Source organism: Ensifer sp. GW101-20A05, assembly GCF_059424735.1.
The window spans coordinates 16,830-74,221 of the sequence record NZ_JBWKZT010000010.1 but is presented as its reverse complement, the minus strand read 5'-3'; the positions used below and the strand labels follow the sequence as shown (position 1 = coordinate 74,221).

Genomic DNA, 57,392 nt, shown 5'->3' with positions numbered 1-57,392 from the left:
CCTGTTTTCTGGCGATATGGTTCAGATGGGAACTAGCGACGAATTTGATCGGTTCGACGAGATCATGTGCAAGATCATCGACCGGATATCAGATTTCCAAGCCCGGCCACCGATGATTGCTCTTCCTGGCAATCACGACCTCGTACGTCCCGACTCCCTGGCTGGACATTCAGTCGCACTGGCCAATTACTGGCAGATGGCGGAACTTCGTGAGCGCTTCTGGGACAACAAAGGCGAGGATTATCGGAATTTTATCAACGGAGTCTTCGAGAACTTTACCAATTGGCAGAACCGGCTGATTGAGCGAGGCATCCATGTTCGCCCCTCCAGTACCGGCCTGCTCGCGGGCGATGCGTCGTACGTAATTAATACTTCGAGCGGAAGCTTGGGCATTGCCGCATTGAACTCTACTTGGCTCCAACTCAACGGTGGCGATTATACCGGCCGCCTCCATGTCGACGTCCGGCAACTGCACGCGATAACCGACGCAAGTCCGGATCAGTGGGCGCGGTCGAACGACGTCAGCGTGCTGGTGACCCACCAGCCTCCGAGTTGGTTACATCCGAGCAGCCCCTCGACATGGGAGAACGATATCAACCCGGCGGGCCGGTTCGACGTCCATCTCTACGGCCACATGCATGAACCGGACACTTCAACAATTGCATACGGCGGTGGCCAAGCGCGAAGAAGCCTACAGGCCGCATCTCTGTTCGGTATGGAGGTCTACAACGACTCGGTACAAAGGATTCAAGGCTATTCCGTGTGCGAAGTAGCTGTGGTCGACCAGGATAGGACTCTGACTGTATGGCCACGCAGATTGATTGGGGTGGTCGGCGGAGAAATGAAACTCGGCCAAGACCTCAGCCAAAACATCAACGAAGACACAGGGTGCTTTTCAATTCCGTACACTCTGGGCCAGAGGAAGAAAGCTCATCGGCGGGCTGAGCCAACCAGGCAACCCATTCTCACATCAGCGTCGGCGGATGTTGAAGACACTGATCTAAGCCCGAGACCGCGGTTCAACCTCGATGCGATAAGCTTCGCGCTCGCCGCAAGCAAAGCCCATTTAAGCGTACGTCAGCTAGAGCGTGATGTCGTTTCCGGCGGCCTGAAGGGAGACCGAATCGCTTGGGTCGCGGCAGATTGGGGCATGGGTCACGAAGGCTTTGTGTGGTCAATCAGCGAGAAACTCGGAATTGCTGCGACCTCCGTGTTCGCACTCGATTTCAATGGCTATCGCAATCGGAAAAGTTTCTTCGAGCGACTTCAGACACTCTACAGGGTCAGCTTCCAGGAAATCTGTGAAGCAATCGCAGATGCGGGACCTTCAATATTGATTTTCGACGATCTTGATTTTCCTCCCAGCAACGCCGTCGATGCGAGCTTCGAAGTTGACGTGGAAGGGCTCGCACAAACAGTGTCGGATTTCGCGAATGAAGCATTTATCATCATTCGAACGCGCCGCCCTACCCGCTTCGCAACTTTTGAGCAGGTCGAGTTGAAAGCACTCGATGAGGTTGACGTCGGCATTTATGCGGCCGCCAGCGAAATAGGCAGCGGAAATCTCTCGAAGCCTGAAGCCGCTTCGAAGCTATTCAGGCATACCGACGGAGTACCGAACCGGATTGATGTGGCTCTCCAAGACTTGGAAATCATCACTCTCGACGAACTCATGGAGGCGAATCCTGACTTCAGCGCATCTGGGGGAACGCTGATCGAAGCACCTCCAGCGCTCGTTGCGACGGTTTCAGAACTGCGTGCGTCTGAAGATCGCCAAGAACAGCGAGCGTGGAATCTTCTGCTTGCATTGAGCGCCCTCCCACACGGGGAGCAACTAGGCCGTCTCAAACGCTTCCTCGGGCCGCACCCGATTACCCTCGCGCATGCCCGCGCCCTGATAGATCGCTCGCTCGTTAACTCTGTATCGTTGGCAACCTTCGAAGGAATGGGAACCGAACCAAGCAAAGCTTTGGTCGTCCCACGTTCTGTGCGCGAGTATGTACGTAATGCGATTGATGACAAAACAGCGGAAGATATCGACCTGAAGGCGCTCGAACTTCATTTCGGAGAGAAGTGGACGATAGGGGAAATCCACGGGTCGGCGACTGGTAAGCGGGTGAGACAGCCACTTTGTGACGTCTACGAGATACAGAACGCGAGTACTTTGATACTACGCACGGTCCGCAGGTCGCTTGATGGAGGCAGTACCTCCACGGAGAACGCACTCAGGCTCGCTATTGCATTCGTCGATGCCTTGGAAGAGGGCGACCATTTCCGTACGATCTCGGGTTTCTGCGAAGACATGCTTTCCCTGATCGAACATGATGATCGTTATGACCGGGAATTAAATGTACTGCGCTATGAGTACGCTCGTAGTCTCAGAATGACGGGCCGCCACGCCGAGGCCCGCGCAAACTTTGATGCACTCGATGAAAAATTTCTGAGCAAACATCAAAAACAAAGCGTACAGTTGGGTCTGGCCTTGTGCCTCGATAGTCAAGGTGACCACGCCGGCGCGGCTGAGGCTGCAAAAAAAGCTATAGCTATCGATCGTCAGACGGGCAATGCGCTGCAAGCGCAGGCGATCCTCACTGAGCAGATGCAGGATAGTGATGAACGCGTCGCGGAGCTGAAGAAGATACTGCTAAAGGCACAAAAGAAACAAAATCATTCTCTGGTAAACACGATCAATCTAACCCTAGCGGCGGAAAGACGACGTAGAGGTCTGTCATCGGAAGACTTATTCAAGCAAATAGTCGTCACCCAGAAGAAAACTGGGGACTATTATAATGCCGCGCGAGCCATCGTCAGTCTTGCCTCGCTGGACGGCGCTGCCGAAAGGCTAACCTCAGAGGAAAAAGCTCATCTGGCTGCGGCCTACAATTATTTATACCACGAGCGATTATATAATTTGTTCGATCGGTGCCACGCGGCGCTTTGGAAACTTTTCTCGCACAAAGGTGATGCGGCGAGCCTGTTGAACCTATTCAGGCACAGTTCATTTATCTGGCGTCTCAACGGCAGAGAGGAACAGGAGACCAAATACCTTGCCGAATTGGCGAAGAAATTTGGCGATCTGATTGCCGCTGGAGTTTCGCGAACTAATCGCGATGGCGCTTATCTCATCGCCCGTGTCTCGATCGTGATGGGACAGCTGTCCGCGCCAGACAAGGAGACCAGGCAAACAGAGTGATGCCTTGCGAACATACCTCGCTGTCAGCCTCGATCCACATGGCTTCTGATGTCGACGCTGGACAAGAGACTGCACGCTGACCCATTTTAGCCCGCGCTTTGGAGAGCGCTGAAATGGATCGGATCGTGGTCTCGAATTCCGTCGAGAATCGACGACACCGCCGCTTGCGCTTCCGACATGTCAGGAAGCTTCAAGCCTCCTCCCCGATTGAGGCTATGGGAATAGAAGTGCATGAACTTCCGTGCCCTCTCGCACTGGACGGTGTCCTTGATTACGAGGGGAAGTTTGCTGTCGATGGCCTGGTGTTCGAAGAACTTGAACGCGAGGTAGCCTTCGACGAACCGACGCGCCATGTTGCCAAGGTTGAAGATGACCATCGCGTCATTGGACGGAGAGTTCGCGTACGCAGCAAGCTGATGGTATAAGAAGAGGTACTCCGAGCGGAACTGAAGGATGGACTTCGGGCATTCGATAATTCGGGAGCTGATGACCCCATTCGAGTCTATGCGTTCCACCATGAAGGCAGCTGAAAAGCCCTGTATCTTACGTCGCTGCATCCATTCCCAGCAAAGGTGGAAGAACTCGTAGTTATGTGTGGAGACGAACACCTGTTTTGCGAGACATCCGTATCTCGGAGTCGCGTTCTCATCGTACTTCAGGAAGGTATCCTTGAGGAACGCGTTTACATGGATGAGATGGTGCGAATCCAGGCTGGATATCGGATCGTCTATATAGACGATTGTGTCGGCAAGCAGGTTGCCGTTCTCCAATAGCTTTGTAACGAAGTAGCAGAATGCGATAGCCGTTCGCTCACCTTCGCTCAGGTTCCTTGCGGGACTGTCGCCCCGCATCAGCATGAACCTATCGTCGTCGGTGACTGTGACCTGAATGTCATTTTTACCGAAAAACCTCCGGAGCGCGTCGTTGATCGCAATCGCCCCCTTGGTTGTCTCTGACAATTCCTGTTGCAGGCGGGCGATCTCGACCTCCAGCCTGGCAATTTCGGTGACAGCGGCCGCTTCTGAGCTTTTGGTGATTTCGATCTCTCGCTGAAGACGCCGCAGATCGATCGTCTGCATCGCTGAAGCCACGTAGTGGTCCTTCAGACGGCTGAACGCCGCACCGCGCTCCGACGCGAATTCACGTGTGCGGCGGTTGTTCTCGTCTATCAGGCTTTGAAACCGCTCGGCCGCACCGCGTAGTTCCGCGGTCAAGGGCGAGACTTCGGGCGGAGAAACCGTCTCGAAAGGATTGTCACTTTTACGACGAAGGCGCTCAACGAGGTCTTGGAGCGCAGAATTGAACTCGTCGCGCGCGCTTTTAAACGCCGCACCGGCGGCAGCGTGTTCTTCATGCAGATCGGGATAGAACTGCGATTTCGAATAGGTCGCCCCATCGACGACCACAATGCGTGTTTCTAACCATTCGACCGCTTTCTCGAGCCTAGATTTGAGGTCTACAAAAGCCGTCGAAAAATGAGCGTTGAGCGAACGTAGGCGATCCCCCTCGATAACTCCCAGGCAGAATTCGCAATGAGTAGTGTTCTTGTGGATGTGAAGCCCAACCCCCACCCAGTTGCCGATCTCTGGGTTCTCCGCAAGCCGCGGAATCGTTCCAGACGATCCGAGCTGTTCACCCAGCAACGACACTGATGTCCCCCATTGTGGGTGCACATCGCGCAGATCAACATGAAGGTCCGGAAGCTCTTCCTTTTGGTCAACGGACAGCTTCAAACGATCCGAACGGAATACTTCATCGTCCAGTGGTGCAGGGACCTCGGAAGGCCACGTTTCGACAACCTGCCTTACATGTCGCCTGTCGAAGCGACCGGCTCCAAGCTCGCGAACGATCAGCGTCGCGCATTCGCTCTCGGCGTTGTTGATAATTTCGGTGTGACGCCTGGCAGTTTCGACAGCGGTAGTGCGTGCATCGATCGCGCTGGTGACGTCGAGCTTTCTATCAGCGAGTTCCTGCTGCTTTCCGATGTTTTCCGCACCTAGTAACACAATCGGATTGAACCCGGAGGCATCATCCCAGAACAAGTTGTCCTTTCTGAAGTCTTCGTTGAAGACTCGGACGATCGTTCCGCTACCGAAGGAATGATCACGGTTGACGCCGTCCGAGTGCGTAAGCGAGAACGTCGCATCGGGATAGTCCCGGTGGAGAGCGCTTGCCTCGAGACACCTGAAGACACGAGAGAGCGTCGTCTTTCCACTGTAATTCCAACCGTAGACGAGATTGAACAGGCCGAACTCGGGCATCGTATTGCCAGAGAAGTTATTGAAGACCCCGAAGTCCCTAACGCTGGAAATCCTCTTGAGCACTTGATGATCGCTCCCCCACTAAGGCTGCCGATGTACCGACGGCGCACAACCGGGAAATTAGTGAGATTCCCGCGCTGGTGGAAGGCCAAGAAAAGGCATCGATCGTACGCGTCAGTTCTTGAGCAGAAATCAATGATTAGGCACCGACAGAACCCTCGTGTCAGTGTGACTCGAACCGAGCGCCGTTCGTGCAGGGATTGGGAGAGCGATAACTTTGCATATGCTCTTTGGCCTTACGCCTTCCGGCGGAGATTTTCTGTCACGGTCGGGATGCGCGGCGATCCAGGATCATCCGCCTGCAGCATGGCAGCCAGCGATACGGCAATGCACTGAGTAAGGCACATGGGAGCCGCCAGGCTCCTCGAGAACGAGTACTCGTCCTCCGGAACCGTGAACAAGACGGCAGCGCTTTTCGCCAGAGGGGACAATTGACTATCCGTGATGGCAACCATTGGGGTTCCATTCTGTGCAGCGACATCCGAGATCGCCACGACTTCCTTGGCGTAGTGTCGGAACGAGATCGCCACGAGCACATCCTTGGGGCCCATGACCTGGGCCATTTCCGGCGCTAGCCCGCCGGAGGGGTCGAGCAATACGACGCGCCGACGAAGCATCGACAGCACGTAACGCAGGAATCGGGCGATAGGCTCCGATCTAAGCTGACCGGCGATGAAGATCGTGTCGGCGTCTTTCAGGATTTTGGCAGACTTCGAAAGGTCCGCTTCGCTGATTGAGTTCAGGAGTTCCTGAAGGGTTGCGATGTCCCGGACGACGAGGTCGTGGAGAAAGCCGAGATTGCCCTTCTTCTTGGTCTTTTCCAAGTCCGCATCAAGCGCGCTGATGCGCTCGCGGTAGCCTGGCGCAGCGGTGGACAGACGGGTCTGAAAGACCGCCTGCAACTGTTTGAACCCGGAAAACCCGAAGTGCTGCGCGAAGCGAACCAGAATGGAGGGATGCGCGCCGCATTGCTCCGCAATCGCGTTGATCGACTGCATGGCGACGATATTGGGGTTCTGCGTCAGGAACCGGGCGACCTGCTGGTATCGTTCGCTGAGGTTGGGATACTGGCTCGTTACCTCGTTCACAAACCCTTCGTAGTGAGCCAAGTTCACAGGTGCTTCGGTTTTCTGCTTCGTCCTTGGCATACGTACTCTCCCTCGACCGCGAGTAGTCGTTTTTCCGATCTCGCCATCGAACTCGCTACACTACAGTTATTGCAACTTTCTGAAACTAGCAATTAAATATGTGGAGGCGCGTTTCCGCGCCTCCCTCGCGGATCAGTAGGGTGCATCCGGGAAATAGTATTCGGACGCGTTTTCCTTGGTGATGAGCGGGCTGCCGAGTACGTAGTGGCCATTGATCGGTGCCTGTGTCGCGAACTTCATAGTCACCAGTTCGATTGCAGGGATGATCAGTGTCGGCGGGTAGAATATGTCCGCATCGACCATTTCGTGGCCGTCCTGGATGAGCTTGATCACCTTGTTCATACCGGAGCCACCCAGCACGGTGACGCCCTTCCGATCTGCCTGCTTGATTGCCTCGATCGCACCGAGGGCGGCATCGTCGTCGCCGGCCCAGACGCCGTCGATCTCCGGGAAGCGCTGCAGGTAGTCCTGCATGACCTCAAAGCCCTTGTCCGGGTTCCAGTTGGCATACTGCATGTCCAGCACCTCAATGCCGGAATCCTTCAGGGCATTCTGGAACGCTTCGATACGGATGTTATCGATGGCGGTCGGGATACCGCGCATGACGACGATCTTTGCGCCGTCCGGGAACTTCTTCTTGAAGTACTCCGCGGCTGCTGTGCCGTACTGCGGATTGTCACCACCAACGTAGAGGTCTTCGATGTTCTTCTCAGCCAGGCCACGGTCGACCACGGCGACAAAAACGCCCTTCGCCTTCGCTGCCTTCACCGGCTCGGTCAGCGGGTCGGATTCCTGAGGAAGCACGATGAGGCCGTCGATCTTACGGCTCATCAGGTCTTCGATATCGTTCACCTGCTGTGTTGCGCTTGACGACGTGACCACCACGAAATCGATGTTCGGGAAAGCCTTTTTCATGGCCTCCACCGTGCGTTTCGTATGGTACACAAGGCCGCCGGTCCAACCGTGATCCGCAGCCGGGATAGATATCCCGATGGTCGCGTCGGCTGCGAACGCGCTTCCTGACATCGCAGCCAACGCGATGCTGCCGGCAGCAAGCAAATTCTTGATCGTGCTTAACATGGTTCCCCTCCCAGAGGACGTGGCTATGAGGTCCGCGAAATGCAGAACTCGGTGAACTGTGATTGAACTGTGGAGCTAGCCCTGCGAGCGGTCGCGCTGGAGCAGAACTGCTACGACGATGATGGCACCCTGCACCGCCCCGTTCAGGTACGGGCTGATGAAGCCGGTCAGATTCAGGATGTTACTGATGAAGCCGAGGATCAGAACGCCGACCACGGTACCCCACACTCGTCCGAAGCCTCCTCCCAACGCCGTACCACCGATGATCACCGAGGCGATGGCCTCGAGTTCCCACATCAAACCGGTCGACGGAGTGGCAGCACCGAGACGCGGTACGTAGATGACGGTCGCTATGCCCACGCAGAGGCCTTGGATGACGTAGGTGAGAATACGGACGCGGTTGACGGGAATTGCGGAATAGAGAGCTACATAGCGGTTCGAACCGATCGCAGCGACGTGACGGCCGAAGCGTGTGCGCCTCATCACGACCTCGGCGATAACGCCGATTACGATCAGGACGAGAATCGGGACGGCGACGCCCCCAACGTTTCCGTAGTAGATCGGCCGGACCGCATCGCGGAGAGAAAAATCGAGCGAGATCGAGCCACCGTCCGAAAGCCACGTTAGGACGGACCTGAAGACGCCCATTGTCCCAAGAGTTACGATAAACGCCTCGACGCGCCCCTTTACGATCATCGCGCCGTTGACGAACCCGGCGACTGCTCCAAGGAACAGAGAGAAACCGATGCCGGCTGCCACAAGCAACCAACCCGCCCCGAACGATCCGGTCGCCTTGTTCATGAACATGATCGCCACCCCGGCAACGAGTGCCGAGAGCGAACCGACCGACAGGTCGAGACCGCCGGCGGTGATCACGAATGTCGCCCCAATGGCGATGATCCCAATGATCGCGCTTCGGGTGAAAACGTTAGACAGGTTTTCAGCTCCGAGGAAATTGCTGCTCATGAGCGAGCCGACGAGCATCAGAATAATGAGGGCAAGCAACGGCCCCGCGGCTTCGACAGCCTTAAACGCCTTCTGCGGCCCGGCTAAACCCGCGCTACCTACGTGCGTTGCCGAAATATCGGACATCGTCTTTCTCCTCCTCCTGAACTCCCATCGCGAGTCTGATGATCTCGCTTTCGTTGATCCCCTCGCCGACAAGCTCGCCAACGGTCTTTCCCTTCCGCATGACGATCACGCGGTGAGAAAGGCCAACGACCTCCTGCATTTCAGATGAGACAACTATGATGGCCCTGCCCTGCTCCGCGAGACGGGCGATGATTTCGTAAATCTGTTGCTTAGCGCCGATATCGACTCCCCGCGTCGGTTCATCGAAGATGACGACGTTCGGGTCCGTGGCGAGAGTTTTGGCGATGAGAACCTTCTGCTGGTTTCCGCCACTGAGTGCTCCGGCCGTCACGTCAATTCGACCGGTTCGGATGTCATAGCCGGAAATCGCCTCGATCAAACGGGCGCGTTCAGCCTTCTTGTTGATCCAAGACTTCCCGGACAACGCGCCCTGCGTAAGGGCAAGGTTCACGTCCAGGCTCTTGCCCAAAAGAAGGCCCTTGGCTTTCCGGTCTTCGGTGAGGTACGCGATACCTAAAGCCCACGCCTCACGTGCCGTCGGCAACTTCCCCGGCTTTCCGGCGTACGAAAACCGCCGGCAATGGGCGCTGCGTAGACCGCAAAGTGCTTCGAAGAGCTCGGTGCGCCCCGACCCCACCAATCCGGCCACGCCTAAAATCTCTCCCGACCTGAGGGAAAACGAAGCATCCGTCACGAAGCCGGGCGTCGTGAGCCCCTCGACCGAAAGGACCTCTTGAGTTTTGGCGGGCGGTTTCTTTTCCGGATAGATTTCGGCGAGCGGACGCCCGACCATCGCTTCCGCCATTTGCGCCTCGGTCAAATGGGAGGCCTTTTCGAGGCGCACTACCTGGCCATCCCGCAGGACAGCCACCCGATCAGCGATCTCCTTTACCTCGTCCAATCGATGCGACGTAAAAATGACGGAGCCGCCGGTCCCTCGAAACTGACGGATTTTCTCGAAAAGACGCTCCGCTTCCGCTCCGGAGAGGACCGCCGTGGGCTCGTCCATCAGGATGATGCGCGGGTCTCGCGCGAATGCCTTCGCGAGTTCGACCATCTGCCAGTCCGATACCGGCAGGTCCTTGAGCTTTGAACGTGGTGCGGCCGACGACCCAAGGTGCCTGAGGCCCTCCTGGGCGAGCAATTCCATCTTCGCCTTGTCGGTGAACGGCCCCTTGCGTAGCTCGCGACCGAGAAAGACGTTCTCGGCCACAGTAAGGTGCGGGGCGAGGCAAAACTCCTGGTGCACCATGATGATGCCAGCCCGTTCCGCCTCGGCCAACGTCGTCGGCGCAGGGCGTCCCTGGAAGCTTGAGTGTCCCGATGAAAGAGGAGCGAGACCGGCCACGATACGCATAAGCGTCGACTTGCCGGCCCCGTTCTCTCCTACGAGGGCGAGGACTTCACCTGCCTGAAGCTCAAGATTTATGCTCTTGAGAACAGCCACACTTCCATAGGACTTTGCGACGTCGCTGAGGGTCAGTAGCGCCATGCTAGGCCCCGATCGCCGCTCCGGAACGGCCCTTTATCTGCTCTTGGTTCACAACAAGAGTAGAGTCGAGCCGACCGTCGAAGAAGTTGACGACGTTGGTAGCCGCGGCGATTGCCATTCGCCGAGCGCAGGCTTCCGTCAGGCCAGCGTTATGCGGAGAGAGGATCGCGCGCTCGCAGGCGAGAAGCGGATTGTCCGGCTTGGGCGGTTCATCGCCGAACACGTCGAGGCCTGCCGCTGCAAGCTGTCGGGCGTTCAAGGCGTCAGCGAGGGCCACTTCGTCAACGAGCCCACCGCGAGCGGTATTTATCAAGATCGCTGTCGGTTTCATTTCGGCCAACTCCGCGCGGCCGATAAGCGGCTGGTCGCCCACCTTCGGCACATGCAGGCTCACCACGTCCGCCCGTCGCAGCCCCTCCAGGAAGTCGGAAACCGGCTGAACGCCTCGGGAAAGCAGCGTCTCGTCGGCCTGGAACCGGTCGTAGGCCAAGACCTCCATGCCGAGCGCCTTCGCGATCTGCGAAAGACGCTGTCCGATCCGACCGAAACCGGCGATGAGGAGCGTGCGCCCGTCCAGTTCGTCGCAATCGAGGCTGTTGCGATAGTTCCAGTCACCGCCGCGCATCCGCTGATCGAAGAGGACCGTACGCCTTGCGGCCGACAGCATCAGCATGGCGGCGTGTTCCGCGACGGCTCGGGAATTGACGTCGCCGACGACCGTTAGTGGAATGCCGCGCCCATTGAGGGCGGGAAGGTCGACAGCGTCGAAGCCGACGCCGTGGCGCGAGACGATCTTGAGGTTGTTTGCCTCGGCGATGTACTCGGCAGAGAGCGGCTGGGTTCGGATAAGGATGGCATCCGCATCCGCAAGATGCGGGCGATAGCTAGGCGCTGAGACTTCTTCGACGTAGGAGACGTCGATGTCGGGACGGTTCAGAACCGCAAGTCCGTCAGGATGAATCTTTCCGGCAACTAGGACGCGGACCATATTAGTATCCTCCCTTGGCATCTGTTTCGCCGCGAGAATGGGACTGATCCGTGAGTTCGCGGAATTTCTTGACACTCGCCTCGGCTGCGCCGGCGAGCAGGCGTACGTCATTGGAGACGGTTACGAGATCAAACCCCCAATCCACGGCCTGAGCCGCGTATTCAGCGGTCCCGTTGTGGAGAGCTGCTCGCTTTCCTGCCTTATGGGTGCGATCCAGGATGTGCCTGATCGCCTCGATCATCTCGGGCTCCTTTCGATCGAACCCGGGGGCGTACTTTTTGCCCTGCAATCCCAAGGTAAGGTCTGCCGGACCGATGTAGACGCCGTCCAAACCGGGCGTCGCCAAAATCTCGTCGAGGTTCTGGTAGGCCTGCGCAGTCTCGATCATCGCGAGGCAGATGATCTCGTCATCGGCCTCGTTCGCGTATCCGGCCCCGGTTGCGAACAGTGCTCTTGTGGGGCCGAAGCTTCGAACTCCGTGCGGCGGATACCGAACATAGGAGACCAGCCGTTCCGCCTCCTCCCTGGTGTTCACCATCGGGCAAACGATCCCGTACGCGCCGGCATCCAGGGCCTTCATGATGTCCGCAGGATCGAGCCATGGGACCCGGACCATCAGCGTAGCGCCACTGGCGCGCATCGCTTGCAGCATCGGCAGTGCGCCGTCATACCCGACTGCGCCGTGCTGCATGTCTATCGTGACCGCGTCATAGCCCTGCCCGGCCATTATCTCGGCACTGAAAGGATTGGCTATCGACAGCCAACCGTTGAGCACAGGTTTCCCGTCCGCCCAGAGGCGCTTAATTCCGTTCTTGATCATTTGGCTAAACCTTAGATGACAACTTGCGCGAGCTTGACGTTCGAGTAGTCGAGGATGCCTTCGACACCGCCTTCACGTCCCATGCCGCTCGCTTTGATGCCGCCGAACGGCGCTTCAGCCGCCGCGAGCGCGAAGCTGTTTACGCCCACCATGCCGGCGGAAAGTTCCGCGACCGCGTCTCTGGCCTTGTTGGCGTCGCTCGTGAAAACGTAGGCCGACAGCCCCATTTCCGACGCATTGGCTCTCTGGAACACTTCGTCGCGATCACGGAAACTCGTGATTGCCGCGATAGGACCGAAGTTTTCCTCCGCCAATGCGAGGGCATCATCCGGCAGCCCGCTGATGACGGTAGGCTCGAAGAAGAAGCCGGTGTTCAGTTCGGCCGGCCGCTTCCCGCCAGCGACGATCTCACCGCCTCGCGACTTCGCGTCGTCGACGATTTTTTCGATGGCGGATAGCCGCCGCTGATTGATCAGCGGGCCCATCTGCGTGTCTTCCTTCAGGCCATGCCCGAGCTTGAGTGCCTTTGCCCGCCGGGCGAACCCTTCCACGAACGCGTCATGGAGGCTGTCGTGGACGTAGAAGCGATCCGGGGTAACGCAGACTTGGCCCGAGTTCGCATATTTGGTCGGGACAGCGAGATCGAGCGTCTTCTCGAGATCGGCATCGTCGAAAACGATCATCGGCGCATTGCCACCCAGCTCCATGCTGACCCGCTTCACGGTTTCGGCGCTGTCACGGATCATTTGCTGACCAACCTGTGTCGAACCCGTCAAGGACACTTTCCGCACGATAGGAGAAGCCATAATGGGCTTGTAGGTGTTCGCTGTCGGTCCGATAAGCAGGTTGGCGACGCCCGCCGGTATTCCAGCCTCTCTGATGCAGTCGAACATGATCATCGCGACGCCCGGAACTTCCACCGAAGGACGAACGATGACCGAGCAGCCAGCGGCCAAGGCCGGCGCAACTTTTCTTGCAATAAGCGCGGCGGGGAAGTTCCAAGCGGTGAAGGCCGCGACGACGCCAACCGGCTCGTGCGTGACTTCGAACCTTCCGCCAGGAACTCGGCTCTCGACAATGCGGCCGTAAATGCGACGGGCCTCTTCCGCGTACCAACGGAACTGGTCAACGGCCAGCCCCCACTCTCTACCGGCCTGAGCGACAGGCTTACCAGTTTCGAGAGTGATCTGGTTTGCGGCCTGCTGGGTCCGTGCCGCCATGACATCGGCAACCTTGTGAAGAAGGTCCGCGCGAGTCCAAGCCGGAGTGTTCTTCCATTTTTGGAATGCGCGCTCCGCGGCGGCGATTGCCGACGTCGTTTCCTCGACGGACGCCGCGGGCACGATACCGAGAACTTCGTTGGTCGCTGGATCGGTAATTTCCGTCGATGCACCAGTCGGCTTGCCGGACCAGGAACCGTCGATGAACAGACCAAGGGCGTCGTACATTTATCCTCCTCCCACACACCGCTCACGATGCGCATGCAATAAAATATGCTGAGTAAAGGAATACGCAATAATAATTGCGTGTCAAGAAAATTTGCAATTATCTTTCTGCGGGGACGTGTTCCCGACCCAAATCGCGGGCCGGGAACACCGTGGTCGCCTTGGGAGGCCGAACCGAAGCAGGAAGCGTTAAGGAATATTTATTGCATAAATCGTATTTACGCAACTTTTTGCTCACTACGAAGCCGCTCTCGGCCAGAATTCGGGGTAGCAGCCACTAGATTTTGCGTATCAGACCCGCGCCCAATCGAATTTCCGGCTTTGATCGTAGCTGATGAGGCAGGTCTTCCACTCGCCACCGCTTTGCGACGACTCGACGGCAGCCTCGATAAACTTGACGCCAAGCGCGCCCTCCCACGCGTCTGGAAACTCGAGCAAGCCTTCGGGCAGCGTCATGCCGTTCTTTCGTGCTTCAATCGCGATGGCGAATTCCTCGTAGAGATTACCCCACGCGTCGGACAGGGCTTCGGGATGGCCACGCGGCATATGGACAAACCGTGCCGCCGGGGCGTCAATGCCCGCGCCCTCGCCACGCGAGAGTGTCTGGGCAGGCGCGTTGAACGGCTTGAAATGTAGAAGCTCCGGGTTTTCCTGGTTCCACTCCAGGCTCGCCTTGTCTCCGAAAACCCTGATTTGGAAGCCACAATGGGTCCCGGCTGCGACTTGGGAGATCATGATCGTGCCCGGGATGCCGCCCTCGTACCTCACATGCATGAAGGCGGTATCTTCAAGAGGCTTATCCGGCCCTAGCGTATGAAACTCTGCACGCACCGAGTTCATCTGCAGCCCCGTCACAAAGGTGCCGAGGTGGTGGCAATGGGTACCGATATCGCCCGTTGTGAAAGCTTTGCCGACGAGTTCCGGTTTCACCCGCCACGCCGCCCCGGCTCCACCTTGAGCAGGAGGAACCAATGCCCACTCTTGGAAGTATTCCACGTGCACCTGCCGTATCGCGCCGAGGAGGCCCCGACGGATCATCGAGCGGGCCTGGCGGACCATCGAATGGGCCGCATAGGCGTAGGTCACCCCGAAGATCAGTCCGGTTTCCTTCTGTCGGCGTACGAGATCAAGGGCGTCCTCAAGGGTTGTTGTCAGCGGTTTGTCGCTGATGACGTCGATACCTTTATCCAGAAAGGCGCAAGCGATGTCGTAATGCGTATTATTCGGCGTGGTGATCGCAACAGCGTCGATACCATCCTCTCGCGCAGCTTCCCTCGCCGCCATTTCTCGGTAGTCGGCATATATCCGATCTTCGCTCAGCAACCATTCGCGGCCGGATTGCAACGCAACATCCGGACGCGATGAAAGCGCTCCGGCAACCACATCCCATCGGTTTGAAAGCCTAGCGCCACGCGCGTGAACCTTTCCGATGAAACTGCCCTGACCTCCGCCAACGACACCAAGCCTGAGCCGTCGTGTCGGTGCGGGAAAGCCGTCAGAAGCCTTATTTTCGTGTCCCATGATCTCCTCCTATCAACACCTTCCCTGCAGTTTGCGGAAACGAACCTTCCGCAACATTTATTGCAGAGGTTGCCCTTGTACGCCGACCATTCGAGGGTAGCAACATTTATTGCAAACATTGACATTGAGCATTTTTAATTGTAATCGATCCTGCGTCGTAACGGCTTTGAGACTAGCCGTGACGACTGGAGGAGCTCGCATGACCATCAGCAAAATTCTCGTCGCCAACCGTTCCGAAATTGCCATCCGCGTGTTTCGCGCAGCCAACGAGCTCGGGATAAAGACGGTCGCGATTTGGGCCGAGGAAGACAAACTTGCCCTGCACAGGTTCAAAGCGGACGAGAGCTATCAGGTCGGTCGGGGGCCTCACCTTGCGCGCGATCTGGGTCCCATCGAAAGCTACCTGTCTATCGATGAAGTTATCCGTGTTGCCAGGTTGTCGGGAGCGGATGCCATCCACCCCGGCTATGGGCTTCTTTCCGAGAGTCCGGAATTCGTGGACGCCTGCAACAACGCAGGCATCACGTTCATTGGCCCGACGGCCGACACAATGCGTCAACTCGGGAACAAGGTGGCTGCACGCAACCTAGCCATCTCGGTCGGGGTGCCTGTCGTGCCGGCGACCGAACCGCTGCCTGACGACATGGCCGAAGTTGCCCGGATGGCTGACGAGATCGGTTATCCGGTGATGTTGAAAGCTTCCTGGGGCGGCGGCGGTCGCGGGATGCGGGTCATTCGCTCAAGCTCGGACCTCGCGCGCGAAGTGACCGAAGCCCAGCGCGAGGCGATGGCGGCTTTCGGTAAAGACGAGGTCTATCTCGAAAAGCTCGTCGAACGCGCCCGGCACGTCGAAAGCCAAGTACTCGGCGATACCCACGGCAACGTCGTTCATCTCTTTGAGCGTGATTGCTCGATCCAGCGCCGCAATCAGAAGGTCGTGGAGCGTGCCCCTGCCCCGTACTTGACCTCGCAACAGAGGTCTGAGCTTGCAGGTTACTCTCTGAAGATTGCCCAAGCCACGAACTATGTCGGCGCTGGCACGGTCGAGTATCTGATGGACGCCGATACCGGAAAATTCTACTTCATCGAGGTCAACCCCCGCATTCAGGTAGAGCACACTGTCACCGAAGTCGTGACGGGCATCGACATCGTCAAGGCTCAGATACACATACTCGACGGGCACGCGATCGGAACAGCCGAATCCGGCGTCCCGAAACAGGAAGACATCCGCTTGAACGGCCATGCGCTGCAGTGCCGCATCACGACCGAAGACCCGGAGCACAACTTCATTCCGGACTACGGCCGCATCACCGCCTATCGCTCAGCGTCGGGCTTCGGCATCCGACTTGACGGCGGCACGTCCTACACCGGCGCGGTTATAACCCGCTATTACGATCCGCTGCTTGTGAAGGTGACCGCGTGGGCTCCCCTCGCATCCGAAGCCATTTCTCGGATGGATCGCGCGCTGCGAGAGTTCCGCATCCGAGGTGTCGCGACCAACCTGACCTTCCTCGAAGCGATCATCGGTCACCCGCATTTCAAAGACAACAGCTACACCACGCGCTTCATCGACACGACGCCCGAACTTTTCGAGCAGGTAAAGCGGCAGGACCGCGCAACCAAGTTGCTGACATATTTGGCTGACGTGACCGTGAACGGACATCCTGAGGCAAAGGATCGCCGACGGCCTCCTGCGAATGCCGCCAAGCCTGTAGTGCCGTACGCAAATGGACTTACGATTCCTGATGGCACGAAGCAACTTCTCGTCGAACTCGGCCCGAAGAAGTTCGGCGAGTGGATGAGAGATCAAAAGCGCGTTCTGATCACGGACACGACGATGCGCGACGGCCACCAGTCGCTCCTCGCCACCCGCGTGCGGACTTACGATATCGCCCGGGTTGCTGGCACTTACGCTCGCGCGCTCCCAAATCTGTTTTCGCTCGAATGCTGGGGCGGCGCGACCTTCGACGTCTCGATGCGCTTCCTAACGGAGGACCCCTGGGAGAGGCTGGCGCTCGTGCGTGAGGCCGCTCCCAATCTGCTGCTGCAGATGCTGCTTCGTGGGGCGAACGGCGTCGGCTACAAGAACTACCCGGACAACGTCGTCAAATACTTCGTCCGGCAGGCAGCCGCCGGCGGCATCGACCTCTTCCGCGTCTTCGACTGTCTGAACTGGGTCGAGAACATGCGGGTGTCGATGGATGCGATCGCCGAGGAAAACAGGCTCTGTGAAGCGACGATCTGCTACACCGGCGACATCCTGAATTCGGCCCGGCCGAAGTATGACCTACGCTACTATGCCGATCTCGCGGGAGAGCTCGAAGCGGCGGGCGCGCACATCATTGCCCTCAAGGACATGGCGGGTTTGTTGAAGCCGGCCGCCGCCACGGTTCTCTTCAAGGCTTTGCGTGACGCCACGAACCTTCCAATCCATTTCCACACACACGACACATCGGGCATTGCGGCGGCAACGGTTCTTGCTGCCGTGGACGCGGGCGTGGACGCGGTTGATGCGGCTATGGACGCCTTTGCCGGCAACACCTCGCAGCCTTGTCTCGGCTCGATCGTCGAGGCCCTCCGAGGTTCGGAGCGTGACCCGGGCCTCGACGCGGAGTGGATACGCCGAATCTCCTTCTACTGGGAGGCCGTTCGTAACCAGTACGCGGCCTTCGAGAGCGACCTCAAAGGGCCGGCGTCTGAGGTATACTTGCACGAAATGCCGGGAGGCCAGTTCACCAATCTCAAGGAGCAGGCGCGTTCACTCGGACTTGAATCCCGTTGGCACGAAGTCGCGCAGGCCTATGCGGACGCCAACCAGATGTTCGGCGACATCGTCAAAGTCACGCCCTCTTCGAAGGTCGTTGGCGACATGGCGTTGATGATGGTCTCTCAGGACCTGACGATCGCAGATGTCGTCAGCCCCGACAGGGACGTCTCCTTCCCGGAATCTGTCGTCTCAATGCTGAGGGGAGACCTCGGTCAACCCCCATCCGGTTGGCCTGAGGCGCTACAGAAGAAGGCTCTCAAGGGTGAAGTTCCCTACACCGTGCGCCCGGGATCGCTCTTCGCCGACGCCGATCTCGATGCCGATCGGAAGGCCATCGAGACCAAGCTGGAGCGCGAGCTCAGCGATTTCGAAATCGCGTCCTACCTCATGTACCCCAAGGTCTTCACCGATTTTGCGATGGCGTCCGACACCTACGGCCCGGTCTCGGTCCTACCGACCCCGTCTTACTTCTATGGTCTTTCGGACGGGGAGGAACTCTTCGCCGACATCGAGAAGGGCAAGACGCTGGTGATTGTCAATCAGGCGATGAGCCAGACCGACAGCCAGGGCATGGTGACTGTGTTTTTCGAACTCAACGGCCAGCCTCGTCGCATCAAGGTGCCGGACCGCGCTCACGGTGCGGTTGGCGCGGCGATCCGCCCCAAGGCTGAGGCGGGCAACACGGCGCACATCGGCGCTCCGATGCCTGGCGTCATTTCCCGTGTCTTCGTCTCAGCAGGCCAAACTGTCAAAGCGGGTGACGTCCTTGTGTCGATCGAGGCCATGAAGATGGAGACGGCAATCCATGCCGAGAGGGATGGAGCGATCGCCGAAGTGCTTGTGAAGGCCGGCGATCAAATCGATGCAAAGGACATGCTCGTGGTTCTGAGTTGAGGATAGACTGATGCCTCTTATGAAAGTCCATATTGTTGAGAATGTTTGGACGCCGGAGGAGCGGGACGCCCTGCTCGACGTCGTACATGAGGTCATGGTCCGGTGCTTTCGCGTTCCGGACCGCGATCGATACCAGATTTTGCAGGAGCACCCTTCGTCGCACCTTCGGGCAATGGACACGGGTTTAGGGTTTGAGCGAACATCCCGGTTCGTCCTTCTCGAGGTGGTGTCCCGGCCCCGGCCTAAAGACGACAAGGCAGAATTCTATCGCGAACTGTGCTCCGCTCTCAGCGAACAATCCGGCGTACTGCCTTCGGATTTGATGATCTCATTCGTGACCAACACCGACGAGGATTGGTCTTTCGGGATGGGAGAAGCGCAGTTCCTCACAGGTAGCCTTTAATCCGGGTGGATACTTAGAGGTGCCGTCGATGACCAACGGTCGAAACCGACTTTGCTCTATTGAGGTCGACCATCAGCAAGGCAGGCTGGATGCTCGGTTACAGCGCGAGCAATCGGTCGTGATTGCGGATTTGTTGGAAAACAACCGCTTTGAACCCATCGGCCGCGATGAGAGTGGTCCCTACAGGCTGCGTGTGTCCACACGCAGCGCAAAGCTCTCATTTCAGATATCGACGGAAGATCACCTTCCGATCGTCTCGCACATTTTGTCCTTCACTCCCTTCAGGCGGGTAATGAAAGACTACGCACTGATCTGTGAGGCACACCTGCGAGCCGCGGCGACCTGGAATGCGCATCGCATAGAGGCGCTGGATATGGGCCGGAGAGCCCTCCACGATGCCGGCGCAGACCTACTCAAGGAACGACTCTCCACTTGGGTAAAAATGGACCACGCGGCGACTGTTCACGCTCATAGCTGTCCCCTCCTTAGTACGCGTGACAATCGACGAAGCTGCCCACATTCGAACGGCTTGCTAAATGTGAGAACCAGAGGGGTGACCAATGCGCGATAGGCCATTCCCTTTGCCCGCCGATTTTGGGCCGAAGACAATCATAAAGAAAATTGGGAATTATCTCGCCTGCTAGAAATTGCATTATCGGCACCCGGTCCAGCTTATCGTACTCTCATGATGATTCTTGCAGCCACGATAGGTATGCCAAGGCCTCATGAGCCAGCTTTCGCTCAATTTCGCACCTCTCAACGTAACCGGGAACACGTCCGTTCTGGTTGGTCGACAACCGTTTGACGCGGAACGGCTCGCTGACCTAAGGGCTGAGTTCAACGGCAGCCATGCCTTCCATCGAAGCGGCATGGATGACACCATAATCGACATTCCTCTTGTCAAAGACGCAGAGCCCTTGGGCAATGTGCGTGAGACGATTGATCTTCTGCGTGAACGCAGGCTTTGGCCAACACTTCTTTCCGCCTCCCTGCTACGTGCTTTCGGCGGCGTCCGCGACATAATGTCGGATCGCCCGGTCAGCGTAGTTGGCCCCATGAGCCGCGGCTATCTACTTCATTATGAGCTTCCTGACTGGATTCAGCGTCGGACTCTGCTTCGCTTCGAGACTAGAACCATTCACATCGAGGGAAAGAGCACGCTCGGAATCGCATGCGAAACCAAGTTGAAGAGCTTTATAGCCGCACCCTGCTCTGTGCTCCTTGCCCACGGAATTCCGCTGCAGGGACGTTACGTCACCATCCGGCAACCTGCCACCGATCCTCGCGTCTTGGCCCGCGTACGGCTCGTAGGAAGAGTTGTCGCGGTGGAAGGCGACAGATTGACTCTCACCGACAACGCGGAGGGCTATGAGACAGTTCTAACCAGCGAGGCATTTCTGGAACCCCGCCGCGAGATCATGGAAGACTGTGTGAACCGCCTTCTCGGACGACGGGCGCGCGCGGTTTTAGACGAAGCCGAGCGTCAGGCAGCTCTGTTCCACTCTGGTCCCGGACGAAGAGATCAGATCGCAGACGCACTGAAATACCTCCGAGAAAAGGCAAACCTCGAGGCGGTACCGGGGGCGACGTTCGCGGTGGGCGACCTGCTATCGAGCCACAGCAGGTCTTTTCCTAAGACCGAGATCATTTCACCGCCCACTTTGCTTTTCGACCCGAGCGGAACGCGAAAAGACGCATGGAAAGAGCGCGGTCTCAAAGAAAACGGTCCGTTCGACCAAAGGACGTTCAGTCCGAAACAACTGCGGATAGCCGTGGTGTGCCAGGCGCGCCATGAAGGCAGGGTTGATGGGTTCCTCGCAAAATTTCTCGAGGGAATGCCGAGCGTATTGACAGGTTCGAAGAAGGAGGCGCGTTTCGGAGACGGTCTCCTACGACGCTTCCAACTCGACAAGCCATCGGTGAGCTATTTCACGACAGCGGGCGCGTCTGCAGAGGACTATTTGACCGCAAGCAGGGCAGCGCTCTCGAAATCAGCCGACGAAGGCTTCAAATGGGATTTGGCTATCGTTCAGGTCGAGGAAGAATTTAAGGCTTCTGACGGAGGCGACAATCCTTACTACGCCACCAAATCGGTCTTCTTGAAAAGGGATGTCCCGGTCCAGAGCATCCGACTCGAAACCATGGCGCAGCCTGACGGAGAACTCGTTTTCTCGCTCAATCACTTGAGCCTCGCCACCTACGCGAAGCTTGGCGGTACTCCTTGGCTGCTTGCAGCTCAGCAGACGGTCGCCCACGAATTGGTAATTGGCCTCGGGTCTCATACAGAGTCAACGAGCCGAATTGGCGTGGGAAAACGCTTCGTCGGAATAACGACAGTGTTTTCGAGCGACGGCAGCTATTTGCTAAGTGATCGAACCGCGGTGGTACCCTACGAAGACTATGCGGTGGCACTTTACGACACCCTCAAGCGGGCAATAACGACCATTCGGACCCAAGACAATTGGCGCAGTTCCGACAAAGTCCGGCTTGTGTTCCATATGTTCAAAGCACTCAAGGACGTTGAGGCCGAAGCCGTCGAGCGTGTCGTTCAGGACCTCCACCTTCAGAATGTAACCTTCGCATTTGTTCATGTCGCGCCAGACCATCCTTTCATAGCGTTCGACCACGCGCAGAAGGGATATGGGTTTCGCGATCCAAAGAAGGGCGTCCTCGGCCCCAGCCGAGGATTGCATATCAAATTGGGCGACAGGGAGTCGCTGGTTGTCTTTTCGGGGGCTTCGGAACTCAAGCGCCCGGAGGACGGGATGCCCCGCCCTTGCCTTCTGAAGCTTCACCACCTGTCGACATTCACCGACATGACTTACATCTCTCGCCAGGCTTTCGCTTTCGCAGGCCACTCCTGGCGAACGATGTCACCCGAGCCGTTCCCGATCACGATCCGCTATTCTGACCTAATTTCGGAGCGGTTGACCGGACTGGCCGCTGTTCCAGGCTGGGACGCGGAAGCTGTGAAATTCGGTCAGATCGGAAGAACATTGTGGTTCCTATAGCTTCCATAGCCCTGGCTGACATCCACGAAGCGCTCCGCGCGATGGCGCACGTGTCCCACGATCTTCCCTGTCACGTGGCCGCCTTCTGCGCATGGATTACCGGCAACCAAGCCGATTTACGAACCCAAGTGGGACGTGCGTTGGATTTCGACGGCCAATCGAGGCATCCCGAGCACATCGCCGCACTCGGCTTTGGTGCAGCAGGCAAGGTCCTCGATGCAGAACAGTCGTCGCTCATGAAAGAGGAGGTGAGGCACTTATCAGGCCGAAATTTCTTCTCGCCCGGACGCCCTCTGCGCATTGAGGCTGACGGCGTCGGCCTTCTGGGGATTGCCTTGGGAGCCGCTGCAGGCGAAGCCGGGGGCCAGTGGCTCGTCTCCCTTCTCAAACAGGCGTCATCCACAACCGATTCCTGGCAACAGGGTTTGATCCGGGCCGCTCGAATTGTCTCCGGCGAAGGGGACATTCGCATTTCCCCTCCCGAATTATCCGTTGCGTTGGCAGAAGCACTCGGCTGGCCGGTTAATGACAAGGATGTCGAGGGGGCTTGGCAATCGTCAGCCCAGATGTCGCCGCATACCGACGGCGTCGCCCGGGATGCCGTGCGTCTTGCTGTTTTTAGATTCGCTCTCGCGAGACTGGCCCACGTGTCGGTGGGTGCGGCGGGGGTCGAGGACCTGAAGACGCTGCTTCTAGGTTCAGGGCGCGCCCTGAAGCTGTGGCGCTATGAGGACAAACGCCGGACAGCCAATTCCGCCATAGCTCGGTGGGACATCGAGAACGAGTACCACGTTCAATCACTGCTTTGGGCGATCCTGGCACCGGTTTTCCCGGACCTCGAGGACGAAGAAAACCTCCCGTCCGTCGGACATAAACACCCACGGGCCGATCTTGGTATCCCTTCATTACGTACAGTTGTCGAGGTGAAATTCCTGCGCTCCTCCGGACAGGCTGCGCTCGCGAAGGTGATCGAGGAAGTTGCAGCAGACACGAGTTTATACCTCAGCACCGACAGCGGCTACGACAACATCATGGTAGTGGTCTGGGACGACAGTGCGCAGACCGAGCAACATCACGAGTTGAAAACCGGGATAGAGTCGATCCGGGGGATCACTTGCGCTGTGATCTTATCGCGCCCCTTGAAGATGAAACGATGACCGAGCACCGATTGGACCCCAATTGGACCTCGCCACGAACCGGACATGACTGGCGTGACGATGAACTTATGTTGGCGGTAGCCTGGCTCAAAGGCTTGGTCCCGCGTCGCGACATCGAGCGTCGCCTCGATGCGGCCAAAGAGCATCTGGCGAGGGCTCGGCAACTTCAAAGAAACGGAGAGCGGCCCTCCCTTTTCGATGAGAACGATACGATCGCTTGGTACATCTTGCAGGCTGAAACGTTCGCAACGGACCGGATGTTCTTCGCGCCTGAGGGGATAATGCGCGCGGTGCCTTATCTTACCCGCATCGGCAAGGAGCTATCGATGATGCTTTCCGTCAAGGGTGCGGAAGAGCGAGCGGCGCGAATGATGACGACAGACCGCAAGCAGCCTGACGGGCCGCTGTTTGAGTTGCTTGTAGGCTTGGCATGGAAGCGTAACGGCTGGAAAGACGTGGAATTCTTGCCCGAGAAAAAAGGGGTCGCGAGAACCCCGGACCTCTTGGCCTCGAAGGCCCGAACAACCTGGGCAGTTGAATGCAAGCGGATGGTCCCGTCGACATACGCAAAGAGCGAACGTGTCATTGGAATGAAGCTCGCGGACCCCGTTCATGCGATGTGCCTTGAGCGGTACGTGTCCCACGTGGTCGAGGTGATCTACAAAATCGAGATGTCGAATATCCCGGAAAACTATCTCGTCAACACGGTCGAGCGCACTTTGGCACGTAAACTCTCTTACGGCTGGGATGACGAGATTTCGAGGGGAATTGTCCGGCCAGTGGAGTGGAATCTTGCCCGTCGTGTGCTGGCGAACGATTACGTCTACTACGGCGGTAGCCGGATGATCGAGCTCCTCGCAGGTCGATACGAGCATGACGCAGACTATAGCATGGCGGCGAAATGGCGACCCAGGCCGGACAGGCCAGAGTATGCCGATGCGGTTTATCAAGCCAGCGTCGTTGTCTGGGGCTGCGTCGCGGCGGAGGCCACGAAGAGGAAAGCTGCGCATTTCCGAAGAGTTCTGGCCAACGCAGAGGGCCAATTGCCGAACGATACCCCCGGCGCGATCCATGTGGGTATTGAAACCTATTCTGGAAATTTCGTGGATTATTTCCGCCACATGCAAAATCGCTCGGAGGCACGCTCATTCCGACCCACAACTTCGCGCCTCCGTTGGGTCTATGCCAATCATTTCGTTCCAGAGGACACGACACGTCGCGACGAGACCTGGGCGATCACAGAGACGATGGTGCCTTACAGGGTCGGCAAGCACGGCACTAAGTCGCCCCTTCCCGGCCACATGCTTGTCTCGCCGGAAGCCGAAGCTGACCCATGGTCACACTGGTCGCGTCCGCGAAAGTGAGCGGTACCTGAAACGAAGCCAATCTCCAATTATTTGGCGTCGCGAAAGGAAGGGGGTCCGAGCATCTCGTCCACGATGTCCACGTCGAGTTGGAAGCGTCAGTGAGGGGAAGCGCTACCGAATATCAGAAAGTCGCGCGCGAGAAGTTGCTCGTCCCTCCCGCAAGTGCGGCTGGCCATAGCGGCTTGTTCACAGGTAGCGTCAACTCGACGCGTCTGCGTGTTGTCATCGCTTCGACCACCTGCTCCGCGAGACACGTGGCGACGAGTCCATCCCAAGCCGACGATCCGTCCTCCGGAGGCACACCGTGCCGAACGCCGTCGACCCATGCCTGGTTTTGAATTCGATAAGCGTCACGGAAACGTGGAATCCAGTCTTTGGCGAAAGCAGCGGCTTCTAGTCCACCATGGCGAACTCGCGTGGATGCGGGATGGGCCATGCCGATCGTGCCGTTTGTGCAGACCGCCTCCGCGTGGACATGGTAGCCGTATCCTGCGTTCATGAAGACCTCGACCGAGACCAGTCCCCCCGCCGACGTTTCGAAGACAAAGAGCGAGGGGTCTCCGCTTTGCCCTGAGGCGGGGCTTGGAACAACCGTGACTGCCGTATACTCAGTCGACAAGAGCCAGCGACAGACATCGAGCTCGTGGACTAGAGCGTTGGTGACGGCCATAGCTCCCGTAAACCACGACGGGGCAGCCGCGTTGCGGTGCTGGCAATGCAGAATGCGCACGTCGCCCAACGTCTTCCCATCGATCCAAGTCTTCATTTCGCGATACGAAGGGTCGAAACGCCGCATGAAGCCGGTTTGCACCAGTCGACGGCCGCGACGAACTTCAGCCTCGACTATATCCAGACATTCGGCCGCACTGGCAGCCAGCGGTTTTTCGCAGAGTACCGGTTTGCCCGCTTCTATGGCCGCGAGCACAAGCCGATGATGCGTCGCGTCGGGGGAGGCCACCAGAACCGCCTCGACTTCTGGGTCTGCGATCAGGGCCTCTGCATCAACCAGAGCCCTCGCCCCGTGCGCAGCCATTTCGGCGCGCTCCACGTCGGCATCCGCAACGGCGACGAGGTGCGCGCCCGAAACCTCGGACGCGACGATACGAGCGTGTTCCGCGCCCATGATGCCTGCACCGATTACACCTACGCCAATGCTCTTCATGCTCACTCCTGCGGGAACGGTGTTGTTACGAGTTACGCAAATCGTTTGTTCGATTGCGCATGAAGGGCATCGTCAAACCTCGCCCGGTCCCAGTTTTCCGCGGTGGCGCGGGCCAGCAGGTCCTGCTGGCTTTCCGGCGCGAGCCCTCCGATCGGCGGTTCGGTATCGAGGTTTGTCGGAAAGGGATAACCGTCGGCCGTCGCGGCGATGACAGCACGCCGACCGGCCGGCGATAGCTTGGAAAGATGCGGAAAGACGGCGCGCGCCATGGCGGTGCGGTCGAGGCTTTCCATATGGCGTGCAAATGCCGAGGCCGTCTGGATGAGATTTACCATGCGCACGATATCCGTCGTTCGGTTTTCGCCTGCGGCATGGAAGAGCGCGGGGCTAAAGAAGATGACGTCGCCCTTCTCCAGCGGAAGTTGGACGCAGTTCTCCTCGAAGTAGTCCCTGAATTCTGGGCGTGTGGCCGCGATGTAACCCGGTAGGTAACGCTGTGAGTGCGGCAATAGCTTCGTGGTTCCACTCTCGACAGGCATGTCGCAATGCGCGACGCCGCCCTGCAGGATAAGCGTCGGCCCTGTCGCGTGGATATGAGGCGGATACTCCGCCATCTGTTCGGGCGTCATGAAACCGAGATGATAATCACGGTGCGGCGCTTGGGCCTTGCCGCCGGGGCGCACTTGGTTGACTTGCGTGGCGATCTGGTATCCCGGCCCGAGCCAGGCGCGGCAGGCGATGTCAATCACGGGGTTGGCCATATAGCGGGCATAGACGTCCGGCGCGCGCAGGCAGAGCTTCTGGAGGCTGTTCCAGATGCGATCGTTGGCCCCGGCTTTGGCGAAATGGTCGCCCGCTGACGATCCCGCCGCCCGCTCGTCGGCGATGATATCGCGGAAGACGTCGCTCGCCGCGTCAATGGCACCCGGGTCCGTGAATGCGTGTTTGACCACAAAGACGCCTGGCCCGTCGCCGATTACAGATGCCCACTCCGTTCCAGCGCTGTCGCTGACCTCCGCGCCGGAATAGATCGGGATGTTTTTCTCGATCGCGATTGCCGTCGGGCACATCGCGCTGGTGGTTTTCTTTTCCACCTCGCGACGGAAGTCCGCGAGATTGATCGTGGATGCTATGTCGGTCATCAAAAACTCCTCACAGACTGGACGCCGCCAAACGCGGATCGACCCAAGCGCCGCGTTCACGGCTCGACTTCAATGCCGCCTCGATGAAGGCCACGCCGGACGCGCCGTCTTGGACCGTGGCGCAGGCTATCGGGTGCGGCGCGGCGGTGCCGGATATCTTCGCCCAGAGCGCAGCGGCGATTTCGGAGTAGATATTCGCAAAGGCTTCGAGGTATCCCTCCGGATGTCCTCGGGGCACCCGCGTCATGCGTTGGGCATCGGCCGAGAGGCCCGCTTCGCCGCGACCGATGATCTGTACGGGCCGGCCCTGTTCACTGAACCGCAGATGATCGGCATCATCCTGCCGCCACTCAAGCCCGGCCCGATCCCCGTAGACGCGAATGCGCAGCCCGCATTCGTTGCCGGGCGCTACCTGCGTAACGATCATCGTTCCCTTTGCACCGTTCTCGAACTCGAGAAGGAGGTGGCCGTTGTCATCGAGTCGGCGACCCGAAACCATCGTATGGAGGGATGCGGACAGTGACGTGACGTCCAACCCTGAAACAAACCGGGCAAGGTGATAGGCGTGGGTGCCGATATCGGCTATGGCTCCCCCGCCTCCGGATGTGGCGGGATCGGTACGCCAGGCGGCATGACGGTCGCCCAGAAGGTCGATTGGGTCTGTCAGCCAGTCCATAACGAACTCGACATGAACAAGGCGGATGGTGCCCAGACGACCCTCGGCGACACGGGCGCGCGCCTCGCGGACCATCGGATAGGCGGCAAAACCGTGGGTGACGAAGAAGCAGAGATCGGCATTGCGTGCCTTATCGACAAGCGAGATCGAATCCTCCAGCGTCGTCGTCAACGGCTTGTCGCAGATGACGTGGATGCCGACGTCTAGGAAGGCACGCGCAGCGTCGTAATGGAGGTGGTTCGGCGTGGTGATCGCCACCACTTCGATGCCGTCGGGGCGAGACGCCTCCACACGAGCCATCTCGCGATAATCGCCGTATACGCGGTCTGAAGGAATGAACCACGCCTCGCCCGCTGCCTTGGAGACCTCGGGTTTCGAGGACAGAGCCCCAGCGAGGAGCTCGTAGCGGTTGTCCATTCTGGCGGCGAGCGCGTGGACCGGACCGATGAACCCACCGGCACCACCGACGATGCCAAGTCGGATGCGGCGCGGCGGCGCTGCCAACTTCTCCGCCATTGTGTAAGCAGTACCTTGCTCGGACATGAGATATCTTCTTCCTGGAGTTCAACGTGTTGAATGACGCAACCGAGCGGCGCGCAGAGTGTCGAGGTAGACCGCAGCGATCAGAATGACGCCGACGACGATCTGCTGAATGAAGGGCGACATGCCCATGACGTTCAGGCCGAACCTGATGGCCGACATGATCAGCGCCCCCATGACCGCCCCGAAAACTGTACCCCGGCCGCCCATGAGGCTGCCGCCGCCAATGACCACTGCGGCGATTGCGTCCAGTTCGTAGCCAAAGCCGATGCCCGGATGGGCCGAGTTGATCCGCGCGGCCAGGACAATGGAGGCGAGCCCCGCAGTGCCGCCAACGATGCTGTAAAAGCCGAGTTTGTAGAGGCGGACATTGACGCCGGCGCGGCGGGTGGCTTCCTCGTTGCCGCCCATGGTGAATGCATAGCGGCCAAGGCGGGTCTGATAGAAGACGAACGACATGAGCAGCGCGAAGCCAATGAGAATGAGCACGGGGACAGGGACTGACAGCACCGTGCCGCCACCGAAAAACTCGAAAGACTCCGGAAATCCATAGAGCGAGCGGCCGTTGCTGATGGTCAACGCCAACCCTTGCGCAATGCCCAGCATACCGAGAGTGACAATGAAGGGCGGCAGACGCGCGTAGGAAATCAGGAAGCCGTTGACAGCGCCGATAAGAAGACCCGTGCCGACCGCTACAGCGAAGCCCAGATAAAGCGGAACCCCGCCATCAATGACGGCAACGCCCATGACGACCATGCAGAGCGACATTACCGTTCCGACGGAGATGTCGATGCCGCCACTGATGATCACCATCATAACGCCGATGGCGAGGATGGCGCGCGTTGCCGCCTGCAGCACGATGAGGCTGAGGTTGTTCGCGGTGATGAAGCCGGAAGTGAGGAACTCCATAAGGACGAGAATCGCCAGGAGGATGAGGACGGTCGAGCCCTGTTCGGCAAGTTTCGCCAGCCGGCTCTTCAGCGACGCCGGCCGGCGCGCAGCGGGCGTATTTGTGGTGACCGCGCTCATTGAACAGCCCTCTCGGTACGTGTTTCCTTCCCGGCGACAGTTGGCTCCTCGACACCGCTAACGATCATCCGCACCAATTGGTCGCGGTCGGTCGAGGCGGTCAGGCGATTGGTGACCAGCCGCCCCGTCTTCAAGATGACCACACGGTCGGCGACGCGCATTACATCGCTCATATTGTGGCTGATCAGGACGATGGCCTCGCCGCGTCCGCGCAGGTTCTCGATGAGGCGGAGCACCTGCTCCTGCTGCGTCACGCCGAGTGCGGCGGTCGGTTCGTCCATGATGATGAGCTTGGCCGCGCCATAGACGGTTTTTGCGATCGCGATGGTCTGGCGCTGGCCACCGGAGAAATCTCGGACATTCGCGTGAATGTCTGGGATGTTGATCTTCAGGTCGGCCAGAAGCTTACGCGTTTCTTCCGCCATTCGACGCCTGTCAAATAGGCGAACGATGCCACCGAGATAGGACCTCTTCAGCTCTCGTCCTAGAAAGACGTTGGCGGCGACATCGACATTGTCGCAAAGCGCCAAATCCTGATAGACGGTCTCGATCCCAAGCGCTTTCGAACGAGCCGGCGACGTAATATGCACCGCAGCACCATCAATGCGGATTTCACCGTCATCGGCGACAACTGCCCCGGCAAGAATTTTGATGAGGGTCGACTTGCCGGCACCGTTGTCGCCGAGCAGGGCAACAACTTCTCCCGCACCGACCGAAAAATTGACGTTATCAAGCGCTGCGATACCGCCGTAATATTTTGAGATGCCCCGCATCTCGACGATCGGCGTACGCCCGTGCGCTGCGGCTGCGTGTTCCAACATCGCGCCGTACCTCCCATGTGAGCTTCAACCACGCGTCACGGCAGCGGCGAGGCCGCCGCCGTGACGACCGGATATCAGTCGGTGAGACCGAGTACTTCCTTGCGGTATTGCTTCACGTTCCAGCTGTGTACGAGCTTCATGCCGGAATCGATTTCCTTGGGGATGTCGGCAGCCTGCTTGTTGCCGTTGATGACGTCCGCGAGGATCGCCACCGCTTGCTCGCCCATTCCGCGGGCGCTTTGTGAGACGTCGCCGGCCGCGCGGCCGCCGACGATCAGGTCCGTGCCTTCTGGGATGCCGTCGAACCCGACGACGATGACGTCGTCACGCTTCTGGCGGCGGAGCACTTCAGCCGCTCCGACAGCCATGAGGTCCGACGATGCGAAAATGAGGTTCACGTCGGGATTGGCGGACAGGATCGCCTCCGTCGCCTCGACGCCGCCCGGGGTGGTCCAGTGGCCCGTGATCGACGAAACGAGCTTGATCTCGGGGTATTTGGCGATCCCCTCGTGGAAGCCCTTCACGCGGTTGATGGCCGCCTCTGAACCGGGCTCGCCCTCTAACTGGGCCACCTTCCCGGAGTAGCTGAGCAGCGAGGCGGCGAAGTCGGCAGCAAGGCCGGCGGCCCGCACGTTGTCCGTCCGAACGAGAGAGACATAGTTGGCCGGGTCGGTCTCGACGCCCCCGTCGACGAGTACAACCGGAATGCCAGCTTCATTGGCACGCTTGACCACCGGCGCTAGGCCCTTGGAATCAAGCGCCGCCAGCACGATCCCGCTGACTTTACGCGAGATCAAGGCTTCCATCGCCGACACCTGCTCTTCGATGGCACCGTGCCCGGACACGCTGTGAATTTCGACTTCCATGCCGAGTTCCTTGCCCTTCGCTACAGCGAAGTTGGCTAGGTTGTTCATGAACGTGTCGTTGATCACGGTTTTCGGCAGCACGCCGATGACTTTGTTTTCCTGTGCGAATGCAGGCATTGCGGCTGAAAGAATCATGGCAGCGGAAGCGGCCATCAGAATACGGCGCGTGACGTGCATTTCGGTCTCCTCCCGATTGAAACGCACGATGCAACCCAACGAGGAAGAACGCTCCTTCGTTCTCCCTCGTCCTGCCTTCGAGTGTTCCAACCCGAAACTTTCAATGCATCGTGTACTGCTACCGGTAGCAGAACGATAATTGCTCGTCAATAATGTTAGCAACTTTCATTGCCGAACTTTTCGCCTCTTCTGAAATGAGGCATAAGTTTCAATGATATCGGGGGAACAAATTCTGAAGAGTTCAGCTACAGCTGCAGATGTCGCCAAACAGGCAGGCGTTTCGAAGTGGACGGTCATTCGCGCTTTCACGCCCGGCGCGCAGATCGCGCCGGAGACACGCGAGCGGGTGCTTGCCGTCGCCGAAGCCCTTCACTATCAGCCTAATCTCCTCGCCCGCAGTTTGGCGACGAAACGAACTGACTTGGTGGGCATCCTCGTCGATGACTTCTCCAACCCCTACAAGCTTCCGAGCCTGGAGAAGCTCACAGACGCCCTTCAAAACGAAGGTATGCTCGGCGTCCTCCTCAACATCAGTCGAGACTACGACCATCTCGCTGCCATAACCAATGCAAAGCAACGCCGCCTCGACGCGATAATTTTGTTTGGAACGTCATTCCGGAGCGAGACTGTCCGCGTGGATGACGTGCCGATTTACGTGTTGGCGCGTGACAGTACCATTCAGGGAGTTCCAGCGGTGACCTGCGACACTGAGAGGGCGATGCAGGAGATTTGCGAGTATCTCGAAGGGAAAGGCTACAAACGCCCGATGTTTATGGCCGGCCCCCGCACGGTATCCACGGCTCTGGGGCGTCGTCGACGGTTCTCAGACTTCTGGAACGCTCGAGGCACTCCCGTCATTGAGCTTTTCGCGGATCGCTATGACCGGCCGACGGCTGCCGCCGCGGTTCGAGAACATCTTGGACGGACACCCAGAGCTCACCAGGCAGATGTTCTCATGTGCGAGAATGACATTCTTGCACTCGGAGCGCTTGAGGTAATCCGTGGTGAGTTTGGTCTTAGCGTCCCCGAGGACCTTGCAGTGGTAGGCTACGACGATATCGACTTCGCTAGCATGGAGGGTGTCGACCTCACGACCTACCGCCAACCGTACGCGGCGATGGTAGAGACACTGGTGGAAATCCTGACCGGCAGGCTGACACCTCAGACCCATCTCCTGCCCGGCGAGTTGGTTATCCGGAAAACCGCATAGAGCTCGAGAGGCTATTGTCGATTCCGATAGGCAGCGATCATGCCTCGAAAACGCGTTCCCCACCAATCATTTGCCCGGTGATCTTCATGAAATCACTGAGTGTCAGAAAGAGCATTTCGGATGGCCGCGACCGATCTTTGAACGAGATAAACATCCCCTCGGGAAGTCTATCGTCCCAACACGCAACGACGATATTCGAGCAGACCGTAACCTGCGTGGCGAACTCTCGAGCAGTCATTTCCGCCTTGCCGGCAAGTGGGCACCGGTTCAGGGAAAAGTTGGCTGAGGATAAGTCGTAGGCATCCACACCAATTTCGTATAGCTCCAGCGAGATTTTATGGGCGGCTACCGCGACGGCAATCTGTTCCGTCTCGAACATCCGCGTCATAGCAAAACAGGCGATGACCACCGACCGCTCCAACATATCAATCGGACGTTCGCTCCCAGGATAGTCTTTGGCGACAATCTGCTGAAAGTGAGTCCACGCTCGCTCGCGCTGAAGTTCGAGTTCGCGCATCCATGCGCCGGAACCATTTGCTTGAGACGATATCAACATGCCTTGCGCCAAGAATTCTGAGCGACAGATGGTCGAAAGCGCTACGGTTTATTCTCATTGGCGAGCTTCCCGTGGCGCTTTCCAGGTCTCCTACTCCACGTCAAGCCACGCCTGGGCCCGGGACGAGCGCTGGATCGTCTCGATTACCGTCTGGACCCTCAGACCGGCACGGAAGTTGAACGGTTCCGGTCGGAGACCCGCGATTGCCTCGAGGTATCCCGCTACTTCGATCGCCTTTAGGTCGTTGAAACCGAGCTGATGTCCTGCCGCAACGCAGAACCGCCCATACGGAGCGTGGTCGGGGCCGGCTTCTATGCGACGGAAGCCTTGGCGTCCCTTCGCGTCCGTGGTTGAGAAGAAATGCAATTCATTGAAGCGCTCCTGCGAGAACGCGAGCGCCCCTTTGGTGCCGTACACCTCGAAGTCGTGCTGCATCTTGCGGCCGGTTGCGATCCAGTTCCCTTCGATGGAGCCTGTGGCACCATTCGCAAACCGGACGAAAGCGCGCGTAACATCATCCGTCGTGACCTCCTTCGCACCGCCCTTCCCGTCCGGTCGGTTGGCGATCATCGTCACGCAGTCCCCCATCACCTTTGTGATGGGGCCGAGGAGAAACTCGGCGGTCGCCAAAGCGTGGCTGCCGATATCAGCGAGCGCGCCGCCACCCGCCGGATCATGCCGGAACGTAAACGGCCCTTGTTCGTCTGCCATGTAGTCCTCTGCATGCAGACCACGGTATCCACGTATCTCGCCGAGCTCGCCCTTCGCGATCATTTGCTTGGCGAGGTTGATCATAGGATTGCAGAGGTAATTGAAGCCCACCTGGGTTTTGATCCCTGCCACTTCCGCCGCTTCGGTCATTTCCGCTGCATCCGATGCCAGCGGCGCAAGCGGTTTCTCGCAGTAAACGTGTTTTCCCTTGGCAATCGCCGCCAGGGCCATTTCCTTATGAAGGGCGTTGGGTGCGGTGATGTCGATAATGTCGATGGCGGGATCATCGATCATGGTGCGCCAGTCGTCTGTCGCACTCTCGAACCCGAGCGAGGATCGGGCCGCCTCCGCCTGTTGCATGTTCACATCGGCAATGCAGGCTAGTTCCACTACGAATGGGAGGTCGAACACCCTCTGCGCTGCGGCAAAGCCAAAGACGTGGGTCTTCCCCATGAAGCCGGACCCGATTAGGCCGAGGCGGAGCTTCCTTTTCATCAGGATATCCTTCGAGAAGCGGCCCGGTCTAAGCCGACGGCCGCTGTTGTTGTGGTCGTTTTCAGACGCAGCACAAAGCGCGCGGAGACCGAGGGTCACGCGGCCAGTGCTTGTTGGTTTGGATTTTTCGAGACTCGAAAGCCTCTGTCAGTCGGCGCTAACCATCTGATCTCATGACGGATTCTCCTCGACCCCTGGCGCGACGGTTCGTCGTCGGAACCGCGCCATTCCCAATTAGCAATATTTGTTGCAAATTTCTTGAAGTGTCAACATATATTCTATATCGGATTCACGTAGCTCGGATCGGTTTGGTCCGACACAACGACGGCAATGACATGGGAGGCCGGGATGAAAGCGAAACTAGGGATCGCGCCAATCGCATGGTGGAACGACGATCTGGCTGAAATCAGCAGTGACATTTCCTTGGAGGGGTGCCTGTCCGAAGCCAGCCAAGCTGGCTTCACCGGCATGGAAACAGGACGGCGTTTTCCGATGGACGCTGCCGTACTGCAGCCGATCCTGAACCGTTACGGGATTAGCGTCTGCGGCGGTTGGTTCTCCGGTCTTCTGCTGGACGGCGACATTGCGGCGGAGAAAGATCGCATCCTCCAGCAGATGGAACTATTCAAAGCGGTGAACGCGCCCTGCATCGTCTACGGAGAAACCGCGGGCACGATTCAAGGCGATCGGAATGCTCCCTTGGCAACCAAACGAAGGCTGTCCGAGGACGAAGTCAGGGCCTACGGTCGGAAGATGACTGAGTTCGCTGAATGGTGTTCTGACCAAGGAATGCCGATTTCATATCATCACCACATGGCGGCCCCAATCGAGACCGAGCAAGAACTCGACCTCCTGATGAACTACTCCGGCGAGGCCCTGCCTCTGCTGTTTGATGCAGGCCACATGGCATTCGCCGGTGGCGACGTGCTGCGCGTCATCGACAAGCATCACAAGAGGATAACGCACGTCCACACGAAGGACGTCAGAATGGAAGTCATCGGCGCTCTCGATCGTAGGACCGAAAGCTTTCTGGATGCCGTCATCAGGGGCGCATTCACTGTTCCGGGCGATGGCAGCCTCGATTTCGAAGTGATCGTGAAGCGGCTGGCGTCCTACGGCTACGAGGGATGGTTTGTCGTCGAGGCTGAACAGGACCCGGTCAAAAACCCTCCGCTCCAAATGGCAAAAGTAGGGCACAAAGAACTGCTCCGCGTCATGGCCGCCGCCGGCTACGAAGTTGTATCGAGCTAATTGCTTAATCCAGGGAGCGGCGGACCGCTGCAAATGTTGAAGATGTTAGCTTGAGAGCGCACGATCGTTCCCACCCACCTATCAGCGTTGCTGAAATCGCAACCGGCGCTGCGACCTAGCGCCGGTCTACTCCCGCGATCGGAAAGCCTCTCGCGATCAACGGCCGGTGGTTCATTTGGCACAAGTTGCGAAAGGCGAGAGCTTGCCGCCGACGCCTGTGAACGCAGTCCGCCAACGGCAGTGGCCGGCGAACTTGCAGAATGTCCTAATTGGAAAACGTGACATTCAATGCATGCTTGCAAGTCCCCAAACGCAATGTTGAATTGCAATGAACAGTCTTGGGGTGCGTCAGATGCGCTATGTTCTTATTGGTCTGCTGGCCACCGTTCTTGCTTTTCCCGCGAAAGCGGCGGAAATCAACCGAGAGCCGGGAGACGACGGCATCGACTTCATCTCGGTCACAGGTGTTCTCAACGCAGGCGACGACGGCATCTTCCGGAGGATCGCTGCAACCTCGGACAAGGCGATCGTCGTTCTCAACAGCGAAGGCGGCAATGTGCAAGCCGGGCTTGAAATCGGCCGCGCGATAAAACTCAGGGGCTTCGCAACCGCAGTTCCACCACAGACCCTTTGTGCCTCCTCCTGCGCGCTCATATGGCTCGCCGGCTCGCCTCGGTTCCTGGATGACACCTCGAAGCTTGGATTCCATGCCGCCTATCGGGTGATAAACGGCCAGGCCAGCGAGAGTGGCGTCGGCAACGCGCTCGTCGGGGCCTACCTCAACCAGATCGGGTTGCCGGACAACGCCATCATCTATGTGACGTCCGCCCCGCCGGAAGGAATCGAGTGGCTGACCTCCGACAAAGCGCCGTCCGCCGGCATCTCGTTCGAGCCGCTGCTACCCGGAGCTGCCCTTACTGCCGCTGAGGAGGTCAAGCTGTTACCGCACGATCCCATGGCAACGGTGACGGCATTCTACGCTGCTCTGTCTGCGGCCGATGGTGAAACGGCCTCAGCTATGGTTGTGCCGGAAAAGAGGGGTAAGGGGTCCTTCAACGAAGCATCAATCCATGCCTTCTTCGGCGCGATGTCGGAGCCGCTCAGGCTCACCGAGACCTCGCTGCGTGGACGCGACGACGTAAGGGTACGGTACGAGTACACCACAGTCGCCGGCCGGCGCTGCCACGGGCGAGCCGACGTGCAAACAGTCTACGTGTTCGGGAAGACGTTGATCTCCAGAATCAAGGCACTCGATGGGTGCTGAACCGAGGCCTACAGCACGAACGCCAAGAACGAGATTGCTGCGTCGGCCGGCGAACGAAATAAGTGAGCCTGCCCGCCAGTCACTTTACGCCCAGATCGATGCCCTTCGCCGCTTTCGGGCGTCCCAAGGCGTTCTTCAACCAACATTCCTTTTTCTTCGCGACGTAAGCGAACGCCCTGCAAGCCGTATCACCGACGCAGGATACAAAGCACTCCAAGTAGTTCGTCTGCCTGATCCGCTTGTAGTCACCGCCGGGGATGTCCATGCCCGAATAGCTGGTGAAGTCCGACATGATGATGTCGGCCGCCTTCGACGATGAATAGGCGGCCATGGCGTCTCCGTTCCTGATCAAGGCGACCACGTTGTTCTTGAGGAAGCAGAATCGGTGTTTGGCGTTGTAGGTGATCGCCTTGCACTGGCCGTCACTGTCGCACGCATCCCGACAGTCCCGATAGCTGACATTCTTGAGGGTGGCATAATCGAAGCCGATGGCGTCGTACCCAGCGGCATCCAGCAGAATCCCAGGAGTTACCGGGCGAGGAAGACTTGTTGCCGTTTCCTCACGCTGCACCGATGCCTGAAGCTCCGCCTTGCCATAGCACAGGACCTGGTGAACCGACGGAGAAACTTTGTCCGCCAGATCAGCCGTAGATAGGACCGGTTGCCCAGCCTCCTTGTCACCCGAAAGGCTCCCGATGCTTTGCGACTGCATGAACAGGTCGGCGACCGACGCCCTAATGGCGAAGTTTACGTTCTGAGCAGTGATTCCGATCTCGTCGGCCGCCTTCTTCGAAAACGTGGCGCTGGTTACGCCGAGCAGAAACCCATCGCGATCGACGACGGGCCCACCGGAATTGCCCGGCTGGATCGGTGTCGAAATCTGGATGTACCGCGTATCGTTTTTCAAGCCCGCGAGTGCGTTTACGTTGCCAGTGGTGATCTTGACAGAATCCGACAGGAGATCGGCGAGCGGATAGCCGATCGCGACGATGTCCTCGCCGAGCCGCGTCGGCGCACGGCGGAACGTTAGCGGCGTCCACGGCTTATCCGACGAAACCTTGATCAGCGCGAGGTCATTGGTGGAATCGATGCGCGGATCGGAGGCGGTTCCTCTGCCCTTGACCTCGATCCGGTCGCAGCCCTCCACGACGTGGGCGTTGGTCATCAACCATCCGTCGCCGGTAACCGCGAAACCTGTGCCCGACGACCTGGGCTCTTCCGCAAAGGCGTTCGTTGCCGCCGTCGACGTAAGAATAGCCGCCAAAAACGCGCGCCTGCCAATCGTCATTTTTGCCCCCTGTATCGCGAAAACCGTAGAGCACATACGAAGGTGGTTTCAACCACATATTGCAGGAAGGCTTAACGGTCCGGCAGCTGATGGTTAGCTGGATGCCGCCTCCCGGACCTCCCCACTCCACGGGCCGCCCCGCTCTTCCAAGTGTTTTTACAGCATTGTCGTTTTGGTGTACCCAGGCATCACTTGACTGCGTAGGAATATGTTCCTATTTTGTTCTCATCCCGCGTGAGCAAGAGCAATGAGACTGAAAGCCCCATTCCCGCCGTCGTCGTACATCGAACATAACCCTTCGATGTACAACACGATCAAAGGCTTACAAGAATGGGAGGTGTTGGGTGCGCGCTGCTCCGCATGTGGGCGGATCGGGTGGGTCGACAAATATGCTGTAATAGGGCGTTGGGGCGACCAATACCTGATGAATCTGCGCAGCCGGTTCCGCTGCGACTGTGGCAACCGGACCGATAACGTCGTTCTGATCGGCAGATTGCCACGTTAGAGAAGCGATGCGTGCGGCGACCGATCAACACGAAGGCGGCTGTTTCGACCGCTGCGCTCGCGCTTCGCATGGCAATTGAAACGACCCACTCCAGATACCCAGGGCCTGTGCTCGAGCTCTGCCCTGGGCGTCGGCGTAGGCTCCGTTGCTGTATCGTACCCAGTCTACCGCCAGACCGGTCTCGACCAGCCAGCGATTGACCTCCGAGCCGTCAGCGCGAAAGCACACGCCCACCAAGCGCTGGTAGCGATCCCGTTCGATAAACTCGCAGCGCGTGGGTCTGGATGCTGCGAGGAACCGGTCGAGCATAATGGCTGCCTCCCGGCCACATCGATATCGGAGCCCGTCTCCGTCTTCGCATAACTGCCAGGTTTCCGGCGCGTCGACGCCATGTAGTCTGATCCGCTCACCAGCGATCTCGATCGTGTCTCCGTCGATCACGGATGCGCGACCGGTTACTGCTTCTTCGGCGAACGCCGGACATGCGGACAACAATCCGGCGAGTGCCGCCACCACCCATTTCATCGTGTGCAAAACCTCAACGCCCCCAGAAGAAGTAGACCGACATTCCAAAAATGTCGCCGCAGATCAACAGAGTGATTGGATAGCCCCACAGAACCTTTTCGCGAGGCCGCATCTCGTTTGATTTTTGGAACTCGTCGCCCAAAGCCATTGGTGGGCCGAAATCGACCGAGAAATCCCAGCCGTTCCTCCAATAGAACAACAGCGACCGGGCGTACCAAAAGAGAAGCCAGACCAGCACCGCTCCGGAGAAGCCCGTGAACAGGTATGGCAGCGCCTCCGTGAAGAAGGTGGACATCGCTAGGCACCCGCGAACGCCGCGTTGATGCCGGGATCGCCTTCGAACTTAGACGAGTTTATATCGCGCGAGACGCGATGGAACTGCAGATCGCCGTCCAAATTGCGCTGGAGCAGTGCCTTGGCGTCCGGTGTGCTGGTATCCGGCGAAAGCCACGCGTCGTAGACCTCGGGTGTCAGAATGACCGGCTGACGATCGTGGAGCTGCTGCATGGGGTCGCCCGCCGCCATCGTCAGGATCGTACAACTGACGAGGTCGAGCGTCTTGTTGTAGGCCCAGAGGCCCGCGAAGGAGAAAGGCGCTCGGTCCGGCAGGTGAATGAACCAAGGGTCCTTTCCGCCGTCCTCAGCCTTGGTCCACTCGTAGAAACCATCGGCAGGTATGAGACAGCGTTTCGCCTTGAAGGAGTCTTTGAAGGACGGTTTGACGTCAGCTTCCTCCGAGCGGGCGTTGAACGTCGGGTGCTTGGGCATTTCCTTCGCCCAAAAAGGAACGAGCCACCACCGCCCTTCGCTCAGCTCCTGCTCTCCGTCGCGCCCCTGATGGACGAAGGGCACGGTCTGCGTCGGCGCAACGTTGTAGCGCGCCGGCGTGTTCCGGCCATACCATTTGTCGGTCAAGCGATAGAGCCGCACGAGCTCCGCCCATTCCATCATCTGTGTGAAACGTCCACACATGCCCCGTCCCCCCACTTGTCTCGGCTAGCCAGCCTCATATCGGCGCAACCCGACCTGGTGAGAATCTACAACCTGAAAGCAGACTATAGCACGTACAGGTAGTGGAGTCATAATGACGTTGAGTTCGCCCGCTATATCCGCCCCGTTTTAGAACTTGAATTCGGGGGTGGAGGCAGACGCATCGGCCTCCATGTCGATGCACGAGTCCAGGATGGTGTAGGAGCCACCGCTCACCCTAGCGACTTCATCGCAGTAGCTTCGCGATTTCGCTGGGAGCGAGGTCCAGTTTGCCTTCCGTTTATTGTAGGCATTCTGTTCCATGTCGATGCAAGAGTTGTAGATCATCGACGAACCGCCCGAGACATCAGCAACCTTCTGGCAATAGCCCGCCGGATTGTAACGCGGCATCTCCTGCGCCACGGCTGGCATCATCCCTTCCATGAACATGATTGCCGCGGCGGCCGCTATTTCCACTTTCCTGCCCATGCTCTCAGTTCCTGCTTTGCTTTCTCGGGCCACTCTGTGACGGGCGGGTGAACGACGATTTTCTTCTCGTATGGCTTCCAAGCCGCGTAGGCTCGTCGATCCTTGGCCGACAGGAAGAGCAACGCCTCCTGTTCCCGACACATATGCGGCGTGCATGTCGTCCCAACGTAGTCGTCGCTTTTGAACTCGCCGCCGCCCGTCCCGGTAATAATTTCCTGAAAAGCATCGAAATCAGCTTCGAGGAGGGACTTGAGCGTTGAGGCGATTTCGGCGTTCTTGAGAGCGTCGGAAGGGTGCTGAAAAGCGCGTTCCCTCAGCACTTGCCAGCCCGATTGGTCTTCGGGGACAAATGCCACGACGCCCAACTCCTTCAGGCCGTCGGCAGGTGTCCAGGACCATTGCTCCCGGCCCTTCCCTGGGATGTTGTTGGTCGAGAATACGACCTTGTCCTCGAAGACCTCACGTCCGATTTGAGCACAAGCCTCGATCGGACCATCAAAACGTGGCTTGCCGCCAGGCGGGAATGAGAGAACGAAAGGGCTGGCGTCGCAGGCGTTGCCCCCATTCGAACTGCTGCCGATTAATGCCGGAACGCTGCCCACCATGACCAGTTCGTCGAAAAGGAGAATGGCATTGCGGTGCAATTCGCGATCATCGAGTTTCAAGGCGCGCTCAGGGTATTCGCCCTCGATACGAACGGTGTGTCCGAAAAGAATTTCGATGTCGATCGCGTTCGCTGACTGAACTCCCGCAATTAAAACGGCAAACGCCACAACTGAAATGCTTCGTCTCATGCAGCCCTCCCGCAATCAACGGTAGTTTGTAACCCACCGTAAACGTCAGGGCAATTCGCATTTGTTCCTTGCATCACCAACTTTGGCGGTCCGCCGCGCGAATGCGCCTAAGTGGGCGGCACGTGTCGCTGAGAGCAAATCTAATTTCCGACACTGGCATCGCGCCCGAGTCGCTGCCGGGGAATTTGGCCTGTGGCAATAAGGTGGCCGTTTAGAAATCTCGCGTAGACACTTACCGACGTCGCTAGCAGTCGGGAGTGGAGCGTGGACGTAAAATCATCACAAGTCACGGGCAACGCCGCCATGCACTATGCTGCATGGCAATTGTCCCGCAGGGGCTGGAACGTCATGCTGACTTCCAGAAATGCAAAAGGCAGCGACCTGTTTTGCGCGAACGACGGCGAGACGATTTTCTTCGGAGTTCAAAGCAAAGGGCTGACGAAGCGAGACCCTGTTGGGCTTGGCGGAAATCTCGCCAATCTGAGGTCGGATTGGTGGATCATCACGATCAAGGCTAAAACCGAGGCCCCGGTCTGCTTCATCATGACGTTGAAAGAGGTGAAGGCGCTTTGCCACCACAGCGATCCGGCGAAAAGCAGGACTGGCGCGGCCTCGATTTGGCTCCAGCCGTCCGCATATGATCAGCCGCAGTTTCGGGAAGCTTGGCATAGATTCGCGACGCTAACTTGAACTTGGCCCCCTACGAAGGAAAAGCACCATGACATTGCAGGGTTTTCTCAAGCTCGATGAAGGCGGCACCATTTCCGCCAGTGACGCCGCCGATCTCAATCGGGAGCTGGCAACAAAGACATTATCCGATATTGCGCCCAACGATCGGCAGAACGTGCTGGATTACCTCTTGAGAGCCATGGAGATGGATTCGGTCGATCATGATATTCGCGGGAAAATCGATGCCCTCATCATCGATCTGCAAGCCGCTTCCTTCGCTTAACATCGTCCGATTTCTGGCTACCAAGGAATGTTATCGGCACTCAGGATTGAAAATCCGCGTGTCGGTAGTTCAACTCCGCCTCCGGGCACCATTCTACGTCCTTGAAATTACATGCTTTTTTGTGTTGCGATCCTGCGGTTTGCTGGATGCGTGCCAGTGATGAGCCTTTGAAGGGTTCGGAAAATTCCGCAACGTTTACAATGGCCTACACTGGCTGCCATTCGTTCGATGCAGCCGACATGCAACCGGTTCCAGTGTGGGGCTGATCGCATCCGCCCATGAGGGGTATTGCTTAGTTTGCGCCGTGCGTACGCCTCACTCTTGGTTGGCCGGCTCGACCAGCAAGGATATAGTATTGAAGAGGAACCACAGCGCAAATTCAAACCGCGGCTGGGCGTCCGAACTCCACGACCCTGCATCTGGCAAGGTCGCCTCTGCAAAGGCTGCTATACGGTCGGGCAAGCCGCCGGGCGGTATCACGTTGTGCGCTATGTCGTTCCGAATTTTGTTCAATTTCCTGACTGACTTCCACAGGTCGTCCGGCTGGGGGCAAAGCGCCTCGGCCAAGCAGATGGCCTGATGGCAATTCAGTCGGGCGTCATCCAGAGCCTCCGGTTTCTTCAGTTGTGCCCTAACAAGATAACGTACTTGTTCTTCAATCAGGAGATGCCCCTTTAGGATAACTAGCGTCAGGTCTTGTCCGTGCGGCATCAGATGCATGAAGCGTCCAAAGTCCTCCACGTGCCTATCGGTTATTCGCATGTCTGCCATATTCATCACGCGCGCGTGTTGCTGCGCCCCCGGCGAACTCCCATATGTCTTGGGTCAGCAGAACACTGGAGATCGTCGTGAGCAAGAAGAGAGTTTTGACGGAAGCCGAGAAGCGGCATGCCTATGACGTGCGGATGGCGTATGAACGGCAGAGATTCCCCGATCATAAGATTGATATCACTGTTTGGAATGAGACCGACGATGACGGCAATGCCCAAATGGAAGTCTTGGTACAGAAAGAAATAACCAAGCCCTGATCGTGTGCGCGGCGCGACCTTTGCAAAACAAAGACGCTGCCCGTTTCGATGTCTCAGATTTCTTTACGCGGTGGTAAATCGCCCCGTCTCTCTAGGCCGCCGGCAATGTTCCGTTGAGATACCCGGCGGATCGCGTCCGCCGCTACGTATTGGGCGCGCATGGCCAACTCTATCAGGTGAATTTTGCTAAGCCCGTGGTCCTTGTAGCGCGACCGAACATAATCAGGGAATTTACCACAGGCAGCTTGTAACCGGGCGTCCGTTGTGGAGGGACAGGTTGCGCAAAGCTCTTTAGCAATTTTCGGCAAGTTGTGGCGCAGGTTTGTAAGCTGATCGTCCGTCCACCCCTTATAAGCCAGCGCACCTTTCATTGAAAGTTCGGCGGCAAGGCAGGATGATTGAACAGATGAATCGAAGGCATAGTCCCGCGTAAGGTCCAGGGCAGCGCTCGTGATCGCGCTCCTGGCATTATTCCAAAGCTGGCCATGATAGGTTGATGGGTTCTGTCCGAAATCCTCTGTTCCGTAGGCAAAATCCCATAGGTCGGCGACCGAATATGTTGCCCGGTAGATTTCCTCCGGCCTTCGCTGCCAAATAGCCTCCAGTTCGGCTTTCGAAATATCGATGCAATCAAGGAAGACGATCTTGAACGTCCCGAAACCAACGGTGACACGAGTGGGATACATTTGATCTCGAAATCCGACGCCTCCAAGCAGTAGCGGAGGCATGTAACGCTTCTCCGATGGATACAACGAATCGTAAACGGCGTTCAGCGGCGTCCAAATCTCGGGAGCCATAAGGTGCCCTCCGAATTTGTTTGCTCGTGCCCAGTCAAATGCGACTCGCATCGGGCGGGCGTGGAGCGGGACCCCCTGCTCCATCAATTTCTGGTCCGCCTCAACGATGAAATCGACGGGAATCATTACACACCTTCAACCCTAGCAATCCAAGGTGACACGGTAGTAATCAACCTGCACCAATACAAGGATGTCCACCAATGCAAAGATGTCCCAAGGGCAAACCATAGCGGGCAGTGCTTTGAGATCGAGGCGGTGCTTGAAAACATGCTCTGGTTTTTTCAACCAAGGCCGGAGAGCCTATGTACGAGGGCATGGAATCCGCTGCTTCTGGCATGTGGCGTCTGCGATCCTGTTACGGACAAGAATGGCGACGAGCGACCAGGCCGACTGTCTTGCTTGTCTCTATCGCACCGCGGCGGCGCTGCTCCAGGCTTATGGCGTGCGTTATGACGAGCAAGAACCATATACATCCGCCATTCGCGAGGGCGCGCCTCAGAATAGCGATCGGAATCCGGACTACGAATGCTGGATTTTTGAGGCGGGGGGAACGATCTGGTATCGCGGAGAGGATGCCGAAGCCGCGATTTCGAGTTCGCTTCAAGCACTGAGGAGGAAACGTTTCTCTTGGTTTGCCTCCGTCGACTTGCTGCGCTCTCGCCGTTGCAGCAGCGAAACTGGAGTCGCTTCGAGTCCAGGCCGCGAGTATCTGCCCAGTTGAACCTTTTCGATCCAGAAACGTGTCGGAACCGCAAAGGAACGCTCTACCGTGTGGCGAGGGCGGCTATCGCAGCTTCCACCGCCGTAGCGCCGCCCGAATCTCCTTCTCAATCACCTTCTTATTCGCACCTGACAAGGCATCCTCAACCGCCTTTCGAACCCACGACGGATCGCTTGTGTCATAACCCAAAGGGTCGTCAGAACATGACGTCAGGCGACCGGCCGTCTTCGAAGCTATCGATTCTGTTCCTGAGGACTTTTCTGCCTGCGATCCCTTTAATGGTTGTTTTGACACCAGTATGCGCCTCCCCAGCGGACGAAATCCGACCTCATCGAGACCCGAACCGAAAGAACACTCGTCAGAGCGCTGCCCCGCTCGCCCCTTCGCCTTGATCGACCGAGAGCCGCGCTTCTTTCGCGATTTGCGTTTCCGTGGCATGTCTACGCTCCCATGCTGCGCGGAAGCTTCGCAAGGCTGACCGTCGGACGACGGCGTCTTTCGATAATCTCCCGCACCTCATCGCCCGCTAGCGATTTCTCTTCGACCAATCGTCCGGCGATCTCATCCAACGCGGCGCGTCTGCTGCGGATGATCTCCTTTGATCGCTCGAACTCGCTGGCGATGATGTCGTGCACCCGCTTCCGCAATTCGGGATCGCTGGCACGAAGGGCATCGAGGCGGCTCGGGGCATTGTCCGCGACCATCAGTGTGTGTCCCATGCCGAGGCCGGCCTCCAAGAGAGTTGCCGTCCTGGTCACGGTGTTCAGGTCGGCATTGTGGGAACCGGCCGCGCCGTCGAAGAAGGCTTCGAACACCACGGTTTCGGCTGCGATCCCCGCCAAAGTCACCGCGATATTGTCAAGGTACGCAGCCCTGGTCCTGCGCATGTGCCGCGGCATCGCGTAGATCGCCCCGCCGACCTGATCACCGTTTCCGGGTATGGCGTAGCTGGCGATATTGACGCTCACCAGTTCCCCAAACCCGAGTTCGACGGCGACAATGGCGTGTCCCGCTTCGTGGACAGCGACGGAACGAAGGTAATCCGGCGGAAGCTCGGGTGCCGGCGGCAATTCGCCTACGATGTGCGTGCCGGCCAGGTCCTCCCTTCGTCTTCGTGCCGATCGTTTCGCAAACCGCACGAGTTGCCCGATGTCGGCTCCGGAGTAGCCCTCGGTCGCGAGCGCGAACTGCTCGGCCTGGTTTGGATCGAGGTCTATCCCGCTGTGATACTTGAGGATCGAACGCCTGGCGTTTTCGTCAGGCAGCGCCACCTCGAAAGGCTGGCCGAGCCGACCCGGCCGGCGGAGTGCCGGGTCAAGCTGTTCGGGGTTGTTGCACGCAGAAACGACGATGACACCCTTGCGGCGGTTGAACCCGTCCAACAACTGGAGAAACGCCGCGATCACGGCGCGCATATAGCCTCGGTTGCGGTCGGTTTCGCTTCGGTCTCCGAACGTATCGACCTCGTCGACGAAAAGGATCGCCGGGGCTTTTGCCTCGGCTTCCTCGAAAGAAGCACGCATCGCCTTCAGATGGTTGTCGAGAGCACCCGCCGTCTGCCATTCTGAAACCGAACCGTAAACCAAAGGGACACCGCAGGTTTTGGCCAGCGCGCCGGCGAACATCGTTTTTCCAGAGCCCGGTGGACCGGAAATCAAGACTCCGGGGTCGACGTCCTCCCAAGGAATTTGGCCCGCCTTGTAGTCGGCGAGGTCTGCCGCGAGGTCGCGCCCCCACTTTAGGAGCGGTCCGAACCCGTGCATTTCGTCCAGCGTTGGCCCGTTGAGTTCCTCCGCTCCAGCAGTCGGGACGGCGCGAGGATGTTGTCGCAGCCGCTCCAGCGCGGCTATCGGCTGGCGACGTGTCGGGAATGCCTGGTGAAGTCGAGACCAAGACTCTGACACCAGGATATCGACGTCCCTTTTGGTCACCGGCAGACCAAAGCGTCGCAGCGCGGCCTCCGCCTGCCTTCTCGTCGGAGGCCGGACATCCGCGACGACATCGGCAAGGAGCCATGCTTCCGTGTCGAACTGCCGTCCGGGCTCCGCGAAGAAGATCGCTTGGCCCTTCTTCTGGGCCACGATCTGGTCGCGGTGACGATGTTCGTCCCAGGCGCTGATGCAAGGATTGTAGTCCCGCTCGTCCCAAAGCCCCATCAGAAAGACTTCAGCAGCCTGGGAATAAATCGGCAGGTAGCAGTCGTTCTCGACTTGCAGGATGGCGATGAACTTCGAGTTCTTTCGATTCCAGCGGCGAAGGGCCGCCGCGACCCCGCAATAGGCGAGGAAAACCGGCAGGGTGACGTAAGGATCGTCGTTCGGTTTCGACAGTTTCCAGGGGCAGCGAGACCGCTTGTCGGAACGTCTAGTCACCTGTGTGCCCCCCCAGGTCGATTACAAGACCCGGATCGAAATCGGGGACCGGTTCATCCGGGTAGCCGCGTGGGTTACAGATCACCCGGGTGTCCACGATGGTGTAGTCGCTTCGATTGTGCAGATGGCCGTGTATCCAAGCGACCGGCTGGTACTTAGCGATATCGGGCTCAAGGTTGGAGACGAAGCTCGGCGTCAGCGGATTCCCGACGAATTCCGGAGCCAGAGACAGAACACTCGGCGCGTGATGCGTCACGACGACCGTCGGGCCGAAGCCGCTCGCATGGCCAGAGGTGAACCGCTGGAACGGCTCTTTCGAAGCCTTGATTTTGCGATAGTCGTTCAGTTCGTTCTGGGCGCAACGCATCGCCCACGACATGTTGCCGTAGAGGTTGAAGTCGCTCCACAGCGTCGCGCCGACGAAACGAAATCCTCCAAGTGTGATCGCGCGACGGCTCAAAACGTGGACATTGGGGTAGCGCTGCGACGCGGTATCCAGCGCCTCCTTCAAGCCCTCTAAGATCGACGAGCGGTAATACTCGTGATTGCCGGGGACCAGAATTACCGGCATCGACCGCGAGACGTGTTCTCCGAGAAAGCGGACGGTCCTGGCAGGTCCTCCATCGCAGACGTCCCCAGCGCAAATGCAGACATCGGCCTCGGGAACGTTCAACGGACCGGGCCTTTCGTCGAACTCGGTGTGGAGATCGGAGAATATCCAGGCCTTCATGACCGCCCCGCGTCCCGTCTGTTCCAATAGTCGGGATCGACACGGGTACCCAGCCGATACCATCGCGACATCGTTCGAGCGATCCCGCGTTCGGAATCGAGATAGAAGAGTTCGCTCGACAGCGCAGGTCTTCCATCGCCTATGGAAGGGTGGCCCAGCGTTCGTCCTATCAAACACGGAACAGGGCGTTGCGCGAGCGCCCAGCTGTTGATTGCCACGGCCGGCGGCGCACCTGGGTCGTCGACACTGTTCAAAGTTTCAAGATCGTGCGCCAGTGACCTTAGCTTTGCCGCCATATTTGCTCGCGGCATCCCAAACCACCGTCGAAAAGCCGAATCAGCGTCATCGTCCACAGCGATTTCCTTTTGATATCCTTTAGCACTTCATAAGTGACCATAATTCGATTCTTTGACGTATTTAAAGACCCTAAAAACGCTTTGTTGACATTTTTTTTCGTGACCGGCTTCTCCGATGCATGAAGACACCAACCTCAGCTGACACACTCCGGGTGGCGCGCGCCCTGCTTGGCCTCTCCCAGAGAGAGGCCGCAGCGGCTGCTGGGATGACGCAGAAGGCTCTTTCGGCCGCTGAGAGCGAGAAGAATTCTCTCCTGGAAACGAACCTCCAGCTGATCCGGTTCTACGAAAGCCAAGGGATCGAATTCCTGGGTCAGGCGACGATCGGGAGGGAAATCGCCTGCGCGGGCGCGAGATGGCGAGGCCCGCCGGGGCCGCGCCCGGACCTTTCCGATTCCAAGGAGTTTCGCAGCCTGCCTTATGGGGCTTCATTTCTCGCGGCGCGGAGCCTGCTCAATAGGGAGCAGGCTTTCGTGGCGGAAAAGAGCGAGCTTCCATTGAAAACCATACGCGCGCTCGAACGCGGCGCGACGTGGTCCGCTCCGTCGGCACAGCTGCGAGCATTCTACGAAGCTTCGGGCGTCCGGTTTACCGGCTGGGGAGATGTCGAGACAGGACGGTATTTTTGCGTCGGCGTGAGATGGGCGGAGCCGAAGTCATCGGACGTTTCGGGAGAGGTCGTAGCGAATGGCGACGTTGTTGACCGCTGACATGATACGGGCCGCCCGTGCGCTGCTCGACTGGAGCCAGGTTGAGCTGGCGCGCAGATCGGGTGTTTCGCAGAAGGCCCTCAGCGACTTCGAACGAAACAAGAGACCGCTGACCGCCTATGCCAGCGGCAAGCTCCGGCAAGTGTTCGAGGCCCACAGCGTACAGTTTATCGCCGAGAACGACAAACGGAACGAACTCGTGGGTGCCGGTGTGCGTTGGCGTTCGGACCGCGCTTCCCTTCACATCAAAGTTGTCTAGCGGCCTTACCGCCCGGACGCCGTTCCATCCGTGTTTACTGCGACCTTTCACAGGGGCTGGCGCGTCGCCTTTCCGGCGGTCAAACCGCCGCGCCTCGATCTCCGAAGTCCTTGAGCGCTGTTTATCGGCGCGAACATCCTGTAGACTTTGCTCTAGTCGCGAGAGAAAGGCGGAGAACTTCTCGCCTTCTCATGGCTTCGCCCCGACCCGAGCGCGAAGCAAGCGGATGCTGCCCAAATCGCTGCCAGAGGTTTTGGCGAATCGGCTCGTCCCGCGGAAATGCTGGCGTTCCGCTCGGAGTCGAACCAGCGACAAGCGCCTTATCAGGCAGGTTCTCCCAATTTCCTAACAACGGTAAGCGTTGCTGCCCAATTGCATTGCGCGTAAAGTATTGATTTATCTTATGATTTTTGCTAAGCTTCACGATGGCGGTCGGGACTGCCCTGCCGCCCGGGGCGCGGCGATTTCGGGCGCGCGCGCCGCAAGTCCCTGAAAGAGTGGCGACCCCTGCAGGATTCGAACCTGCGACAACCTGCTTAGAAGGCAGGTGCTCTATCCAACTGAGCTAAGGGGCCGTCCCGGGCTTTGCCCGTCGAATGCGACCGGAGGACTTAGTGGGTCCAGGGCTGCATCCGGTTGAAACGGAAGTTGTCCGGATATGACACGCTCTTTCGCGTCGCTTCCTTCGGCGCGATCACGCGGTATTCGATGCCGTTGCGCTCCGCATAAGCGATGGCCTGCTCGGCGTTTTCGAAGGTCAGCCGCAGTTGCTGTTTCATGTCGCCGGAGCTGGTGTAGCCCATGATCGGGTCGATCGTGCGCGGCTTTTCCTGATCAAACTCCAGCACCCACAGATTCGTCTTGGCCTTGCCAGACTGCATGGCGGTCTTTGCTGGACGATAGATCTTTGCGGACATGGTTTCGAACGGCTCCATACTTTCGCTGGCAACATTCACGGGCGCCAGCATTCCGTCATCCCATAACGCAGATTGATTTAAAACGGAATGACTTTTGGCCGGATAAATTCGGCTTTTCGGCTAGACGACCGCGCGGGATACAGGTTTCGCTGACACGGCCCTGCAGTCGCCGTTCAACAAGTGCCCAAAAGGCAATATCTGACGAAGTGAAAAGACGCAGGGAGATCAGGAACGCCACCTTCGGCGTTACGATGGTCGGAGTGGAGAGATTCGAACTCCCGACCCTCTGGTCCCAAACCAGATGCGCTACCAGACTGCGCTACACTCCGTGCCAACGGCGCCGGAGATACACGCTTCGCCCTTGGCCTGCAACATGTAATTTCGTTGACGTCCACACTGATAAAACCTGCATTCGTCCCGCGCATGGCCCTCGGCTGGCAGAAATGTCCCGAAATGGGACAAACGTGTGTGTTTATCATTCGAGTTTAGTAATCGCTAAATCCATTGCCGCTAGAGCCAAGGGTGCACAACTGCACCGCGCCAGCCTCCCAAGCCCGCCCGAGCATCATTCCATGAACACCCAACTCGATCTCACCACCGTTCTGCTGCTTCACAAATCGTCGTTCCTCGTCGGCGCGTTCTGCTTTCTTTATGCCCGCTGGCAATCGCCGCGGGATGAAGGTCTCGGAATTCTCGCGAGCGGCTTCTTCTTCCTAGCTCTTGCGTCGACGCTCGCCGGCTACGGCGAACAGCAGCTGCTGCCGGCCTATCTGTGGACGCTTTCGAGCTTCACGCTCGGGATCGGCGGTTATGCGCTGTTCTGGATCGGTGTGCGCCGCTTGAGCGCTGGCCGGCGACGCAAGGCGGACTGGCTGGCACTTTCGATACCGGCCGCGGGCGCAGCAATCGGTCTTGCCACGCATTTCCATGTGGTCAACTACATCCGCGCCAGTGTGTTCAATGCCACCGCCTTTGCATTTCTGGCGGCCGCCGCCCTCGCCGTCATCGCCGATCGCAACAGGGAGCCGCTGCCGGTACGCGCGCTGTTTGCGGCGGCCATGACCATCGGTGCCAGCCTCTGCCTTGCCGTGGTGATCGGTCTTGTGAAGCCGGGCGTCATACCGATCACCACCACCTACGCCTTTTTCCTCTCGATCATATGCCACTTCGCGATCGCCCTTTTTGCGCTCGTCCTCGTCAAGGAGAGGGCCGAAGCCGAGCTCAGGTGTTCAGCCGACACCGATGCCTTGACCGGCGCGCGCAACCGACGCTGGTTTCTCACGCAACTGCCTGGATCAAACTGGCATGGCGACTGCCTCATCGTCATGGATCTGGACTTCTTCAAGCGCATCAACGATCGCTATGGCCACCAAGCCGGCGACCAGGCGCTGATCGCCTTTGCCGATCTGATGAGGAAGAACCTCAGAAAGGGCGATTGCTTCGCCCGCCTTGGCGGGGAAGAGTTCGGCCTCTACCTGCCGCAGACCAGCGAAGCGCAGGCGCTTGTCATCGCCGAGCGCCTGCGTCGCGCCGTCGAAGAACTCGTGGTGATCGGCAACGAGCAACGCATAGTGCTCAGTGTCAGCATGGGCCTCGCAGCCGGCGGCGACGAAGGTTCGTGGGAGGACCTGTTCAACAGGGCAGACGCGGCGCTCTACGAGGCCAAGCGCAGCGGTCGCAACCGCGTCACGTCATTTTCCGCAGCGACTGCACCTGCTTCATTGTCAATGGAGCTGAGTTTCGGCCGCGTCGGCTGAGGAGGAACGGCTACGCCGTCCAAAAAAGAAGCGGCCGTCCTAATGCAGAGGCCGCTCCAGATTGGAGGTGTAATGCCTCATACTACTCCTATTGAGCGAAATTGCCTGTGGCCAAATTTCACCTATTCCGAGCAAAAAGCCACCATGGCGCGTAGGCACGGCAACTCCGCACTTTGCGCGGCACACGCCGCGGTGTAGAACGGGCACGCAGCCACAATCGCGCTGTCTCGCCTAGAGTTTCGCTTTGCCTTTGTAAAATCCGGTCTCGCTAGTTTCACCCCGTACGCCCGATAGCGCCCGACGCTATCGGTATGATATTTCACGCGTTCGTTGAGGTGACGGTTCGAGACCGGAATGGCATTGCCGATCTCAAGCCCGGTGCAACACCACCAGGCGGAACCATCACCTACAAACGCTGCCAGACCGCGTCCCCGGAACGGGTACTCAAACCGTCGTCTCGATGGACTTCCTATTGGAAGAACCAGACGACATGTCTCACACATTGACGGTCCTGTGGACCATTGAACCACAAGCCGCGCCGCGCCCCTGGCTCGCCTGCAGCCGCTGCCGCGGCGCGCGCCCATTCGAATGCAGCGGCAAGACGCGGCTGAACGCCAACGGCCGGCGGCTGGATGCCTGGCTGATCTATCGCTGCGCCGACTGCGACGACACCTGGAATCGCCCGATCTTCGAGCGGCAGTATGTCCGCGACATCGCGCCCGATACGCTCGACGCGCTTCAGAATAGCGACCCGGGCTGGATTCGCCGGGTCTCGTTCGACGTCGAGGGCCTTCGCCGAAGCACCGACAAGATCGAAGAATTCGCCGATTGCCATGTGACAAGGCGCGTCGTCGCTCAACCGCGGGACGCCTGTACCCATCTTGAGATCGTCCTTGAGGTGCCGTTGGCAGTCAGTATGCGGGCGGATCGCCTGCTGTCGGCGGAACTCGGCCTGTCGCGCAACAGGCTCGTCCGGCTTGAGGAAGCAGGACGGCTTACGCTGCTGTCCGGCTCACGCAAGGCGTTGCAACGGCCCATCCGAAACGGTCTGCGCGTGGCTCTCGATCTCTCGGACGAAGGCGATCGCGGCGAAATTGCCGATCGCGCAGGGGGAATATTGCAGCCTGCATGAACGAATCAAGGAAGCGGCGGCCAGATGCTGGCGCTGCCTGCGCATTGGTCAGAATTTTACACCGACGCCGATGGTGAACTGCTGCTGATCGAGATCGACGTTGACGCCGCCGATGTCCTTGTCGCCATAGTCGTTGTAGCGATACTCGGCGCGCCCGAAGACGTTGTCGGTGAACGAATAATCCACACCGGCGCCGATCGTCCAACCGTTGAAGGTCTCTTTCTCCTTCGAGGCTCCGGGCACATCGACGAAGCCGCGGGTGACCGCCCAGCCTCCTGCCCCGTAAAGCAGCGCTTTGTCGTTCAGCACATAGCCGACGCGTCCGCGTATCGCGCCGGAGACATCGGTGCCGACTTCGGCGGAGGTTCCGCCAACATCGACGCTCTTGTCATTCCAGTTGTAGTTGACATCGCCCTCGATGCCGTAGACCCAATCACCCTGCTGATAGTTGAAACCGGCAAAGGCACCGAGCAAGCCGCCGTTGAAATCTTCTGAACCGCTGCCGCCGGGCGCGCTGAAATCGCCATTCAGCCAGCCGCCACCGCCCTGAAGGCCGACATACCCGCCGGTCCATACGAAAACGGGCGGCGTTTCTACAACCGGCGCCGGCTCCAGCGCCGGCGTCAGGTCTGCCGCCATCGTGTTTTGCGCGAACGCAGCGGCCGCCACGATCGCAACAACCACACTCCGGACCATCACAGATGCCTCCTGTCGTCTTCGGCAGAATATTAGCAACTTATTAAGTTGAAGTCTGCCCAAAAGGCTTTGCAGTCGTCATCGAAAGGATCGATTCGTCTCGATACAGGTGATTTAGGCGCTGATGCCCAAACTACAAGGCCAACGGATGCCAGCTGTCGATTTGTGATCATCTCCCCCGGGATCATCGCCCCGGGATTCGAGCGCCTTCAAGACGGTCTCCGGCCCGAATAGCAAGGCGTTTGACAGTGCCGGCATTGAGCTCGAGAACGAAGGCGACCGGCTCGCCGGAATCAATGATCGCTTCGGAAAATGGGACGGCGCCCTGGCGGATCGTCCGCACCACGCCCTTGTTGTCGATGAACAGCATGTCCAGCGGCAGATAGGTGTTCTTCATCCACATCATCACGCGGCGGGTTTCACCGAAATCGAACAACATGCCGTGATCGGGCGCCATCGACCGGCGGAACATCAGCCCCTGCTCGCGCTGGTCGGGATCGACCGCAAGTTCGACTGTCAGTTCGTGCACCTTCCTGTCGGCGGTCACAATCCGCATCTTGTCCTTCGTGAACTCCACCTCGGCCAACGCGGCAGCGGTAAAGACGAACAACAAAAAAAGCGCCACCAGGGCGCTTTTTCCGGAAAGATCTCGTGCCGCGAGCATCAGTGCGACCGGCTCGTCGGCGACGGGCCGTCCGGATGGATTTCGGCGGCCATCAGGCCCTTTTCGCCATCGCCGAAGCGCACAAGGACAACCTGTCCGGGACGAAGCTCCGTGAGGCCGAAGCGCCGCAGGGTCTCCATATGGACGAAGATGTCCTCGGTCCCCTCGCCGCGCGTCAGGAAGCCGAAGCCCTTGGTGCGGTTGAACCACTTGACCAGGACCCGTTCGAGGCCGCTGGTCGGCGTCACCTGCACATGGGTGCGCACCGGCGGAAGCTGAGACGGATGCACGGCGGTCGACTGATCCATCGACAGGATGCGGAACGCCTGGTAGCCGCGATCGCGCTTCTGGATGAGAGCCACGACGCGCGCGCCCTCGAGAACCGTCTGGTAACCGTCGCGCCTCAGGCAGGTCACGTGGACCAGCACGTCCTGCATGCCGTTGTCAGGCACGATGAACCCGAAGCCCTTGGCGACGTCGAACCATTTGATCACGCCCGTGATTTCGATGAGGTCGAGAGCGTCACTGCCAAAGTCGTCACCATGCATGACGTCTTTTGAAGATGTCCTATCCGCCATTCTCTCCCAGCCCCTCGTTTACGCGCGACTACCGATACGGTTAACTGATTCTTATTGACCAGAATAACATCGTCCCGCCGCGGATACGCAAGACCCTCGGCATATTTTGGCCGAGATCTAATATGCGGACGCAGCCTTGCCTCTGGCTTGCTGGCGGCTCAGTATACGCCATCTTCTGCAAAACAGGGACATTGCAATGCGCTATCTGCACACGATGGTTCGCGTCAAGAATTTGGACGAGGCCTTGAACTTCTACTGCACGCTTTTCGGCCTGACCGAAATCCGCCGTTACGAGAACGAGAAAGGCCGCTTCACGCTCGTTTTCCTCGCGGCCCCCGGCGACATCGATCGCGCACGCGGAGAACTCTCACCCTGCCTCGAACTCACCTACAACTGGGATACGGAAGATTACACCGGCGGGCGCAATTTCGGTCACCTCGCCTATGAGGTCGACGATATCTACGGCTTCTGCCAGCATCTGATGGACAATGGCGTGACCATCAACCGCCCGCCGCGCGATGGCCATATGGCCTTCGTACGTTCCCCAGATGGCATTTCGATCGAAATCCTGCAGAAGGGCGAGAACCGTCCGGCGCAGGAGCCCTGGGCTTCGATGGCCAATACCGGTGCATGGTAAGCCCCGCGCAATTCTGACTGGCGAGGATGCCCCTATGCGGCCGGTCATACCGGCTGGCATGGCCGAGTCGCCGATCAGCAGCAGCTATGAATGATCCAAGGCCCGGTCGATCCGGGCCTTTGCATGTGTGCAACATGCGGGCTCAAGGTTAGCGCCGGTTTACAAATCGCGTGTCGTTGAGTATTTTTTCGCGCGAAACGTTGATGCCGGGTCCTATCCGCGATGTCTCGTGGCGGCGACCCCCTTTGTACTTGGCCTGATCTTTTCCCGTGGCGTTCTTTCGGACCGCCGCGAGAAACATGAGTTTGTTTGTTCTGAGCGATGTTTCGGAACTGAGACTTAATGCACGACAAGGCGAAGGTTTCGCCCGTCATGCACGGAGAGCGGGGATAGGACGTTGCAACATCCGGATACGAAGGGCGCAGTGCTCGCTGCCATTGCGCGGGCGGCAGCTTTATCCGTCTCACTCCTGGCACTCAGCGGCTGCGTGTCGGCCGTTGCCGACAACGACGTCACCGCCGGGCTGGGCCTTGAGGGACAGACAGCGGCCCAGGCGGCCGAATCGGCCGAGCAAGGCACGGTCCGGGATGCGCAGGTGGCCGCGCTCGGCAGCGATCCGCAGGCGCAACAGACCGCCACCACGCAGGATTCCGGGCAAGCCCAGTCCCTGACGATGCAGAACACAGGCCTGCGTGCCGCTTCTTCCAGCATCTACGGACAGGCAGCGGCGACGCAGGGCATGCCGAATACCCAGCCGCAGGCCAATGGAACTGTGCCGCTGCCGGCGGGCCAGCCCGCCATGAACGCAACCACCAACAGCTTGTTCAGCGGCACCCAGCGACAGCCTCAGCCCATCATGACGCCGCAACAGGGTGCCGCGAACGAGGCCACCGCTGCGCCGGCAGACACGGCGGTCGCAGCCTACGCTCCCGCTCCGGCGCCGGACGCCCTTCCCGCAGCCGTCCCCGTACCGCTCAGCGCCGAGGCGGCCGCCGGCGGCGAAAAATCGGCTGCACCTCAGGCCCTGGCCAATGCAGAGGTTGCGCCAGCCGCGGCTGAAGTGGCGATCGCGGAACCGATGCAGGCGACCGCGGAGGCAAAGGAAAGCGACGGCGACAAGGAAGCGCCGAAAACCTGGACACTCGCAACGCTCTTTGCCGGGAAGCGCAAGGAGAAGCAGCAGGAAGCACTGCGCGCTGTGCAACCGGCGGAAAAAAAGACGATTACCACCAGCAACGCGAGCCAGCCGCAGACGGCCTCCCTCGCCTATACGCTCCCGGGCGTCAAACTGACTTCGCTCTATAATTTCGAGCACGAGGAACATCTCGGCGACGACGACGACGGCGCGCCGGTTCAGGTCGCATCTCTTTCGGGCCTGGCACGGCTGGCCCGGAGCGGACTGATCCTGCAGACCGAGAAGGTTGATGCCGGCTGCTTCAAGCCTGAACTCATGCAGATGCTGAAGAAGGTGGAAACGCATTACGGCAAGCAGGTCATGGTCACCTCCGGCCTCAGGCCGATCAAGGTCAACCGCGCCAAGCAGTCGCTGCATACCCGCTGCGAGGCTGCAGACATCCAAGTCCAGGGCGTCAGCAAGTGGGATCTTGCCGAATTCCTGCGCAGCGTTCCCGGCCGCGGCGGCGTCGGCACCTATTGCCATACGGAGTCGGTCCATATCGACATCGGCGCACAGCGGGATTGGAACTGGCGCTGCCGGCGCGGCAAGGGCTGAAGCCAACCGCTTGTTTCCATGGATTATTCCAAGGAATCTACCCTTCGGCTCGCGACTGTGGAATTTTTACAGAAATATGAAGATTGTCGCTTGCGGTTCTCAAATCCGCTGGCTATAAGGCGCCCACACAGCGAGTGCGCCCTTCGTCTATCGGTTAGGACACCAGATTTTCATTCTGGGAAGAG

52 protein-coding genes and 2 tRNA genes (1 of these 54 only partly in view) are annotated in these 57,392 nt (G+C 58.7%); 20 read left to right on the top strand and 34 right to left on the bottom strand.

Annotated elements, in window-relative coordinates:
* On the top strand, positions 1–3,193 hold the 3' portion of the coding sequence (locus AC070A_RS22795; protein ID WP_492384583.1) for a metallophosphoesterase family protein. The gene continues 170 nt to the left of window position 1, outside the view; the window shows 3,193 of its 3,363 coding nt (coding positions 171–3,363); its start codon lies beyond the left edge, outside the window; the stop codon is at positions 3,191–3,193.
* Positions 3,194–3,279: 86 nt separating this feature from the next.
* On the opposite strand, the gene AC070A_RS22790 is transcribed toward AC070A_RS22795, so the two are convergent.
* From AC070A_RS22790 to AC070A_RS22750, 9 genes are all read right to left on the bottom strand, one after another.
* Positions 3,280–5,517 carry an AAA family ATPase gene (locus AC070A_RS22790; protein WP_492384582.1) on the bottom strand — a complete coding sequence of 746 codons (2,238 nt, stop codon included), beginning with the start codon at positions 5,515–5,517 and terminating at the stop codon, positions 3,280–3,282.
* Positions 5,518–5,750: 233 nt separating this feature from the next.
* A complete protein-coding gene (locus tag AC070A_RS22785) occupies positions 5,751–6,662 on the bottom strand; it encodes a MurR/RpiR family transcriptional regulator (protein WP_494773591.1) in 912 nt (303 codons plus the stop codon).
* 132 nt (positions 6,663–6,794) lie between these two features.
* A complete protein-coding gene (locus AC070A_RS22780; protein ID WP_492384580.1) occupies positions 6,795–7,742 on the bottom strand; it encodes a substrate-binding domain-containing protein in 948 nt (315 codons plus the stop codon).
* 75 nt (positions 7,743–7,817) lie between these two features.
* The gene (locus AC070A_RS22775) at positions 7,818–8,834 is read right to left on the bottom strand and encodes an ABC transporter permease (RefSeq protein WP_492384579.1); all 1,017 of its coding nucleotides are present in this window, start codon (positions 8,832–8,834) and stop codon (positions 7,818–7,820) included.
* On the bottom strand, positions 8,803–10,326 hold the full coding sequence (locus tag AC070A_RS22770; RefSeq protein WP_492384578.1) for a sugar ABC transporter ATP-binding protein: 1,524 nt from the start codon (positions 10,324–10,326) through the stop codon (positions 8,803–8,805). Before AC070A_RS22770 ends, AC070A_RS22775 begins: the two co-directional genes overlap by 32 nt.
* 1 nt (position 10,327) lies before the next feature.
* Positions 10,328–11,314 carry a hydroxyacid dehydrogenase gene (locus tag AC070A_RS22765; protein ID WP_492384577.1) on the bottom strand — a complete coding sequence of 329 codons (987 nt, stop codon included), beginning with the start codon at positions 11,312–11,314 and terminating at the stop codon, positions 10,328–10,330.
* Between the two features lies 1 nt (position 11,315).
* Entirely contained in the window at positions 11,316–12,134 is an 819-nt protein-coding gene (locus AC070A_RS22760; protein ID WP_492384576.1) for an HpcH/HpaI aldolase family protein, read from the bottom strand.
* A gap of 11 nt (positions 12,135–12,145) precedes the next feature.
* Positions 12,146–13,582: an NAD-dependent succinate-semialdehyde dehydrogenase gene (locus AC070A_RS22755; RefSeq protein WP_492384575.1), complete on the bottom strand. Its 1,437-nt coding sequence runs from the start codon at positions 13,580–13,582 to the stop codon at positions 12,146–12,148.
* A 288-nt stretch (positions 13,583–13,870) separates the two neighbouring features.
* Entirely contained in the window at positions 13,871–15,100 is a 1,230-nt protein-coding gene (locus AC070A_RS22750) for a Gfo/Idh/MocA family protein (protein WP_492384574.1), read from the bottom strand.
* A gap of 199 nt (positions 15,101–15,299) precedes the next feature.
* Between AC070A_RS22750 and pyc the strand changes: the two genes are divergently transcribed.
* From pyc to AC070A_RS22720, 6 genes are all read left to right on the top strand, one after another.
* Positions 15,300–18,761: a pyruvate carboxylase gene (pyc, locus tag AC070A_RS22745; RefSeq protein ID WP_494773590.1), complete on the top strand. Its 3,462-nt coding sequence runs from the start codon at positions 15,300–15,302 to the stop codon at positions 18,759–18,761.
* 10 nt (positions 18,762–18,771) lie between these two features.
* On the top strand, positions 18,772–19,164 hold the full coding sequence (locus AC070A_RS22740; RefSeq protein ID WP_492384572.1) for a tautomerase family protein: 393 nt from the start codon (positions 18,772–18,774) through the stop codon (positions 19,162–19,164).
* 28 nt (positions 19,165–19,192) lie between these two features.
* Positions 19,193–19,735 (top strand): UPF0262 family protein, encoded by a 543-nt coding sequence (locus tag AC070A_RS22735; RefSeq protein WP_494773589.1) that lies wholly within the window; start codon positions 19,193–19,195, stop codon positions 19,733–19,735.
* Between the two features lie 154 nt (positions 19,736–19,889).
* Positions 19,890–22,175 carry an argonaute/piwi family protein gene (locus tag AC070A_RS22730; RefSeq protein WP_494773588.1) on the top strand — a complete coding sequence of 762 codons (2,286 nt, stop codon included), beginning with the start codon at positions 19,890–19,892 and terminating at the stop codon, positions 22,173–22,175.
* Between the two features lie 41 nt (positions 22,176–22,216).
* On the top strand, positions 22,217–23,332 hold the full coding sequence (locus tag AC070A_RS22725; protein WP_492384569.1) for a PD-(D/E)XK nuclease domain-containing protein: 1,116 nt from the start codon (positions 22,217–22,219) through the stop codon (positions 23,330–23,332).
* Complete coding sequence (locus AC070A_RS22720; RefSeq protein ID WP_492384568.1) at positions 23,329–24,696, top strand: hypothetical protein; 1,368 nt, start codon at positions 23,329–23,331, stop codon at positions 24,694–24,696. Before AC070A_RS22725 ends, AC070A_RS22720 begins: the two co-directional genes overlap by 4 nt.
* 124 nt (positions 24,697–24,820) lie before the next feature.
* On the opposite strand, the gene AC070A_RS22715 is transcribed toward AC070A_RS22720, so the two are convergent.
* The 6 genes from AC070A_RS22715 to AC070A_RS22690 all read right to left on the bottom strand — a co-directional run bounded on the left by AC070A_RS22715 (position 24,821) and on the right by AC070A_RS22690 (position 31,112).
* Entirely contained in the window at positions 24,821–25,861 is a 1,041-nt protein-coding gene (locus tag AC070A_RS22715; protein WP_492384567.1) for a Gfo/Idh/MocA family protein, read from the bottom strand.
* Between the two features lie 32 nt (positions 25,862–25,893).
* A complete protein-coding gene (locus AC070A_RS22710; protein WP_492384566.1) occupies positions 25,894–27,003 on the bottom strand; it encodes a phytanoyl-CoA dioxygenase family protein in 1,110 nt (369 codons plus the stop codon).
* A gap of 10 nt (positions 27,004–27,013) precedes the next feature.
* Positions 27,014–28,222: a Gfo/Idh/MocA family protein gene (locus AC070A_RS22705; protein ID WP_492384565.1), complete on the bottom strand. Its 1,209-nt coding sequence runs from the start codon at positions 28,220–28,222 to the stop codon at positions 27,014–27,016.
* A gap of 21 nt (positions 28,223–28,243) precedes the next feature.
* On the bottom strand, positions 28,244–29,248 hold the full coding sequence (locus AC070A_RS22700) for an ABC transporter permease (RefSeq protein ID WP_492384564.1): 1,005 nt from the start codon (positions 29,246–29,248) through the stop codon (positions 28,244–28,246).
* Entirely contained in the window at positions 29,245–30,069 is an 825-nt protein-coding gene (locus AC070A_RS22695; protein ID WP_492384563.1) for an ATP-binding cassette domain-containing protein, read from the bottom strand. Before AC070A_RS22695 ends, AC070A_RS22700 begins: the two co-directional genes overlap by 4 nt.
* A 74-nt stretch (positions 30,070–30,143) precedes the next feature.
* The gene (locus tag AC070A_RS22690; RefSeq protein WP_492384562.1) at positions 30,144–31,112 is read right to left on the bottom strand and encodes a sugar ABC transporter substrate-binding protein; all 969 of its coding nucleotides are present in this window, start codon (positions 31,110–31,112) and stop codon (positions 30,144–30,146) included.
* A gap of 232 nt (positions 31,113–31,344) precedes the next feature.
* Between AC070A_RS22690 and AC070A_RS22685 the strand changes: the two genes are divergently transcribed.
* A complete protein-coding gene (locus AC070A_RS22685; protein ID WP_492384774.1) occupies positions 31,345–32,322 on the top strand; it encodes a LacI family DNA-binding transcriptional regulator in 978 nt (325 codons plus the stop codon).
* A 37-nt stretch (positions 32,323–32,359) separates the two neighbouring features.
* On the opposite strand, the gene AC070A_RS22680 is transcribed toward AC070A_RS22685, so the two are convergent.
* On the bottom strand, positions 32,360–32,839 hold the full coding sequence (locus tag AC070A_RS22680; protein WP_492384561.1) for a hypothetical protein: 480 nt from the start codon (positions 32,837–32,839) through the stop codon (positions 32,360–32,362).
* Positions 32,840–32,968: 129 nt separating this feature from the next.
* Complete coding sequence (locus AC070A_RS22675) at positions 32,969–34,084, bottom strand: Gfo/Idh/MocA family protein (RefSeq protein WP_492384560.1); 1,116 nt, start codon at positions 34,082–34,084, stop codon at positions 32,969–32,971.
* Between the two features lie 348 nt (positions 34,085–34,432).
* On the opposite strand from AC070A_RS22675, the gene iolE reads away from it, so the two are divergent.
* Positions 34,433–35,335, top strand: a complete 903-nt coding sequence (gene iolE / locus AC070A_RS22670) for a myo-inosose-2 dehydratase (protein WP_492384559.1) — start codon at positions 34,433–34,435, stop codon at positions 35,333–35,335.
* A gap of 352 nt (positions 35,336–35,687) precedes the next feature.
* Positions 35,688–36,599, top strand: coding sequence for a COG3904 family protein (locus AC070A_RS22665; protein WP_492384773.1), 912 nt, complete (start codon positions 35,688–35,690; stop codon positions 36,597–36,599).
* Between the two features lie 79 nt (positions 36,600–36,678).
* Here the strand turns inward: AC070A_RS22665 and AC070A_RS22660 are convergent, their stop codons facing one another.
* From AC070A_RS22660 to AC070A_RS22635, 6 genes are all read right to left on the bottom strand, one after another.
* Positions 36,679–37,887 (bottom strand): trypsin-like peptidase domain-containing protein, encoded by a 1,209-nt coding sequence (locus AC070A_RS22660; protein WP_492384558.1) that lies wholly within the window; start codon positions 37,885–37,887, stop codon positions 36,679–36,681.
* A gap of 529 nt (positions 37,888–38,416) precedes the next feature.
* Positions 38,417–38,926: a thermonuclease family protein gene (locus AC070A_RS22655; protein ID WP_492384557.1), complete on the bottom strand. Its 510-nt coding sequence runs from the start codon at positions 38,924–38,926 to the stop codon at positions 38,417–38,419.
* 4 nt (positions 38,927–38,930) lie between these two features.
* On the bottom strand, positions 38,931–39,212 hold the full coding sequence (locus AC070A_RS22650) for a hypothetical protein (protein ID WP_492384556.1): 282 nt from the start codon (positions 39,210–39,212) through the stop codon (positions 38,931–38,933).
* 2 nt (positions 39,213–39,214) lie between these two features.
* Complete coding sequence (locus tag AC070A_RS22645) at positions 39,215–39,889, bottom strand: SOS response-associated peptidase (RefSeq protein WP_492384555.1); 675 nt, start codon at positions 39,887–39,889, stop codon at positions 39,215–39,217.
* A 147-nt stretch (positions 39,890–40,036) separates the two neighbouring features.
* Entirely contained in the window at positions 40,037–40,375 is a 339-nt protein-coding gene (locus AC070A_RS22640; protein ID WP_492384554.1) for a hypothetical protein, read from the bottom strand.
* Positions 40,354–41,169, bottom strand: a complete 816-nt coding sequence (locus tag AC070A_RS22635) for an Ivy family c-type lysozyme inhibitor (RefSeq protein WP_492384553.1) — start codon at positions 41,167–41,169, stop codon at positions 40,354–40,356. Before AC070A_RS22635 ends, AC070A_RS22640 begins: the two co-directional genes overlap by 22 nt.
* Before the next feature lie 264 nt (positions 41,170–41,433).
* On the opposite strand from AC070A_RS22635, the gene AC070A_RS22630 reads away from it, so the two are divergent.
* Both AC070A_RS22630 and AC070A_RS22625 read left to right on the top strand, forming a co-directional pair.
* A complete protein-coding gene (locus AC070A_RS22630) occupies positions 41,434–41,859 on the top strand; it encodes a hypothetical protein (protein WP_492384552.1) in 426 nt (141 codons plus the stop codon).
* Positions 41,860–41,887: 28 nt separating this feature from the next.
* The gene (locus AC070A_RS22625; protein ID WP_492384551.1) at positions 41,888–42,121 is read left to right on the top strand and encodes a hypothetical protein; all 234 of its coding nucleotides are present in this window, start codon (positions 41,888–41,890) and stop codon (positions 42,119–42,121) included.
* 315 nt (positions 42,122–42,436) lie between these two features.
* On the opposite strand, the gene AC070A_RS22620 is transcribed toward AC070A_RS22625, so the two are convergent.
* A complete protein-coding gene (locus AC070A_RS22620) occupies positions 42,437–42,841 on the bottom strand; it encodes a hypothetical protein (protein WP_492384550.1) in 405 nt (134 codons plus the stop codon).
* A 128-nt stretch (positions 42,842–42,969) separates the two neighbouring features.
* On the opposite strand from AC070A_RS22620, the gene AC070A_RS22615 reads away from it, so the two are divergent.
* A complete protein-coding gene (locus AC070A_RS22615) occupies positions 42,970–43,149 on the top strand; it encodes a hypothetical protein (RefSeq protein WP_492384549.1) in 180 nt (59 codons plus the stop codon).
* Positions 43,150–43,202: 53 nt separating this feature from the next.
* Here AC070A_RS22615 and AC070A_RS22610 read toward each other — a convergent pair whose 3' ends face one another.
* Positions 43,203–44,072 (bottom strand): hypothetical protein, encoded by an 870-nt coding sequence (locus AC070A_RS22610; protein WP_492384548.1) that lies wholly within the window; start codon positions 44,070–44,072, stop codon positions 43,203–43,205.
* A gap of 241 nt (positions 44,073–44,313) precedes the next feature.
* Between AC070A_RS22610 and AC070A_RS22605 the strand changes: the two genes are divergently transcribed.
* Positions 44,314–44,667, top strand: coding sequence for a hypothetical protein (locus tag AC070A_RS22605; protein WP_492384547.1), 354 nt, complete (start codon positions 44,314–44,316; stop codon positions 44,665–44,667).
* 440 nt (positions 44,668–45,107) lie between these two features.
* On the opposite strand, the gene AC070A_RS22600 is transcribed toward AC070A_RS22605, so the two are convergent.
* The 3 genes from AC070A_RS22600 to AC070A_RS22590 are packed head-to-tail and all read right to left on the bottom strand — an operon-like array spanning position 45,108 to position 48,065.
* Positions 45,108–47,039, bottom strand: a complete 1,932-nt coding sequence (locus AC070A_RS22600) for an AAA family ATPase (protein WP_492384546.1) — start codon at positions 47,037–47,039, stop codon at positions 45,108–45,110.
* Entirely contained in the window at positions 47,032–47,769 is a 738-nt protein-coding gene (locus tag AC070A_RS22595) for a metallophosphoesterase (protein WP_492384545.1), read from the bottom strand. The genes AC070A_RS22600 and AC070A_RS22595 overlap by 8 nt, the downstream gene beginning before the upstream one ends.
* Complete coding sequence (locus tag AC070A_RS22590) at positions 47,766–48,065, bottom strand: DUF6634 family protein (protein WP_492384772.1); 300 nt, start codon at positions 48,063–48,065, stop codon at positions 47,766–47,768. The genes AC070A_RS22595 and AC070A_RS22590 overlap by 4 nt, the downstream gene beginning before the upstream one ends.
* A 179-nt stretch (positions 48,066–48,244) precedes the next feature.
* On the opposite strand from AC070A_RS22590, the gene AC070A_RS22585 reads away from it, so the two are divergent.
* Together AC070A_RS22585 and AC070A_RS22580 are read left to right on the top strand one after the other, a co-directional pair.
* On the top strand, positions 48,245–48,835 hold the full coding sequence (locus AC070A_RS22585) for a helix-turn-helix domain-containing protein (protein WP_492384544.1): 591 nt from the start codon (positions 48,245–48,247) through the stop codon (positions 48,833–48,835).
* On the top strand, positions 48,813–49,094 hold the full coding sequence (locus AC070A_RS22580; protein WP_492384543.1) for a helix-turn-helix domain-containing protein: 282 nt from the start codon (positions 48,813–48,815) through the stop codon (positions 49,092–49,094). The genes AC070A_RS22585 and AC070A_RS22580 overlap by 23 nt, the downstream gene beginning before the upstream one ends.
* A 498-nt stretch (positions 49,095–49,592) precedes the next feature.
* Here the strand turns inward: AC070A_RS22580 and AC070A_RS22575 are convergent.
* The 3 genes from AC070A_RS22575 to AC070A_RS22565 form a co-directional block, all read right to left on the bottom strand.
* Positions 49,593–49,669 (bottom strand) — tRNA-Arg (locus tag AC070A_RS22575).
* A gap of 36 nt (positions 49,670–49,705) precedes the next feature.
* Positions 49,706–50,011: an ETC complex I subunit gene (locus AC070A_RS22570; protein WP_034791376.1), complete on the bottom strand. Its 306-nt coding sequence runs from the start codon at positions 50,009–50,011 to the stop codon at positions 49,706–49,708.
* 252 nt (positions 50,012–50,263) lie between these two features.
* Positions 50,264–50,340, bottom strand: a tRNA-Pro gene (locus AC070A_RS22565).
* A gap of 243 nt (positions 50,341–50,583) precedes the next feature.
* Between AC070A_RS22565 and AC070A_RS22560 the strand changes: the two genes are divergently transcribed.
* Both AC070A_RS22560 and AC070A_RS22555 read left to right on the top strand, forming a co-directional pair.
* A complete protein-coding gene (locus AC070A_RS22560) occupies positions 50,584–51,768 on the top strand; it encodes a GGDEF domain-containing protein (protein ID WP_112996634.1) in 1,185 nt (394 codons plus the stop codon).
* Between the two features lie 490 nt (positions 51,769–52,258).
* A complete protein-coding gene (locus tag AC070A_RS22555) occupies positions 52,259–52,900 on the top strand; it encodes a DUF1062 domain-containing protein (protein WP_112996633.1) in 642 nt (213 codons plus the stop codon).
* A 48-nt stretch (positions 52,901–52,948) separates the two neighbouring features.
* Here the strand turns inward: AC070A_RS22555 and AC070A_RS22550 are convergent, their stop codons facing one another.
* The 3 genes from AC070A_RS22550 to AC070A_RS22540 all read right to left on the bottom strand — a co-directional run bounded on the left by AC070A_RS22550 (position 52,949) and on the right by AC070A_RS22540 (position 54,838).
* Positions 52,949–53,596, bottom strand: coding sequence for an outer membrane protein (locus tag AC070A_RS22550; RefSeq protein ID WP_057255871.1), 648 nt, complete (start codon positions 53,594–53,596; stop codon positions 52,949–52,951).
* 184 nt (positions 53,597–53,780) lie between these two features.
* Entirely contained in the window at positions 53,781–54,260 is a 480-nt protein-coding gene (locus tag AC070A_RS22545; RefSeq protein WP_112996632.1) for a DUF192 domain-containing protein, read from the bottom strand.
* Positions 54,260–54,838, bottom strand: a complete 579-nt coding sequence (locus AC070A_RS22540) for a cold-shock protein (protein ID WP_043623636.1) — start codon at positions 54,836–54,838, stop codon at positions 54,260–54,262. Before AC070A_RS22540 ends, AC070A_RS22545 begins: the two co-directional genes overlap by 1 nt.
* A gap of 196 nt (positions 54,839–55,034) precedes the next feature.
* Between AC070A_RS22540 and AC070A_RS22535 the strand changes: the two genes are divergently transcribed.
* Entirely contained in the window at positions 55,035–55,475 is a 441-nt protein-coding gene (locus AC070A_RS22535; protein ID WP_057255868.1) for a VOC family protein, read from the top strand.
* A 397-nt stretch (positions 55,476–55,872) separates the two neighbouring features.
* On the top strand, positions 55,873–57,207 hold the full coding sequence (locus AC070A_RS22530) for a YcbK family protein (RefSeq protein WP_113737792.1): 1,335 nt from the start codon (positions 55,873–55,875) through the stop codon (positions 57,205–57,207).
* The last annotated feature ends 185 nt before the right edge of the window (positions 57,208–57,392 follow it).

Bases quoted from the DNA above. Each gene is read 5' to 3' on its own strand.
- AC070A_RS22750 (WP_492384574.1), bottom strand. From the start codon at position 15,100: ATGGGACACGAAAATAAGGCTTCTGACGGCTTTCCCGCACCGACACGA.
- AC070A_RS22705 (WP_492384565.1), bottom strand. From the start codon at position 28,222: ATGTCCGAGCAAGGTACTGCTTACACAATGGCGGAGAAGTTGGCAGCG.
- AC070A_RS22760 (WP_492384576.1), bottom strand. From the start codon at position 12,134: ATGATCAAGAACGGAATTAAGCGCCTCTGGGCGGACGGGAAACCTGTG.
- AC070A_RS22785 (WP_494773591.1), bottom strand. From the start codon at position 6,662: ATGCCAAGGACGAAGCAGAAAACCGAAGCACCTGTGAACTTGGCTCAC.
- AC070A_RS22720 (WP_492384568.1), top strand. From the start codon at position 23,329: ATGACCGAGCACCGATTGGACCCCAATTGGACCTCGCCACGAACCGGA.
- AC070A_RS22640 (WP_492384554.1), bottom strand. From the start codon at position 40,375: ATGGGCAGGAAAGTGGAAATAGCGGCCGCCGCGGCAATCATGTTCATG.
- AC070A_RS22700 (WP_492384564.1), bottom strand. From the start codon at position 29,248: ATGAGCGCGGTCACCACAAATACGCCCGCTGCGCGCCGGCCGGCGTCG.
- AC070A_RS22675 (WP_492384560.1), bottom strand. From the start codon at position 34,084: ATGAAAAGGAAGCTCCGCCTCGGCCTAATCGGGTCCGGCTTCATGGGG.
- AC070A_RS22680 (WP_492384561.1), bottom strand. From the start codon at position 32,839: ATGCGCGAACTCGAACTTCAGCGCGAGCGAGCGTGGACTCACTTTCAG.
- AC070A_RS22765 (WP_492384577.1), bottom strand. From the start codon at position 11,314: ATGGTCCGCGTCCTAGTTGCCGGAAAGATTCATCCTGACGGACTTGCG.
- AC070A_RS22690 (WP_492384562.1), bottom strand. From the start codon at position 31,112: ATGCACGTCACGCGCCGTATTCTGATGGCCGCTTCCGCTGCCATGATT.
- AC070A_RS22735 (WP_494773589.1), top strand. From the start codon at position 19,193: ATGACCAACGGTCGAAACCGACTTTGCTCTATTGAGGTCGACCATCAG.
- AC070A_RS22645 (WP_492384555.1), bottom strand. From the start codon at position 39,889: ATGTGTGGACGTTTCACACAGATGATGGAATGGGCGGAGCTCGTGCGG.
- AC070A_RS22540 (WP_043623636.1), bottom strand. From the start codon at position 54,838: ATGGCGGATAGGACATCTTCAAAAGACGTCATGCATGGTGACGACTTT.
- AC070A_RS22610 (WP_492384548.1), bottom strand. From the start codon at position 44,072: ATGATTCCCGTCGATTTCATCGTTGAGGCGGACCAGAAATTGATGGAG.
- AC070A_RS22725 (WP_492384569.1), top strand. From the start codon at position 22,217: ATGGCGCACGTGTCCCACGATCTTCCCTGTCACGTGGCCGCCTTCTGC.
- iolE (WP_492384559.1), top strand. From the start codon at position 34,433: ATGAAAGCGAAACTAGGGATCGCGCCAATCGCATGGTGGAACGACGAT.
- AC070A_RS22710 (WP_492384566.1), bottom strand. From the start codon at position 27,003: ATGACCGACATAGCATCCACGATCAATCTCGCGGACTTCCGTCGCGAG.
- AC070A_RS22580 (WP_492384543.1), top strand. From the start codon at position 48,813: ATGGCGACGTTGTTGACCGCTGACATGATACGGGCCGCCCGTGCGCTG.
- AC070A_RS22545 (WP_112996632.1), bottom strand. From the start codon at position 54,260: ATGCTCGCGGCACGAGATCTTTCCGGAAAAAGCGCCCTGGTGGCGCTT.
- AC070A_RS22770 (WP_492384578.1), bottom strand. From the start codon at position 10,326: ATGGCGCTACTGACCCTCAGCGACGTCGCAAAGTCCTATGGAAGTGTG.
- AC070A_RS22715 (WP_492384567.1), bottom strand. From the start codon at position 25,861: ATGAAGAGCATTGGCGTAGGTGTAATCGGTGCAGGCATCATGGGCGCG.
- AC070A_RS22740 (WP_492384572.1), top strand. From the start codon at position 18,772: ATGCCTCTTATGAAAGTCCATATTGTTGAGAATGTTTGGACGCCGGAG.
- AC070A_RS22730 (WP_494773588.1), top strand. From the start codon at position 19,890: ATGAGCCAGCTTTCGCTCAATTTCGCACCTCTCAACGTAACCGGGAAC.
- AC070A_RS22590 (WP_492384772.1), bottom strand. From the start codon at position 48,065: ATGGCGGCAAAGCTAAGGTCACTGGCGCACGATCTTGAAACTTTGAAC.
- AC070A_RS22780 (WP_492384580.1), bottom strand. From the start codon at position 7,742: ATGTTAAGCACGATCAAGAATTTGCTTGCTGCCGGCAGCATCGCGTTG.
- AC070A_RS22605 (WP_492384547.1), top strand. From the start codon at position 44,314: ATGGCGACGAGCGACCAGGCCGACTGTCTTGCTTGTCTCTATCGCACC.
- AC070A_RS22555 (WP_112996633.1), top strand. From the start codon at position 52,259: ATGTCTCACACATTGACGGTCCTGTGGACCATTGAACCACAAGCCGCG.
- AC070A_RS22635 (WP_492384553.1), bottom strand. From the start codon at position 41,169: ATGAGACGAAGCATTTCAGTTGTGGCGTTTGCCGTTTTAATTGCGGGA.
- AC070A_RS22620 (WP_492384550.1), bottom strand. From the start codon at position 42,841: ATGCATCTGATGCCGCACGGACAAGACCTGACGCTAGTTATCCTAAAG.
- AC070A_RS22550 (WP_057255871.1), bottom strand. From the start codon at position 53,596: ATGGTCCGGAGTGTGGTTGTTGCGATCGTGGCGGCCGCTGCGTTCGCG.
- AC070A_RS22665 (WP_492384773.1), top strand. From the start codon at position 35,688: ATGCGCTATGTTCTTATTGGTCTGCTGGCCACCGTTCTTGCTTTTCCC.
- AC070A_RS22560 (WP_112996634.1), top strand. From the start codon at position 50,584: ATGAACACCCAACTCGATCTCACCACCGTTCTGCTGCTTCACAAATCG.
- AC070A_RS22755 (WP_492384575.1), bottom strand. From the start codon at position 13,582: ATGTACGACGCCCTTGGTCTGTTCATCGACGGTTCCTGGTCCGGCAAG.
- AC070A_RS22625 (WP_492384551.1), top strand. From the start codon at position 41,888: ATGACATTGCAGGGTTTTCTCAAGCTCGATGAAGGCGGCACCATTTCC.
- AC070A_RS22695 (WP_492384563.1), bottom strand. From the start codon at position 30,069: ATGTTGGAACACGCAGCCGCAGCGCACGGGCGTACGCCGATCGTCGAG.
- AC070A_RS22570 (WP_034791376.1), bottom strand. From the start codon at position 50,011: ATGTCCGCAAAGATCTATCGTCCAGCAAAGACCGCCATGCAGTCTGGC.
- AC070A_RS22535 (WP_057255868.1), top strand. From the start codon at position 55,035: ATGCGCTATCTGCACACGATGGTTCGCGTCAAGAATTTGGACGAGGCC.
- pyc (WP_494773590.1), top strand. From the start codon at position 15,300: ATGACCATCAGCAAAATTCTCGTCGCCAACCGTTCCGAAATTGCCATC.
- AC070A_RS22585 (WP_492384544.1), top strand. From the start codon at position 48,245: ATGAAGACACCAACCTCAGCTGACACACTCCGGGTGGCGCGCGCCCTG.
- AC070A_RS22775 (WP_492384579.1), bottom strand. From the start codon at position 8,834: ATGTCCGATATTTCGGCAACGCACGTAGGTAGCGCGGGTTTAGCCGGG.
- AC070A_RS22660 (WP_492384558.1), bottom strand. From the start codon at position 37,887: ATGACGATTGGCAGGCGCGCGTTTTTGGCGGCTATTCTTACGTCGACG.
- AC070A_RS22595 (WP_492384545.1), bottom strand. From the start codon at position 47,769: ATGAAGGCCTGGATATTCTCCGATCTCCACACCGAGTTCGACGAAAGG.
- AC070A_RS22650 (WP_492384556.1), bottom strand. From the start codon at position 39,212: ATGTCCACCTTCTTCACGGAGGCGCTGCCATACCTGTTCACGGGCTTC.